The sequence below is a fragment of the Micromonospora sp. NPDC048898 genome, assembly GCF_043198035.1.
In the GTDB taxonomy this organism is placed as follows: domain Bacteria; phylum Actinomycetota; class Actinomycetes; order Mycobacteriales; family Micromonosporaceae; genus Micromonospora.
In genome coordinates this window covers 569,953-626,111 of record NZ_JBICUF010000002.1, presented here as the reverse complement: position 1 = coordinate 626,111, position 56,159 = coordinate 569,953, and the positions used below count along the sequence as shown (strand labels likewise).

Below are 56,159 nucleotides of genomic sequence, written 5' to 3'. Positions count from 1 at the left end.
GAGCGTGGCCAGCGAGACGCGTACCAGGTGCGACCCCTCCGCGGTGTGCAGCCGGGCGTAGTCCCCCTGCGCCTCCACCCACCGCACCGCCGACCGGGGCAGCATCCGGGTGGTGCCAGCCAACTCGATGGGGATGGTCGGGTCCTCCTCGGCGCGGGCCAGCGCCGCCGGGTGCGACGGCACCACCCGCGAGCCGATCACCCGGCGCAGCGACTCGGCCAGCCGATCGGCGCGCACCGGTTTCCGCACGTAGTCGGTGGCACCCAGGTCGAAGGCGTCCACCGCGCCGTCGTCGTACGCGGTGACGAACACGATCGCCGGTGGCCGGGCGAAGCGGCGCAGCACCCGCGCCAACTCCATGCCGTCCAGGCCGGGCATCCGGATGTCCAGGAAGACCACGTCCACGTCGCCGTCGCGCAGCAGCCGCAGCGCCTCGGTCGCGTCCCCGGCGGTGTGCAGCCGGGCCACCCGAGGGTCGGCCCGCAGGTGGTACGCCAGCTCGTCGAGCGCGGGCGGTTCGTCGTCCACCGCGAGCACCCGGAGGAAGGCAGTAGTCACGAGCCTGCCCGTACCCCGGGATGGAACTTCGGCACCCGCATGCTCACCTTCGTACCCGAACCCAGCCCGGTCTCCACGACCAGGCCGAACCGGTCCCCGAAGACCGACCGCAGCCGCTCGTCGACGTTGGAGAGGCCGACGTGCTGGCCCGTGTCGTCGCCCGGATCGGCGGAGCCGCGGGCCAGCTCGGCGATGCCGGCGGTCAGCGTGGTCGGGTCCATTCCCACTCCGTCGTCCTCCACCGTGATGTGGCACTCGGCACCCGCGTCCCGGGCCTCGATGCTCACCATGCCCGTGCCCGGCTTGCGGGACAACCCGTGGCGGACGGCGTTCTCCACGAGTGGCTGTAGGCAGAGGAACGGCAGCGTCACCGGCAGCACCTCCGGGGCGATCTGCAACCGCACCTGCAACCGGTCGCCGAACCGGGCCCGCTCGATGGTCAGGTACCTGTCGATCGACCGCAGCTCCTCGGCGAGGGTGGTGAACTCCCCGTGCGCCCGGAACGAGTACCTGGTGAACTCCGCGAACTCCAGGATCAACTCCCGGGCCCGCTCGGGATCGGTCCGGACGAACGAGCCGATCGCGGTCAGCGCGTTGTAGATGAAGTGCGGACTGATCTGCGCCCGCAACGCGCGGATCTCGGCCCGGGCCAGCCGCTCCCGGGACGAGTCCAACTCCGCCAGGGCGAGCTGGTTGCCGGCCCAGTGCGCGGTCTCCAGCGTGGCCTGCACCAACCCCGGGGCCGGCGGACTGTCGGCGACGGCCACCAGCGCGCCGACCACCCGACCGTCCGCCCCCTGCAACGGGGCGACCACCGCACCCCGGATCGGGCAGTCGACCCGGTCGCAGTGCAGATCCTGCTCACCGAGCACCGTCGAGCGGCCGCTGTGCACCGTCCGCTGGGCCGCCGCGAGCAGTTGCCCGCCGTGGTGCGTGCCCCGCCCGTCGAGGGCCAACAGCCGGTCGGCGTCGGTGAGCGCCAGCCCGACCGCGCCCACCAGGGCCCGCAGATGACGTACGGCCTTCGCCGCGCCCGCCTCGCTCAGCCCCGCCCGCAGCGGCTCGGCGGCCAGGCCGGCGGTGTGCAGCACCTCGTAGGTGGCCCGCTGGGTGGCTGTCGCGATGCCCCGGCGGGCCCGCAGCCGCAGCACCGCCAGCAGCGCCGCCGTCAGCGCGGTGACGAGTGAGACGACGCCGACCACGGCGGAGAGGTTGGCAGCCACGCAGCGATTAGTACGCGCCCTTGCGGGCGAGCACCACCCCGACGGTGCGCCACAGGATGCTCAGGTCGTACGCGAGCGACCAGTTGTCGACGTAGTAGAGGTCCAGTCGGACCGACTCGTCCCAGGACAGGTCGGAGCGGCCGGAGACCTGCCACAGCCCGGTCATGCCGGGGCGGACCAGCAGCCGCCTGCGGACGTCGCCCAGGAAGTCGCCGTCGTCGGCCGGCAGCGGGCGGGGCCCGACCAGCGACATCTCACCCCAGAGCACGTTGATCAGCTGCGGCAGCTCGTCCAGCGAGGTGGCCCGGAGGAAACGACCGACCGGGAAGACCCGGGGATCCTGCTTCATCTTGAACAGCATGCCGTCGGTCTCGTTCCGGTCGACCAGGCTGGCCAGCCGGTCCTCGGCGTCGACGTACATGGTCCGGAACTTCCACACCCGGAACGTGCGCCCCTCGTGCCCCACCCGGGGCTGGCGGAAGAAGACCGGCCCACGGTCGGAGATCCGGATCGCCACGGCGATGGCCAGGAAGAGCGGGACCAGCAGCAGCAGGCCGAGGCCGGCGGCGACCCGGTCCATCAGGTTCTTGGCCAGCAGCGCCGGCCCGGAGAGGGTCGGCTCCTCGACGTGCAGCAGCGGCAGACCCTCGATCGGCCGGATGTGCACCCGGGGCCCGGCGATGTCTGTCAACTGCGGGGCGACCACCAGGTCGACACCGGAGCCCTCCAACTGCCAGGCCAGCCGGCGCAGCTCGCCCGGCTCGGCGCTGGCCGACCCGCAGACGGCGATGGTGTCCCCACCGACCTCACGGACCAGGGCCAGGACGTCGCGTCCGGCGTACACGGGGACGGGGGTCGGCATGCCGCGGGCCGCCGCGTATCCGTCGGTGATGTGGATGGCGACGGGCATCAGCCCGGCGGCCGGGCTGCGGGTGACCGCCGCGTAGACCTCCAGGCACTCCGGCAGGGTGCCGACCAGCACCATCCGGTGCGCGGCCTGACCGGCCCGCCGCCGGATGTAGTGCAGCGCCCAGCGGGCCACGAACCGGCCCCACAGGATCAGCAGCAGCGCCCCGAGCAGCGCCGTGCCGACCGTCCAGCGGGACAACTCGGTCTTGGTGGCGAAGGCGAGGAACGAGACACTCGCGGCGACCGTCACCCCGGCCCGGATCACCCGTTTGAACTCGTCCGGACCCAGCCCCAGGTAGCGCCGGTCGTACCCCCGGTTGCTCCAGAGGATGACCACCCAGCCGAGCGGGAGCAGCAGGTAGGAGACGGTGTGGAACCAGGTCGGGTCCTGCTGGGTGCCGGAGAACCCGGAGGCGGCCTGGTCGAACAGTTGGATCGCGATCCAACTGGCGAACGCCGCCGCGCCGAAGTCGAGCAACAGCAGGACCGCGATGTAGGGGCGGTGCCAGCGGGAGACCCGGCGACGCGACCTCGTCCACGCCGACCGGGGGACGCCGTTGTGAGACGGCGGCGTCGGCGGCTGGATCTCGAAGCTGTCGACGTGCCGCACGAGTCTGCTCCGGCCTTCGTTGGATACCGGGCGCTGGAGGCTTGCCGTCACCTCACCCATGTCCTCCCGCATGACACGGGCCGCTCACTCGGCGTGAGGGCCCGGGTCGCCCACCGTCCCAGTCTCCCACGCGGGCTCCGACCGGTCGCCGCCCCGAACGAGATTGGCGACCGATGGTGCCGGAGGGATCTGGCCGGCTCCGCACCATTTCAGAAGCCGGGGACCGGGCCACTATACCGATGGATGCGCGCATGACCAGAACGGCGGACCGGAGGTTCCGCTCACTGCGGGCGATTCCGCTGCGTAGTCACCGAGTGGTGTGACTCACCGTACGAGTCGGGACAACCGGCGGTCAGCGAGGGGTTTTCCACCGGTCTGGCACGTTGCGCAGTACTGGAGGCTGGAATCGGCGAACGAGACCTCGCGCACGGTGTCCCCGCAGACGGGGCAGGGCAGCCCGGTGCGGGCGTGCACCTTCAACCCGGAGCGCTTCTCGCCCTTCAATTCCGCGGCCCGCTGACCGAGCGACCGCTCGACGGCGTCGCCGAGCACCTGCCGGGTGGCCGCGTGCAGGCCGGCGAGCTGGTCGTCGGTGAGCCGGTCGGTGATCGCGAACGGGGACAGCTTCGCGGCGTGCAGGATCTCGTCGGAGTACGCGTTGCCCACCCCGGACAGCACCGACTGGTCGGTCAGCACCCCCTTGACCTGCCCCCGCCGGCTGCGCAGTCGCTCCGCGAAGGTGGCCAGATCGGCGGCGAGCGCGTCCGGGCCCAGCTTGACCACCCCGGGCACCGCCGCCAGGTCGGTCACCAGGTACGCGGCGAGCTTCTTCTGGGTGCCGGCCTCGGTGAGGTCGAACCCGGAGCCGTCATCCAGGCGTACGCGCAGCGCGATCGGGCCCTTGCCGGGGCGCAGCGGGGTGGTGGCCGGGAACGCCTCTCGGTAGTGCAGCCAGCCCGCCCGGGCCAGGTGCACCACCAGGTGCAGGTCGCCCTCGAAGAGCACGTCGAGGAACTTGCCGTGCCGGCTGGCGTCGACCACCGCCCGGCCGGCGACCGCTGTCGGTGCCGGTTCGTACGTCTTCAGGGCGCTGATCGCGGCGATCTCCAGCCGATCGACGCGCCGGCCCACCGCGCGCTGTCGCAGATAACCCGCGAGCGCCTCAACCTCCGGTAGTTCGGGCACGACCCAACGGTAGCCTTTCTTCCCGTGAGAATCGTGGTGGCGCACAACCGGTACCGGGAAGCCCAACCCTCCGGCGAGAACACCATCGTCGACTCGGAGATCGCCCAGCTCACCGCCGCCGGCGTCGAGGTGCTGCCCTTCCTCCGCAGCTCGGACGAGATCCCGTCGATGTCGAAGGTGGCGAAGGCGCTGCTGCCGATCTCGCCGATCTGGGCTCCGCGCGCCCAGCACGACCTGAGCCGGCTGCTCACCGAGCACCGACCGGACGTTCTGCACCTGCACAACCCGTACCCCCTGCTGTCGCCCTGGGTGGTGCGGACCGCGCACCGCCACGGCGTGCCGGTCGTGCAGACGGTGCACAACTACCGGCAGGTCTGCTCGTCGGGGATCTACTTCCGCGACGGCGTGATCTGCCAGGACTGCAAGGGTCGGGCGCTGGGGGTGCCGGCGATCAGGCACCGCTGCTACCGCGACTCGGCGGCGCAGAGCGCGTTGATGGCGACCACCCTGGTCGTGCACCGGGGCACCTGGCGGTCGGTCGACCGGTACGTCGCCCTCACCTCGGCGATCGCCGACCACCTCCGCGACTACGGCATTCCGGACGAACGCATCGTGGTGAAGCCGAACTCCGTCCCCGACCCGGGTCGGCCGGCACCGCTGGGTGACGGTTTCCTCTACATGGCCCGGCTCTCGCCGGAGAAGGGCGTCGACCTGCTGCTGGACGCCTGGCGCCGGCACCCGGTGGGTGCCCTGGGCACGCTCCGCGTGGCGGGCGACGGGGAGCTGCGCCCGCTTGTGGAGGCCGCCGCCGCCGAGCGACCCGACGTGGTCTACCTCGGCCAGCTCGACCGGGCCGGGGTGCGCGCGGCAGTCGAGGCGAGCGCCGTGGTGATCGCCGCCTCCATGTGGCACGACGTGCTGCCCACCGTGATCATCGAGGCGTTGGCGAGCGGCCGACCGGTGCTCGGCACGGCGTTGGGCGGCATCCCGTACCTGGTCGGGGCCGACGCCCCGCACGAGCCCGCCGGCACCGGCCCCGCCGAGGTCGCCTCCGCTGTCGTCGGCGGCGGATCGCCCATGCCGGCCGGCATCGAGGTGGGCGAGGCCGGCTGGGTCGTCGCACCGGAGGCGGCCGCCCTGGCCGCCGCCCTGCCGGTCGCCCGGGCGGGTGCGGCCGGGCTGGCCCTGGCCGCCCGCGCCCGCTACGAGCGCACCTTCCACCCCGACGTGGTCACCAAGCAGCTCATCGACATCTACGCCGGGGTCACCCGAACCCCCAACCGAGTCTGAACCCGTGCGGGGCGGCCCTGCGCTGCCCCACGGCATGGCGCGGTCATGGTCAGGTCACCCCGAGGGTGACGGCGAGTTGAATGATCGTGCCCGGAGCGTGCGGGTCGCGGGCCACCTGGGCGAGTACCTCGCGGACGGCCGGGCGGTGGCGTACCTCCGCCGGTGCCATCCGCTCGGCGTCGACCAACGCCCGGCCCGCGCTGACCGGGTCGCCGCCCTGGAGGTAGGCGCGGGCGACATCGGCCAGGTGCGCTGCCCGGTGCTCCACCGGCAGCCACCGCCAGGCGTCCCGCTTGGTCACCTTCTCGTGCCAGGCCACCGCCTCGCCCGCGTCGCCCAGGTCGAGGGCTGCGGCGGCACGGGCCAGGTCGACCGCCGTCGGCCCGAACGCCGTCCGGTGGTGATCGTGGCCCTCGCCCACCCGCGCGGCCATGCCGGCGGCCTCGTCGAGGAGTTCGGCTGTGGCGTGGTCGTCGCCCCGGCGGGCTGCCGCCAGGGCGGCCTGCACCAGCAACGTCCCGCACAACGACAACGCGCCGGGCGCACTGTCGTCCGGATCGGGTGGGGCGATCCGGTACGCGGCGGCCAGCGTCGCCGACTGCGCCGTCCGCGCCCGCCCCGCAGCGCGGAACACCTGGCCGAGCTGCACCGTGGCGGCGGCGACCAGCACGGGATCGCCGGTCGCGACGGCCATGGCCCGGTCGGCGGCCAGCCAGCTCAGCTCGGCCTCACCGAGCTTCACCAACAGCGACGCGGCCAACCGGTACACCTCCACCAGCAGCGGGCGGCCCCACCCGGGCTCGTAGGCGGCGGCATGCTGCATCCCGGCGAGCAGGCCCGGCACCACGGCGACCACCTGCGGATACCGGGCATGCTGGAACATGACCCACGCAAGCTCGACATCCCGGACCAACCGGTCCGCGGGCAGCACCACGCCGCGCGCCGCCGGCCGCCCCAAAACAATGTCGTACGCCGAGAGGGCCTCCCGGATCCGTTCCACCCCCTCGACCCGCTCGGCCACCAGCGCGGGTTGAACGTCCCGACCGAGTAACACGGCGGTGTCGATCCGTAGGGCAGTGGCGATGTCCCGCAACGTCGACACCTTGTCCAGCGCCCGGACGCCCCGCTCGACCTTGTCGACCCAGGACTTCGACTTGCCGAGCCGATCGGCGAACACCTGCTGCGACAACCCTCGCCGCCTCCGCCAGTACGCCACCCGCCGGCCAATCGGCAGCAGCTCACTGCTGTCCACGCCGCCACCGCCGATCCGGCACCGCCCGGGTCGTCTCCTCTGGCGGTATCCGCTCCGCCTCGGCCTGGTCGAGAATCCGTTGCCGCGCCGCCTCACGCTCCACCGCCTGGATCTGCTCGCCCCGGTCCTCCCGGTCGGGCTTGCGTCGCGCCGTCACGACCAGCACCCCGCCCGGTATTCCTCCGCCGGGGCCGGCAACGGCCGTTCCGGCAGGTGGGGCACCCGTGTAACACCTATCGTCCGGTACGCCCTCACGCACCGCGCGTGGTTGGTTGCCGGGCGGAGGCGGTCGAGTGGATTTACCCGCCGGCGCCTGACCGACCAGAGCTTCGGCAGCAGGCCGGAGCGCGTCGGGTTCTTCGCATGCCGAGCCATCGGACCTCCGAAACGTAATTCCTTCCATGCAGAGAGTGACAAGGTAAATCTGAGAAGTCTAGGCTTCTATGGAAAGTTTCCATGGAAGATCGAGGTTCGCCCCGCGTTCCTTGATCTCGGAGGTGGAGGGGAGAACACTGGCGGTGTTCGCAACCCTGGAGGTAGACGTGGCGAGGGCAAGTGGCCCGACGATCGCGCGATGGCAACTCGGCCGGGAGTTGCACCGGCTACGCGAGGCGGCCGGTGTCTCGCACAAGGAGATCGCAACCGAGCTGGGCTGCTCGGAGTCAAAGATCTACAAGATCGAATCAGGGGTGGTCGGCGTCAGCCGGTCTGACGTGATCGTCATGCTCACCCGCTACGGCGTCAGCGACGACCGGATACGGCAAACCGCCCTCGACCTCCAGCGCCAGGGCAAGGAACGCGGCTGGTGGGCGAAGTTCGGCCAACTTCCGAATCCCTACAGCATGTACATCGGGTTGGAGTCCGCAGCGACCGCAGTACGGAACTTCGAGCTGGCCGTTGTGCCGGGGTTGCTCCAGACCGAGGCATACGCCCACGCAATCACCAGCGCCGCGTGGCCGGGCCAGAACGAGGAAGCGCGCCGCCGGGTCGAGGTGCGCATGACCAGGCAGGCTTGCCTGACCGAAGATCCGCCGCTGAAGTTCTGGGGGATTGTGGACGAGGGCGTGCTGCGTCGTCAGACCGGCGGCCTGGACGTCATGCGCGGCCAGCTTCACCACCTCATCGAGATGAGCGACCGGCCGAACATCGAGCTTCAGGTACTGCCGTTCAGCGAGGGGTGGCACCCCGGCACTGTGGGTTCCTTCTCGATCCTGGAGTTCCCCGACAACATCCACAGCCCTGTCGTGTACGTGATCAGCCAGGCGGGAGACACCTATCTCGAACGCGAGGACGACTTGCGGCGCGTTACGCTTACCTACACCCACCTGCACGCGGCAGCGCTCAGCGTCAACAAGTCCCGCGACCTGATCGCCGCCATCGTTAAGGACATGACGTAGGGAGAGTCGCGGCAATGGACCGTTCACGCGCCGTGTGGCGTAAGAGCAGCCGAAGCGACGCCAACAGCCAGTGCGTCGAGGTGGCGGACCTCCGCGACGGGGTGGCCGTCCGAGACAGCAAGGACACGGCCGGCCCCGTGCTGGCCTTCGACGTTCAGGGCTGGCGCAGCTTCATCGACTCCCTCAAGCGCAACTGACGCTGCCTCTTCATATTGGATGAGGCAGTGAAGGCCCCGGCTCCCATTTCCGGAGAGCCGGGGCTGCTGCGTCTAGGGTTCGGAGAGCGTTCGTTTCAGGAGTGCATCACCTGGGCGCGGTGACGCCGGGCGGACACAACCCCGTCCAGCTCGTGATGATCGCGTCTCGGGCCGGCCTGGTTCCGCTGCGGCGGCCTGGAACAGCGGCAGTTGTTGACCGGAGGTGGGCTGCCAGCTCCGCCGGGCCGTTGACTTGCCTAGCCGGGTTGGGATTCTTCCTGTGCCGAAAGCATTGACAGGAGGTCTTTCGTTACCGGCCTTCCGCGTGTTGTTGGCGGAGTTGTTCGAGGATGGCGGTGTCGGCTTCGCGGTCGGGGTGGTCGACCTGCCGGTCGAGGTCGACGACGTGTTCGAGTTCCCGGATCGCCTGGTCGAGGTCACCACCCGCCCGGTAGATCATCGCGATGTTGTACCGGGTGACGGCTTCCCCGGCCCGGTCGCCGACCTCCCGCTGGATGGGGAGGGCTTGGTGGTAGTGGTCGAGGGCCCGTTGTCGGTCCCCCAACCGGTTGTACACGCTGCCGATGTTGTTGAGGGTGGTGGCTTCGCCGGCCCGGTTGCCGACCTCCCGCTGGATGGGGAGGGCTTGGTGGTAGTGGTCGAGGGCCTGCTGTCGGTCCCCCAACCGGTTGTACACGCTGCCGATGTTGTTGAGGGTGGTGGCTTCGCCGGCCCGGTTGCCGACCTCCCGCTGGATGGGGAGGGCTTGGTGGTAGTGGTCGAGGGCCTGCTGCCGGTCCCCCAACCCGTTGTACACGCTGCCGATGTTGTTGAGGGTGGCGGCTTCGCCGGCCCGGTCGCCAACTTCCCGCCGGATGGGGAGGGCTTGGTGGTAGTGGTCGAGGGCCTGCTGCCGGTCCCCCAGGTTGTCGTACACGAGACCGATGTTGTTGAGGGTGGTGGCTTCGCCGGCCCGGTCGCCGATCTCCCTCAGGATGGGGAGGGCTTGGTGGTAGTGGTCGAGGGCCTGCTGCCGGTCCCCCAGGTTGTCGTACACGAGACCGATGTTGTTGAGGGTGGCGGCTTCGCCGGCCCGGTTGCCGACCTCCCGCGTAATGGGGAGGGCCTGGTGGTAGTGGTCGAGGGCCCGCTGCCGATCCCCCAGGTTGTCGTACACGTTGCCGATGTTGTTGAGGGTGGCGGCTTCGCCGGCCCGGTCGCCAACTTCCCGCCGGATGGGGAGGGCTTGGTGGTAGTGGTCGAGGGCCTGCTGCCGGCCCCCCAACCTGTCGTACACGTTGCCGATGTTGTTGAGGGTGGCGGCTTCATCGGTCCGGTTGCCGGCCTGCTGGTACATGGTCAGGGCCTGCTGGTAGTCCTCCAGTGCCGGCCAGGGCCGACCGGTCGACGCCCGCGCCCAGCCACGCTGATAGCGGGCGCCGGCGTCCGGGCCGAGGGTCAGGGTCGCGGTGGCCATGGCCTCGACCGCGGCGAACCGCGAGGTACGCAGCCACACCCGACACACCCGGTCACCGAGGTCCCGGGCGATCGCCGGCTGCTGACCGGCGACAGCAAGCCGATGCACCTCGACCCATCGGGCGAGCTTCCTTGGGTCAGTGGCCATCGGAAACGGCGGGGTCGAGGACCCAGAGCTGGTAGAGGGACTGGGCGGCGGCGGCGCAGGCGTCGGTGTGTTCGTCGTCGGTGAGCAGGGGGCGGACGAGGGGGTGCAGGATGTTGGAGACGTAGTAACGGGGCTGGCGGGTCTCGGGGTCGGTGCCCTCTTCGAGCAGGCCGAGTTGGACGGCCCGCTGGATGTGCCGGGTGGCGTCGGGGTGTTGGTGCAGGGCGTGGACGGTGGCGGCGGGTACGGGTAGCTCGACGACGTTGATCCTGGCGAGCATCCGGCGGAGTTCGAGAGGCTGGGAGTCGAGCAGGTTGTCGGCCAGGACCATCTCGCGGCGGAACCGGTCCGCTTCGTTCTCGATGGCGGTGAGCAGGCCGTCGATGTCGAGGGTGGCATCGTCGACGATCCGGTTGAGCCAGTCGAGCAGCCGGGGATTGCGAGCCGCAGCCTCGATCGCCCGGTCCCGGATGGCAGGGTCAATCGTGGATTCGGGGCGCAGGTTGGCCAGGTTGGCGATCTTCTTGGTCTGCTCGACGAGGGTGAGGGTCTCCAGGGCCTCGACGGCGACGGTGGTGCCGGCCGGGGCGGGGAAGCGGTAGCGGCTGGTGATGATGACGCGGCTCGGGCTACCGGTGTCGCGGATCGCGGTGAGCAGGGCGGGCAGGATCTCGGCCATCGCCGGGGCGAGCACGCGGCTGCCGTCGTCGCGGGTGTCGAGGTTGCCGGTCTCGAAGTCGTCGAAGACGAACAGGCAGGGTGTCCCGCCGAGTGGCCCGTCGGCGTCGAGCAGGTGCCGCAGCCGGGTCAGGAGGGGAACCTGTTCGTTGTCGAGGAGTGCGCTGGCCGCGATGGTCTGGTCGACGCTGTCGAAGCGGATCTTGCTGGTCAGCTCACGGAACTTGATGGCGTCGACCCGGCCGTACCAGACGGCGTGCTGGTGGGTGGGCATGCGTTCCAGGAGCCGGGAGGCGAGGCTGCTCTTGCCGAGCCCACCCATGCCGGCCAACAGCAGGCCCTGCGCCGCGCCGGGGGTGTCGGCGGGTTGCCGGAGGGCGCGCAGGCACCGTTGGATGAGTCGACGCCGGCCGACGAACTCGGCTCGGGAGGCGACCCGGGACAGTTGGGTCTGCGGGTCCAGGAACTGCTGGTCGACAGCGCGTACCTGCGACCGTCTGCGGCCCGGGGTGTGCAGCGGGGTGACCATGGGCGTCAGCGGGGACCGGTCGGCGTAGACCCGGAGCAGATGCCAGTAGCTGCTCTTCCTGTCGTGGAACAGGTGACGGCGGGCCTCGACGACGGCCCGGTCCAACGACTGGCCGTCGGCCAGGGCCTGGTAGAGCGCGGCGGCGAAATCGGTGGCGGAGACGTCCCCGACCGGCAGCGCCCAGCCCAGCACCGCAGGAGCACCAGCATCGACCAGGCTCTCACTCATCGACGGGAACACCCCACCATCGGGGGCCTCAGCGGTCAGGCAACCGGAGACGAACACCAGCCTCGGCCAGTGCCCCTGCATCGCCTCGGCGATCTGGTCAGCCGTCGCACTCGCGGGCGCGCCGAACTCGTCCTCCACCACGAAGACCGGCTTTCCGCCGTCCGTGGTGGCGTGCCCGCTCAGATGCAGCACGTCGAAGTGGCCGGGCCCGTAGTCGCGGCTGAGGAACCGGAGCCCCTCCAGGGTGCCGCTCTCCTCGACCACCAGATCGGTGCCGGTCCGTCGCGTCGCGGCCAGGATCGCGGCCTCCTCGGCCTCGAAGTTGAGCACCGGCTCGACGCCTTCCGGCGAAGCCGCCATGAACAGCACCCGCAACGGCCGGTTGCCCGGCGCGACCGGGCCCGTCAGCGCCGCGTGGGTGCCGACCGCACGGACCGGCAGCAGCGGCGCCCGGCCGGCTACGCTCAGGAACGCGCCCTCCCGGGCGAGCAGTTCCCAGGGCAGGTGCCGCAGCCGTTGCTCGGCGGTGATCCGCAGCACCGCCCCGGCCGGATGGGCCAGCATCGAGGTCAGCCACCGCTGGTCACCGTCGAGGAACTCCGCCAGCCGCGCCCCCAGCTCAGCCAGCCGGACCGCGCCGTACACCTTCTGCGCGGCGGCGTCGGTGCTGTAGTCACGTCGTACCAGCGTGATCAGCTCATCGACCGCGGCCCGGTCCAGACCGCGGGTCCGGGGCGGCTCGCCGTCGGCGGACAGCCGCAGCTCGTAGTGGTTCGAGGTCTGCGCGAAGACCTCCAGTTCGAAGGTGCCCATCTGCCCATCCCGTCGTGGCGGTCAGTTCAGTGCGGCCCGGTGCCGTCCGGCCGCATGGCGATCTCCAGCCGCGCCTGGCTGCCTTCGGCCAGCTCGATCCGGGTGCCGTCCGGCAGCAGCACGGTGACCGCGGCACCGTCCCGGCGGCGGGCACTCCACCACTCGGTGATCGTCTTGGCCACCTCGACCCCGGAGAACACCAGCCCGATCACCGCGATCACCATCTCGGCCGACCGCTGCACCTGTACCGGCGACACGTTGTCGTCCGGCCCCACGGCCCCGACCAGTGCGGCCCGCAGCTCCGCCGCCCAACTCGCGGCGTGCGCCCCGGACACCTCCACCGTGGCGTTTCCCATTGCCCGCACCCTCCCCTGATGCGCCCGGTCAAGCCGGCCCAGGACCGCCCATCTCTGGCCCAGGCCAGGCGATCAACGGGTGGACCTTGGCGGCCACTGTACGTTTCATTCGCGTCCGGGACCGCTCGGTGAGCCCGGCTCAGGTGACGGGTTTCCGACTCGCTGACCGCATCCCGGCCATCGTGGGAAGAACAATGACGGCCGATGCCGCCGCCGTACGCCGGTGGTGTCACGGTCCGACCCTCGGCAACCGCCCGCGTCGGCTACCGGGAGTAGTAGGAAGAACGAGGTGGATCGGGCATGGAGGATCGGGAACCGCCGGGACCGCGCCCCGTCGCTCCCGCTGCGGCGACCACCGTCACCCGACACGTGGAGGTGCATCGGCTTGCTGTCGCCGGTCAGCAGCCGGTGATCGCCCGGGATGTCGGTGACCGGGTGTGTCGGGTGTGGCTGGGTACCTCGCGGTTCGCGGCGGTCGAGGCTATGGCCACCGCGACCCTGACCCTAGGCCCGGATGCCGGCGCCCTCTACGACCGGGGTTGGGCGCGGTTGTCGACCGGTCGGCCCTGGCCAGCCTTGGAGGACTACCAGCAGGCCCTGACCATGTACCAGCAGGCCGGCAACCGGACCGGCGAAGCCGCCACCCTCAGCAACATCGGCGGCGTGTACGCCGGTTTGGGGGACCGGCTGCAGGCCCTCGACCACTACCACCAAGCCCTCCCCATTACGCGGGAGGTCGGCAACCGGGCCGGCGAAGCCACCACCCTCAACAACATCGGCCACGTATACGACAACCTGGGGGATCGGCAGCAGGCCCTCGACCACTACCACCGAGCCCTCCCCATTACGCGGGAGGTCGGCAACCGGGCCGGCGAAGCCACCACCCTCAACAACATCGGCCACGTGTACGACCGGTTGGGGGATCGGCAGCGGGCCCTCGACCACTACCACCAGGCCCTCCCCATCCGGCGGGAGGTCGGCGACCGGGCCGGCGAAGCCACCACCCTCAACAACATCGGCCACGTGTACGACGGTTTAGGGGATCGGCAGCGGGCCCTCGACCACTACCACCAGGCCCTCCCCATCCAGCGGGAGGTCGGCGACCGGGCCGGCGAAGCCACCACCCTCAACAACATCGGTCTCGTGTACGACAACCTGGGGGATCGGCAGCAGGCCCTCGACCACTACCACCGAGCCCTCCCCATTACGCGGGAGGTCGGCGACCGGGCCGGCGAAGCCACCACCCTCAACAACATCGGCCACGTGTACGACGGTTTAGGGGACCGGCAGCGGGCCCTCGACCACTACCACCAAGCCCTCCCCATGACGCAGGAGGTCGGCAACCGGGCCGGCGAAGCCACCATCCGGTACAACATCGCGATGGCCCACCGGGCGGGCGGGGACCTCGACCAGGCGATCCGGGAACTCGAACACGTCGTCGACCTCGACCGGCAGGTCGACCACCCCGACCTCGAAGCCGACACCGCCCTCCTCGAACAACTCCGCCAACAACGCGCGGAAGACAGCGGTTCTGAACCGCCTGCGGGACCGTGAGGGCAGCGCTGCCGACGACGAAGGATGCCAACGGGTGGCGTTCCGTCGACGCGCCGCAGGGCCCCTACAGGGAGGCGCGGGCGGAGAAGGCGATGCTGGCCAGCAGGAAGCCGCCGTTGACGATGGTGAACGCGACGAGCACCCAGAGGACCAGCGCGGGGGCCACGGCGAGCACCAGGGCGGCCACGAAGATCACCGCGCCGTAGTCGCGGACCAGCTTCACCAGGCGTACCGGCAGTGAGGTCGAGGTGACCATGCTGGCGGCGTTCGGGCCGGCCTGCATGACCGACGTGACCAGGTTGACCATCCAGGTGCCCGCGAAGGTCGCCACCAGCCAGGTCGGGGTCGACGGCTCCTGCGCGACAGCGGTGGCGGCGAGCGCGGCGACCAGGGCGATCTGCGCGGCCACGTCGCAGAGCACGTCGACCCGGGCCCCGGCCGCGCTGCCCTGGCCGGTCACCCGGGCGAGCTGCCCGTCGGCGCAGTCCAGGGAGTACGCGACCTGCCAGCCGACCAGGGCGAGCAGGCCGACCACCCAGGCCGGTACGTCGCCGGCGGCGACCGGGCCGGCGAGTGCCACCACGGTGACCGAGGTGGCCAGCCCGAGCACCAGGTTGGTGATGGTCAGCGCGGTCGGTCGCAGCCCGAGGCGCTGGGCGACGAGCGCGAAGACGGCACCCAGCCACTGGCTGATCGACTCGCTGAACAGGCCGCCGCCCCGGTTCACCCGGTGGAAGTCGGCGATGGTGGGACGGGGGTCAGCCAAGCTGGTCGCGGATTGCACCGGCGTAGTCTGCCAGCCGGTCCCGGGTCTCGGTAGGAGACAGCGCCAGGTGTTCGAGGATGGTGTACCGGTCCGGTCGGGTACGCGGCGCGAACTGCACCGCCTCCACGAACTGGTCGTCGCTGAGCGCCACCTCGGCGGGGAGCCGGGGCAGACCGTGCCGGGCCAGGCAGGCCGACATCTCCCCGAAGCGGCGCAGGTCCCCGCGCAGCCAGGTGCAGAACAGCGCGCCCAGCCCGGCCAACTCGCCGTGTGAGGCGGTGCCGGGGAAGAGCGCGTCGATGGCGTGCATGATCTCGTGGCAGCCGCCACTGCACGGGCGGCTGGTGCCCTCGATGGCCATGGCCAGGCCGCTGGAGATCAACGCGTCGGCCAGCACGGTGACGAAGGCGTCGTCGGCCATGTCGCCCGGGTGGTTGAGCACCGCTTCGGCACCCGCCCGGGACAGCGAGGCGGCGAGCCCGTCGAACGGTTCGACGCGTACCCGGCGGGCCAGCTCCCAGTCGGCGAGCGCGCTGATGTTGCTGATCACGTCGCCGATGCCGGCCCGGTTGTGCCGGTCCGGGCCGCTCTCCACGAAGTCCAGGTCGACGATCACCGCGATCGGGATGTGCACGCCGTAGGAGCCCTTGAGCCCGTCGGTGATGAGGCTGGCCACCGGGGAGGCGATCCCGTCGTTGGCGAGGCTCGTCGCCACCGACACCATCGGCAGCCCTCGGCGGGTCGCCGCGTACTTGGCCACGTCGATGGTCTTGCCGCCACCGATCCCGACGACCGCGTCGTACGACCGGGCGCGCAGTTTGCCGCCGAGGTCGTCGGCGGCGTCCAGGGTGCCCCCGGAGACGGTGAACACGTCGGCCGTTCGCAGTGACGGTCGGATCAGCTCCGCGATCTGGGTGCCCTGACCCGGGCCGACCACCACCGCGACGTCACCGCCGGCGGAGATCCGCCCGTCGGAAAGGATCGCCGCCAGGTCGGCCACCGCCCCCCGTCGCACGTCGATGTGCAGCGGGGTGAGGACGCTCCGAGCTAGTAGCGGCACGCGATCTCCCGCGCGCGGGCCAGGTCGGCGTGGTTGTCGACCTCGACCCACGGGACGTCACCGATCGGCGCCGCCCGCACCTCCCCGCCCCGGTCGGAGAACTCCTGGTAGCCGTCCTCGTAGTAGAGGTTCGGGTCCCGCCGCCAGGTCGCCTCCAACGCGTCGGCGAGGGCGTCGGCGACCTGCGGCTCGATGAGCGTCGCGCCGATGTACTCCCCGTACGCCTCGCCCGGGTCCATGATCTTGGTGATCCGGGTGAGCTGGCCGGCGGCGTCGAAGGTGGTCTTCATCTCCTCCTCGGCCAGCGCCTTCAGCGTGTCCACCGCGAGCAGGATGCCTGGCCCGCGCCCGGCGAGCAGGGTCTTCTCCACGCTCACCGGGTGCACGGTGTCCCCGTTGACGAGCAGCACCCCACGGGCGAAGTACTCCCGGGCCAGCCAGAGCGAGTAGGCGTTGTTCCACTCCTCGGCCTTGTCGTTGTGCACCAGGGTCAGCGTGACCCCGTACTTCTTCTCCAGGTCGGCCTGCCGCTCGCGGACCGCGTCCGCCGCGTAGCCGACCACGATCACGATGTCGGTGAGCCCGACCTCGGCGAGGTTGCCCAACGCGATGTCCAGGATCGTGGTCTCGCCGTCCACCGGCACCAAAGCCTTGGGCAGGGTGTCGGTGTACGGGCGCAGCCGTCGTCCCGCCCCGGCCGCGAGCACCATTCCGATCATCGCGACATCCTCCCTCGTCCTGCTCCCCGTCACCGCTGGAGGATAGCGCCGGCTGGCCTCGCCGCTGGGGCCAACCGGGTCAGCCGGGCAGTGCGGCCAGGTCGGCGAGCATGCTCAGCCGCTCGTCCGCGCTGAGCACGGAGTACGGGCCGGCAGCCCGGCGGTCGGTCTCCAGCTCGATGGCGAGCCGTTCGGGGCCGGCCGGCAGGGCGGCGACGCTCGACGCGGTGTGCCCGGCGGCGGCCCAGGCGGCGGCGTGCGCGTCGGCGCGGTGGTAGCGCAGCGTACCGAGCCGGTTGAGCAGCAGCACGCCCGATCCGGTGCCGTCCGGCTCGTGCGGAGGCGCCAACGCGGCGAAGGCCGAACCGCCCCGGTCACCCTCCTCGTCGGCCAGCACCAGCGCGTACGACAGCAGGCGGCCGAGCACCGCGACCAGCCGGGACACCCGCTCGTCGTGCCCGGCCCACAGCTCCTCGGTGACCTCCGCGTGCACCTGGTACAGCTCGGTGAGGAAGGCCGCGCCCCGCTCGGTGGCGGAGAGCGCGCCGTCGGGGCCGCGGTGCAGCATCCCGTGCGCCACGTGCTTGTCCACTGTCCGGCGGGCGACGACCGGGTCTCCGTACCGGGTGATCGCCGCGAATCCAGGGGCGTCGACGGTGCCGCCCGGCGCGGCCAGGCGGGTGCGCAGGTCCACCAGGAAGCCGCTCGCGGTCGGTCCGCCGTACCGCTGGCTCAGCTCGGCGCCCCCGCCGTCGCGGCCGGCCAGCATGCCGGCGCGGAAGACCCGGTCCACGGCCGGGGCGAGCAGCCCGGCGACGCGGTGCGGCGCCAGCTCGACGGTGTTCACAGACCGATCGACCGCAGGACGGCGAAGCCCTCCTCCGCGATCCGCCGGATCAGCCCGTCGTTGACGTCGCGGTGCTCGTCCAGCGCTGTCACCTCGTGCTCGGCCAGCCAGCGGTACTCGGTGTGCTTGCCGACCTCCAACGTCGGCCGGGCGAGGTCACCGTCGACACGGACCAGGAAGTCGTACTCGATCCGGGCCAGGCCGTCGTCGCCCACGTAGGTGTACTCGCCCACCTGGCCCAGGACATGGGAGAGGACCCAGCCGGTCTCCTCGGTGATCTCCCGGCGGAGCGCCTCGTCGATCTCCTCACCCGGCTCCAGGTGGCCGCCGACGATGTCCCAGCAGTTGGGGAAGAGGCGTCGGTGCGGTGAGCGGCGCTGGAAGAAGATGCGGCCGTCGTGGTCGACGATCAGCGCGCCGGCGCAGCGCAGGGGCTCGGTGGACACCATCCGACAGTAGCCAGCGTCCGCAGCTTGTGCGATGCCGCTCTTGTCCCGGAAACATCCACAGACCACCATGTCCGTACCGAATGCCACCGTCCCAAAGGGGTGATGTGTGATGCGGGTACGGGATGCGATGTCCAGCCAGGTCCTTGTCGTCGGTCCGGAGCACACGCTCCGACAGGCGGCTCGGATGATGTCGGCCCGCGGTGTCGGGTCGGCGGTCGTGATCGACCCGGATTCCGAGGGCGTGGGGATCATGACCGAACGTGACGTGTTGAAGGCCATCGGCGCCGGCCTGGACTGCGACGTGGAACGCACCGGCGCCCACCTGACCTGGGACGTGGTCTACGCGGGCCCGGAGTGGACGGTGGCCGAGGCCGCCGCCGCGATGGCCCGGGGCGGGTTCCGGCACCTGGTGGTGCTGGACGGCCGCGAGGTGGCCGGGGTGATCTCGGTACGGGACATCATGCGGGTCTGGGCGGAGAGTCAGGTGGCCGCCACGACCTGAGCCGAGCAGGTGTGGCCGGCCGGATCGACGGGTAAGGATCCCCTGCGGGCACGGAGACGCCGTGGCCCGCGGGGGAGGTCTCCGATGCGTGACGCGGAGCGGCTGGTCGAGCAGCAGTACGCCATGCTCCTGCGTCGGGACGTGGCCCGTCTACCGGATCTCTACGCTCCGGAGGCGTTCTACTCCATGCCGGGCGTGACGGTCCGCCCGATCGAGCTGCCCGCACTCCTGCGCACCTGGACGGGCGCCTTCGGGGACCTGCGGGTCGACCCGCTCGGCGCGGTCCGCACCGGCGGTGGCGCCGCCGTCGAGCTGCGTCTGACCGGCACCCACACCGGCACGCTGCATTCGCCGTACGGCACCGTCGCGCCCACCGGCCGGCTGGTGAGCTGGGAGGTGGCCGACGTGGTCCGTGCTCGGCACGGCCGGATCACCGCCTGGCGCTCCTACTTCGACTGGAGTCAGCTCCTCGACGCGATCGGCGTGCAGTTTGAGGGACTGTCCCGGGTGGCGCACCACGACGCGCTCGCCCTTCCGGTCTGATCTGCCGCCGACCGGTGGAGTCGGGTCACCCGTCCCGGTGGCTCAGGATGCGGACATCGCCGTGCCGTCCGCGCGTCCCCCGCCGCCGCCCGTACGCTCAACATCCATGACCGCCGAGCAGTTGATCTCCTTTGCCCGTGGGGCTCCCTCGCTGGACATCGTCGATGTCGAGGGGCTCAAGGCCGCAGCCGTCCGCGCCTTCGACGCCGACCCCGCGGGGGTCACGGCGTACGGCACCTCCGTCGGTTACCTTCCGCTGCGGAAGTGGATCGCCGACAAGCACGGCGTCCAGGCCGACCAGGTGCTTGTCACCAACGGGTCCCTCCAGGCCGACGCGTTCCTCTTCGACCACCTGGTCCGCCCCGGCGACGCGGTGGTGGTGGAACGCCCGACGTACGACCGGACGCTGCTCAACCTCCAGCGGATGGGCAGTGAGCTGCATTCCATCGCGGTCCAGCCGGACGGCCTCGACACCGCCGAGCTGCGCAAGCTGCTGGAGTCCGGGGTCCGGCCCCGGCTCGCGCACGTCATCCCGAACTACCAGAACCCCGCCGGCATGACGCTGTCGCTGGAGAAGCGTCGGGAGTTGCTCGACCTCGCCGCCGAGTACGAGTTCACGATCTTCGAGGACGACCCGTACGCGGACGTCCGGTTCCGGGGCGAGGCGCTGCCGTCGATGCTCTCGCTGGACACCCGCAACGTGGTGGTGCACGCGTCGAGCTTCACCAAGACGGTCTGCCCGGGTGTCCGGGTCGGTTACCTGGTCGGCCCGTCGGATCTGATCGCCGCCATCGCCAAGAACGCGACGAGCCTCTACATCTCGCCGGGCATGGTGTCCCAGGCGATCGTGCACGAGTTCTGCGTCTCCGGTGACATCGACCGCTCGATCGAGACGGTACGAGCGGCGCTGGGTGAGCGGTCCCGGGTGCTCGCCGAGTCGTTGCGCCGGCACCTGCCGCAGGCGCGGTTCGTGGAACCCGACGGCGGCTACTTCCTCTGGGTCGAGTTCCCGGAGGACGTGCTCGTCGACCGGCTCGCCCCGGCGGCGGCCGAGCGGGGGGTCGCCGTGGTCAAGGGCAGCGACTTCGTGCTGGACGGTGGGCGGCACGCGCTCCGGTTGGCCTTCTCGGCGGTGACCGCTGACAAGATCGACGAGGGTGTCCGTCGGCTCGCCGAGGCCGTGGAGGCGGTCCGCAGCTGAGGGCGGAGGGCGTCCGAAGCTGAGGCCGGAGGCGGTCCGGAGTTGAGTCCGGGGCGGTCCCGAGCCGGGCTGACTGTCGGGTTCCCGACAGAAGGGCGGCGCTGGCCGCCTCGGGACTCCCGCCCGGGTGGTCGGCGGCCCCACAATGCTGCGAGCGCCACCCTTCAGCTGTTGCGGACGTCACCACCCGGTCTCCGGGCTGGCCGCGAGTGGGGTGACGCGGCAGCACAACCTCCCGCCCCCACAGGTGCCGGGTGGGCCGTGTCGTCCCCGCACACCCCCCGATGCGGCCCGGCCCGCCCGGCGCCGCCCCAAGGGGCCTGTTGCACAGGGATTGGCCGGCCTGCGGCGGCCCCCACGCGACCGCCGTCACACGTCTCCTCGACCGCGGTCGGCGTAGCCTGCAAGCCGCAGCCGAGCGTGGGAGGTGACGCGATGACGGATCGGACAGAGCGGGACCGGACGGCACCGCCGTCCACCGGCCGGGTGTTGCGACCTCGGGCCTGGCCCTCCCCGGTCCGGGCGATGACCCGGATCCTCAACGCCGACGGTTCGCCGCCCGTGCCGGCCCCCAGTGGCACCGGTCGCAGCGCGGTGGTCGACTGCGCGCTCTACGTCGACGGCAAGCGGCAACCCGGCGACTGGACGTACGCCGAGGCGCTGACCGCGGCCCGCCGGGAGGAGCACGGCTTCGTCTGGATCGGTCTGCACCAGCCCGAGTTGGCCGAGATGACCGCCATCGCGGAGACCTACGGGCTGCACGAGCTGGCCGTCGAGGACGCGGTGAAGGCCGAGCAGCGCCCCAAGCTGGAGCGGTTCGGCGACGTCGTCTTCCTGGTGCTGCGTACCGCGCGGTACTGCGAGCACGCCGAGCTGACCGAGAACTCCGAGGTCGTGGAGACCGGGCAGGTGATGCTCTTCATCGGCCCGAACTTCGTGATCAGCGTCCGGCACGGGGACGCCTGCCGGCTCGCCCCGATCCGCGCCGACCTGGAGACCAAGCAGGAGTTGCTGCTGCACGGCCCGTGGGCGGTGGCGTACGGGGTGACCGACCGGGTGGTCGACCTCTACCTGGAGGTCGCCGACCAGATCGAGGACGACCTGGACATGCTGGAGGCCGAGGTCTTCGACCGGCAGGGACACGGGCGGATCCAGCGGATCTACCAGATGAAGCGGGAGTTGGTGGAGTTCAAGCGGGCGGTGGTGCCGCTGCAACGACCGCTGATGACGCTGACCTCGCAGGTCAACCGGGACGTGCCCAAGGAGATTCGCAAGTACTTCCGGGACGTGCAGGACCACCTGAGCCGCACCGTGGAGCAGGTGAACTCCTACGACGACCTGCTGAACTCGATCCTCCAGGCGCGGCTGGCCCAGGTCACCGTCGACCAGAACAACGACATGCGCAAGATCGCTGCCTGGGCCGGCATCGCCGCGGTGTGGACCGCCATCGCCGGCATCTACGGGATGAACTTCGACAACATGCCCGAGCTGAAGATGACGTACGGCTATCCGGTGGTGCTGGCCCTCATGCTCGGCGTCTCACTGGCCCTCTACCGGTGGTTCCGCCGCAACGGGTGGCTCTAGACCGCGCGGCGGGAGCGACTGGACCGCTCCGCCGCCCGGCAGGCGCAGTGATCCACTCGCCTTTCATGAAGTCGCGGCATCCCGCGCTCCCGGACACCCCGACTTCCTGAAAGCCGAGTCGATCATGCGAGGGTCCGCCCGCGTGGGGGCCCGCCCGTGCGAGCCCCGCGTCCGTGCGAGCCCCGCGTCCGTGCGAGCCCCGCGTCCGTGCGAGCCCCGCGTCCGTGCGAGCCCCGCGTCCGCGGAAGCGCCGACGAGCGGGGGCAGCCCGCTCGTCGGCGCTCGATGCGCTGTCGCTGGTGTCAGCGGCGGCCGTTGGTGCGGGCGGTGTCCTTGTCCTTGCCCAGCGCCTTGGTGAGGTCGTCGGTCGGCCGACCGGAGACGTCCGTGGCACCCTCGGCGACCGACGGGACCTTGTCCGTCGGGCGGATGCCGGTCTGCTTGGCCGGGCCGGTGGTGCTCGCGCTGGTGCCGCCGGCCACTGCCGAACTGCCGGCACCGGTCATCCCCGCGGCACCGGTCATGGCCGCCCCGTCGGTGCCCTTGGTGGCGGGCGGCGTGCGCACCTCGATCGAGTCGACCTCGTCACGCATCGGCTCAAGGCTGCCGCGGGTCGGGTCGTACTCGGCCCACTCCTGCTGCTCCCGGCGGCGACGCAGGGCCACCGCGCCGGCCAGGCCGGCGACGACACCTGCCGCCAGCAGGCCGGTCATCATCGGGCCGCGACGGCGCGGCTGCTTCTTCTTACCGGTGATCCGCATGGTCTTCGACTTGGCCTTCCTGGTCAGCGGCCCTGCCTGCGCGGCGCCGTCACGGGCCGCCGCGGCCAGCGGTGCCAGCGTGGTGAGTGTCGTCCCCCAGCCGGTCGACGCCTGGTCGCGAACCCTCGCCGCGGCCGGCCCGACGTAGCCCCGGGCCACCTGGACCCGCGGGCCGACTGTCGCGCCGGCACCCTTCGCGGCGTGGTTGGCTGCCTGCACCAGGTGGCTGATGCTCTGGTTCAGCTCGGCCTTGGCCAACTGCCCCTGGGACTTACGCCGCCCGAATCCAAACACGGTCCTACCTCCTGGGAGTTGTTCCTTCGTCATCCTCCACCAACGGATGCCTCCGCGATGCCAGATCGGGCACATGGGAGGATCCGCATGGAACTGACCAACGAGTGAGGAGTACCCGTGGCCGAGGCTGTCTACGCCACCCTGCACACCAACGCTGGCTCGATCCGGCTGGAGCTCTTCCCGAACCACGCGCCGAAGACCGTCCGCAACTTCGTCGACCTGGCCGAGGGCAACCGTGAGTACACCGACCCGCGCACCGGTCAGCCGGGCAGTGGGCCGTACTACGACGGCACCATCTCGCACCGGGTGATCAGCGGTTTCATGGTCCAGATGGGCGACCCGACCGGTACCGGTCGGGGCGGGCCGGGCTACAAGTTCGCTGACGAGTTCCACCCGGAGCTGCGCTTCGACCGGCCCTACCTGCTGGCGATGGCGAACGCCGGACCGGGCACCAACGGTTCGCAGTTCTTCATCACCGTGTCCCCGACGCCGCACCTCAACAACCGGCACACCATCTTCGGCCAGGTTGCCGACGAGCAGTCGGTGAAGGTCGTCGACTCGATCGCGAGCACCCCGACCGGCCCGAGCGACCGTCCGCTGCAGGACGTCGTCATCGAGCGGGTCGAGATCGAGCGGTCTGCTTCCTGACCGACCGGCGAGGTACCTTTGCTCGCATGATTGAGCGCTCCGGAGCACCGCACCGGCCGGCGTCGGTGGATCGCGTGTCGGTGGACGGAGGGGCGGCCCGGTGAGTGAGTCTCCGCCGACCGCCCCGGTCTGCTACCGGCACCCCGGCCGGGAGACCTACGTGCGGTGCACCCGCTGCGACCGGTCGATCTGTCCGGACTGCATGCGGGAGGCGTCCGTCGGGCACCAGTGCCCGGAGTGCGTCAACGAGGGACGTCGCAGTGTCCGGCCGGCGCGTACCGCCTTCGGTGGCGGTATCGCCGGCCGGCACGGCTATGTCACCAAGGCGCTGATCGCCGTGAACGTGCTGCTCATGGTGCTGTCCATCGCCTCCGATCGGGGTGGCGACGCGGCAGCGGGCGGTTCCGGCTTCGGCGGGCTGGCCGGCGGCGAGACACCGCTCACCCGGTGGGGCGGCGTGCTCGGCTACGCCTCGTACGTGCCCTTCGGCCCGGTGCACGGGGTCGCGGCCGGCGAGTGGTACCGACTGTTCACCGCCATGTTCCTGCACTACGGGTTGCTTCACCTGCTGCTGAACATGTGGGCGCTGTGGGTGCTCGGCCGGGAGTTGGAGGGCGCGCTGGGCCGGGTGCGCTTCCTCGCCCTCTACCTGATCGCGGGCCTCGGCGGCAACGTCGCGGTCTTCCTGTTCAGTGCCCCCAACCAGTCAACCGTCGGTGCGTCGACGGCCACCTTCGGGCTCTTCGCCGCGATCTTCGTGATCATGCGACGTCTCGGCCACAACACCTCGTCGATCGTGCCGGTCCTGGTCGTCAACCTGGTCTTCACCTTCGCCGTCCCGGGCATCTCGATCCCCGGGCACCTGGGCGGGCTGGCGGTCGGCGGGCTGATGGCGTTGGTGCTCGCGTACGCGCCCCGCGGCTGGCGCACGTTGGCGCAGGCCACCGGTGGCGGGATCATCCTGCTGGTCCTGCTCGCTCTGGTCCTCGTCCGCACCGCCGTCCTGCTCGGCTGACGTCTCGATCGAGATCTTGGAAGGAAGGTGCCCCCGGAGGGGCGGTTTCCTTCCAAGATCTCAGGGTGTCAGGAGCGGGGGGCGGCGCGTAGCGCGACGGCGACCTCTTCCGGGGTGGCGCCCAGGTCGTATCGGCCGAAGAGGTGCAGTGACACGCCCGCGTCGATCTCCAGGACCTCGGACGTGAGCCCCAGTCGCGGTCGCCGGTCCACGGTGATCGCCTCGATCGCCGGCCAGGGCAGCAGTTGGCGACCAGCGAACCCGCGAATGACTGTGAGTCCTGCCGGATCCACCGCCAGTCGGACCGGTGCGATCAGGTCGCGTACCGCCCAAGTGGCCAGCGCGGCGGCGGCCAGGACGGCCAGCACCAACCGCACCGGGTCGTCGTCGGCGAAGAGCAGCCCGAGCAGGACCAGCAGGACCGCACCGGCCAGCTTCGCCGCCGGTAGGCTCGCCGGCACTCGCCACTGCCGGACTGGGGAGATCTCATCCACCCGCTCAGCATGCCAGCGGCTGCCGGCTCCCGGCAGTGCCGGCCCGGTCCGCGAGTGCCGGCCCGGTCCGCGAGTGCCGGCCCGGTCCGCGAGTGCCGGCCCGGTCCGCGAGTGCCGGCCCGGTCCGCGAGTGCCCGCCCGGTCCGCGAGTGCCCCGTACCACCGGCGCGGGCGCGTACCGGCGTGTCGGTAGAGGGAGGCAAGCCCGGGGGCAATCAGTCGGTCCACGGACAACGTAGGATCGGGACAGCCCACGTTACCGGGGAGTAAACATGAGTGACGCGGTCATCGTCGGAGCGGTGCGCACCCCGGTCGGACGGCGCAGGGGCAGCCTCGCCGACGTCCACCCGGTCGACCTCTCGGCGCACGTGCTGCGTGCCCTCGCCGAGCGCACCGGGATCGACCCGGCCCAGGTCGACGACGTCTACTGGGGCTGCGTGTCCCAGGTCGGCGAGCAGTCGTGGAACGTCGCCCGCAACGCCGTGCTCGCCGCCGGCTGGCCCGAGACGGTGCCCGGCACCACCCTGGACCGGCAGTGCGGCTCCAGCCAGCAGGCCCTGCACTTCGCCGCCGCGACGGTGCTCTCCGGCCAGGCCGACCTGGTGGTCGCCGGCGGGGTCGAGTCGATGACCCGGGTGCCGATGGGCTCCAGTGTGGCCGACGGCATGCCGTTCAGTGATCAGCTGCGCGCCCGCTACCGGGGTGTCGAGGGCTTCGCCGACGATGCGCCGCTGCCGTTCAACCAGGGGGTCGGGGCCGAGTTGATCGCCCAGCGGTGGCGGCTCTCCCGTACCCAGCTGGACGAGTTCGCACTGGCCAGCCACGAGAAGGCAGCCGCCGCGCAGGACGCCGGCGCGTTCGACCCGGAGCTGACCCCGGTGCCGCTCGCCGACGGGGGCAAGTTCGCCGCCGACGAGGGCATCCGCCGGGAGACCTCCCTGGAGAAGCTGGGCGAGCTGGCCACCCCGTTCCGTGCCGAGGGCGTGGTGACCGCCGGGTCCGCGTCGCAGATCTCCGACGGCGCCGCCGCCCTCGCGGTGACCACCTCCGACTGGGCCAGCCGGCACGGCCTGCGCCCGCTGGCCCGGATCCACACCGCCGTGGTCGCCGCCGACGACCCGGTCACCATGCTCACCGCCCCCATCCCGGCCACCGCGAAGGCGCTGCGCCGCGCGGGGTTGGGCATCGAGGAGATCGGGGTGTACGAGGTGAACGAGGCGTTCGCCCCGGTGCCGCTGGCCTGGCTGGCGGAGACCGAGGCGGACCCGGAGCGGCTCAACCCGCGTGGCGGGGCGATCGCCCTCGGTCATCCGCTCGGCGGTTCCGGTGCCCGGATCATGACCACCATGCTCCAGCACATGCGGGACAACGGGATCCGCTACGGCCTGCAGACCATGTGCGAGGGCGGCGGCATGGCCAACGCGACGATCGTCGAGCTGGTCTGACTCCCCCGAGGCCGCAAACGCGCTCGCGTCGGCGCGGGCGGGCCGCCTAGGGTGCCCAGCGTGACGACGAACGCTGACCCGCACGCCGCGCCCTGGTCCACCGAGCAGTGGCAGGCAGGGGCCCGGTCCTGGGTCGACGCGCGGCTGAGCCAGTCCGGCCGGCGGGTGACCGGGCCGGTGGAGCCTCGGGTGCGCCCCTGGTCGCTGGTCTGGCGGGTGCCCACCGACGACGGCCCGGTCTGGTTCAAGGCCAACAACCCGGGCACCGTGCACGAGGCGGTCCTGATCGCGACGCTCGCCCGGTTGACGCCGGCACGGGTGCTGACGCCCATCGCGGTGGACCCGGCGCAGGGCTGGTCGCTGCTGCCCGACGGTGGCGAGTCGTTGCGGGAGGTGCTGGCGCGCGACCCCGATCTGGCGCACTGGGAGCGGGCGCTGCCCGGGTACGCGGCGCTCCAACTGGCCACCGTGCCGCACGCCGACGAGTTGGTCGCCCAGGGTGTGCCGGACCACCGCCCGGAGGTGCTGGCCGGGCTGCTCGCCGAGCTGCTCGACGATCGGGAGTCGCTGCTTGTCGGTGCCGAGGGTGGGCTCAGCCCGGATGTGCACGAGCGGCTGCGGGCGGAGCTGCCGTCGTACGCCGAGCGGTGTCGACGGCTCGCCGACATCGGCATCCCGGCCACCGTCCAACACGACGACCTGCACGACGGCAACGTCTTCGCGGCCTCGGACGGCTACCGCTACTTCGACTGGGGCGACGCCTCGGTGGCGCACCCCTTCGGCACGTTGCTGGTGACCCTGCGGTCCATCCGGTACGCCACGGAACTGGCGGCCGACGACGCCCGGTTGGCTCGCCTGCGGGACGCCTACCTGGAGGCGTGGACCGACAGGTACGACCGCCGGACCCTCGTCGAGGCCGTCGACCTCGCGATCAACCTGGGGGCGGTGAGCCGGTCGCTGTCCTGGCGTCGCGCCCTGGACACCGTCGACAGGTCCCGCGCCGAGTACGCCGAGGCGGTCCCCGGTTGGTTGGCGGAGCTGTTCGCCGCCAGTCCTCTTCAGCCCGATTCCTGACCATGATCCGTCCACGTCGGAAATCGGACAGCCAGTGCGACCCCCGGCGTGGAACTTCCAAAAGTGCATCGTGACCCACGTCACCCCGCCGGGGAGGTCGTTGGGCAGGTCATGGACGTCTTCTCCCGAACGTTCCTCCCGGCCGCCACCGAGGCTGGCCTGGCCGTGCAGACCGTGAGCCGGCACATGCCGGTCTTCCGGCGCTGTGTCGGCTCCGGTGACGCCACCATCCTGGTCACCCGTTGCAGCCGCCCCGACCGTCCGGTCACCGGCGACTACCTGCTGCTGCTCACCCACCGTCGACTGGTGGTGACCCAGCAGACCCGACTACTGCACCGTCTGCGCCTGCATCTCAACACCGAGTTGCGCGAGCTGAGCAACGTCACCTGGAGCCCGGACCCGCGACTCCAGTCGGTCGAGATGGCGGCCACCGCGATCGACGGGATCCGTGAGCGGTTCCTGATCCGCACCAGCCACGCGAAGCAGGTCTGGCAGCTCGACGCGCTGCTCAACCAGGCGTTCCGGAGCCGCCTGCGGCCGCCCGGCGCGAGGGTCGTCGCCAGCATCGGCGACGCGCCGGCCGGCGCGCGGCCCGGGATGTTCGCTCCGTCCTGGTGAGCTGAAACCCGGCCACGCCTTGCCGCACCTTTACCGAACTCGAACACACACCGATCGCGTCGAGCGTTCGTCGTCGGCAATCATGGGCCGGTGACCGTCGAACCGCCGCACCGCGGGCTCGTCCTCGTGGTCGAGGACGAACCGGCCATCGCCGACCTGGTCCGGCTTTACCTAGCCAGGGACGGATTCGGCGTCCACCTGGAACGGGACGGTCTTGCCGGCCTGAGCGCCGCCCGCCGGTTGCGCCCGGTGGCCTGCGTTCTGGACATCGCGTTGCCGGGCCTGCCCGGCACCGAGATCTGCCGCCGGATGCGCGAGGTCGGCGACTGGACCCCGGTCATCTTCCTCACCGCCCGGGACGACGAGGTGGATCGGATCGTCGGCCTGGAGTTGGGCGCCGACGACTACGTCACCAAGCCGTTCAGCCCCCGCGAGTTGGTCGCCCGGGTGCGGGCGGTGCTGCGCCGGGCCGCCGGTGGCCCGGAGGGCGCGGACCGGCCGCGTGTCGTCGGCCCGGTGACGCTCGACCCGGGCCGCCGCACGGTCACCGTCGCGGGCGCGCCGGTGCAGCTCACCTCCACCGAGTTCGACCTGCTGGCCCACCTGATGGCCCGGCCCGGTCGGGTCTTCACCCGGGAGGAGTTGCTGGCCGGGGTCTGGGGTTACGCGGCACACGCCGGCACCCGCACGGTGGACGTGCATGTCGCACAGGTGCGGGCGAAGCTCGGCCCGACCAGCGTGATCCGCACCCACCGTGGCGTGGGGTACGCGGTCGATGCCTGATCACCCCGGGCCTGTCGAGTCGCCGACCATGTTCCTGCCGGTGATCGGCGCCGGCCCGCCCGCCGCACCTCGACGAGGCCGGTTCGGCCGCACCCTGACCGCCCGGGCGGTGCTTGTCACCTGCGCGGTCGCGTTGGTGTCGGTGCTGGTCACCGCGATCGTCGCGGTGCCGTTGGCGATCCGTGGGGCGGAGCGACGCGATCAGGACGCACTCGCCGCGCAGGCCCGGCTCGCCGCCGAGGTGCTGCGGACCCGCCTCGACCGGGGCCGCACCGCGGACGAGGAACGGCTCGTCCAGCAACTGCGTGACCAGGGCATCGACGCGTACCTGATCCGGCGCGGGGCGGTCGACCGGCCGGGCCTGCCGACTCGGGTGGTGCAGCGGATCGGGCAGGGTCGCAACGTGTCGGTGCGGCGCGTCGTCAACGGGGAGCGCGCCCTGGTCGAGGGCCGTGCGCTACCCAACGGCAACGGGGTGGTGCTCTCCCGTGCGGCGGCACCCGGGCTGTGGGCCCGGGTGCTGCTGAGCCTCTGGTTGCCGCTGCTGGCCGGGTTGGCCGCCGGTGTGGTGGCCGGGCTGCTGCTGGCCCGCCGGCTGGCCCGGCCGATCCGCGTCGCGGCCACCGCCGCCGCCCGGCTACGCGCCGGCGACCGCGCCGTCCGGGTGCCGGTCGAGCCGCCGGACGAGGTCGCCGACCTGGCCGAGGCGTTGAACGGGCTGGCCGCCGCACTGGCCACCAGTGAGGGGCGGCAACGGGAGTTCCTGCTGTCCGTGTCGCACGAACTGCGCACCCCGCTGACCGCGATCCGGGGGTACGCCGAGGCGCTCGCCGACGGGGTGCTCGGCGCGGACGACACCGTCGACACCGGCCGGACGATGCTGGCCGAGGCCCAACACCTGGACCGGCTGATCGGTGACCTGCTGGCGCTGGCCCGGCTGGAGGCCGCCGACTTCCCCCTCGAACCGGTGTCGGTGGACCTGACCCGACTGGCCCTGGACGCCGAGCCGACCTGGGCCGGCCGGTGTGCGGCGGTGGGCGTGCCGTTCCGGGTAGAGACGCCCGGTCAGCCAGTGCCCGCGTACACCGATCCGGGGCGCATCCGGCAGGTGCTGGACGGGCTGCTGGAGAACGCGCTGCGGGTCGTACCCCCGGGGTCGCCGGTGGTGCTCGCGGTCCGGCCGGCCGGTGCGGACCCGGCCGCCGGCGGCGTGCTGGAGGTCCGCGACGGCGGGCCGGGCTTCACCGACGACGACCTGGCGGTGGCGTTCGAACGCGGCGCGCTGCACCAGCGTTACCGGGGGGTGCGCAAGGTCGGCAGCGGGTTGGGGTTGGCGCTGGCGGCCGGGCTGGTCCGGCGGCTGGGCGGGGCGATCGCCGCCGGGCACGCGTCGGAGGGCGGGGCCGCCTTCACGGTCCGGCTGCCCGGCGATCCTTACCTGGCCCGAACATCGGCCTGACGCTCCGCTCGTCGTCGCGGGAGAGGCTGAGACCTCCACGGACGAGAGGAAAAGCCATGCCACGTTGGGGATTCGCCACCGGCACCACGGCGCTGCTCGCGGCGGTCGCGCTCGGTGTCAGCGGCTGCGGTGCGGCCGAGGTGGCCAGCCAACCCGCCCGGGAGGTCGCCGTCGAGGTCGCCGCCGCGATGGGCGTGGAGGGCCAGGCGCTGACCGCGATGGGCTTCGACGCGGACGACCTGGACGTGCGGACCATCGCCGCGCCGGCCACCCCGACGCCCGGTGCCTCGCCCACGGCCGGGGAGAAGGCCCGGGAGAAGCGCGGCGAGGAGTGGCGCAAGCGCCGCCAGGCCCGCGTGCAGCTGCGGAAGAACACCCTGCACGGTACGGCGGTGGTGCAGACCAAGGAGGGTACGCAGACCGTCGCCGTGCAGCGCGGTGAGGTGACCGCGATCGACGGTGACTCGATGACCGTCAAGTCCACCGACGGCTTCACCATGACCTGGACCTTCGGCGACGACCTGCGGGTCGTCGAGCGGCGGGCCACGGTGCAGCCGAGTGAGGTGAAGGTCGGCGCCACGCTCGGTGTCGCCGGCACCCAGGACGGCGACAGGGGCGTGGCCCGCCTCATCCTCGTCCCCCGAGCCAAGTGACCGAGGGGCCCCTGCGTCGAGCAGGGGCCCCTCTTCGTCAGTAGACGCGGGAGCCGATGAAGTCGTCGTGCCCGTAGCCGACCGGGTTGGCGGCGGTACGGGCCTCGAACGACCACTGCTGCCGGGTGCTGCTTCCGCAGGTGGCCAACCGCAGGCGGGAGCTGCCCAGCAACGGGTTGTCGAACGCCACGCAGAGGTTGCTCGCCGCCGCCGGCCGTAGCTGGTTGCCCACGAACACGAACTGCTGTGCGCCGGTGCCGTTGCAGTCGTAGATGTTGACCGGGGTGCCGGCGGTCAACGAGCTGTTGGCGACGTCCAGGCAGCGGTCGTGGGACAGCTCCGAGTGCAGCGACCGCCGGGTCGAGTCGTACCAGAAGCCCTGGTTACGCCCACCGTGACAGGCGTGCGGCTGCTGGACTGTGCCGTTGCGGGAGTCGTAGCCCCGGCCGTCGACGCAGGTGCCGGTGGCCAGGTTGCGCAGTTGCCTGAACTCCAGCAGGCCCGGGTAGAGTACGCCGCCGCCGGTGCTGGCCGGGTCGACGCAACTGGCCCGCTCCTGACCGGAGTTCCAGAACTGGGTGATGCACTGGGCGAACATGCCGTGCCCCCGGGCGTTCGGGTGGAACGACTGGCGGGCGGCGTTCTCGTTCCAGATCCCCACCTCGATGAACAGGCCGCGGACCGAGGTGTTGTCGGTGCACACCTCGTGCCCGTGGAAGAGCCGGCTGGCGTCCAGGTAGCGGGTGCCGGTCGCGGTGGCGGCGGCGCGCAGCGCCGACTCGAACAGCGGCACCGCCTTGTTGCGGGCGAACGCCGCGTCGGCCAGGTAGAGCAGACAACCACCGGAGTACCAGCCGGGGAAGTTCGGGTTGTCCTCCACGTCCGGGCTACCCGGGCTCGGGTACGACATGAGCACCAGTTCGTAGTCCGAGCGCAGGTAGCCGGCGTTGGTCATGGTCTGCCGGATGTCGGTGAGCGCGTCGGTCACGGCCTGCCGACTGCCGTCGGTGCGGATCGTCCACTGGTCGGTGTAGGTGGGATAGCAGGCTCCCTGGAAGAACACCCGACGGATGGCGCAGTCGGTGGCGACCGGGCCGAACTGGATGGTGCCGTCACCGTTCGCGCCGACGACCACCCAGATCAGCTTCACGTGCGTGTTGCGCGCCTTGATGCCCAGGTAGTCGCCCTGGTTCAGCTCGTTGTGCTGGGTCGGGCCGCCGGCGATCAGGTTCCACGGGGTGGCACCGGAACAGGCGATGTTGTACTGCGTGTCCGACGGGATGCCGGTCCGGAAGACCGCCTGGTCGTACGAGCGGTCGCACCAGTTGCCGTCCTGGTGGGTGCCGGGGACGTAGTTGCCGACGCCTTCGCCGGAGATCTCGCTGTCGCCCATGGTGACCAACGCGGTGCGGCGTTGCTCGATCGGGCGGATCGCCGGGCTGCCGTAGAGGGCGGTGGCCTCGGCGGCGCGGACGGCTTCGAGGTTGGCGGGGAGTGGTTGGACGGCCGGTCGGTCGGCGGCGGTGGCCGGGGCGGCAGGTCCGGCGAGCATCGGTAGCACGAGAGCGGCGACGGAGACGACCACGGTGCTGGCCCGTCGTCGGGTCGCGCGTTCGGGCCTGGCGGGGATTGCAGGCATCGACGCACTCCTTTCGGCTCAGTCGCGGGACGTCGACTGAGTTACCAGACGGTAACGTGCAGATCAACCGATGTGAATGCGTCTCGGATCCTTGCGCGCGGGCTGCCGAACCGCCCGGATCGGACGATCCGGGCGTTGGCCGCGTGACGGTGCGGGGCCGGTGCGAGTGTCCGGCCGGATCAGCGGCCGGGTGGCAGCGCGTAGCCCACGTAGTCGCGGAACTCCAACCGCCAGCCGGCCGGAACGAGCTTGGCGCAGGCCGCCTTGGCGCCGGTGCAGACGATCGCGTCCACCGAGGTGGGATCGGCCGGCGGCCGTTCCGGCAGGACCGACTGCAACGACACCAGCTCCGGCGAACGGCCGTCCGGCTGGCGCAGCAGCAGCCACCACGGGTACTCCCAGTTGTCGTTCTGCTCCACCAGCCCGATCCGCCGCGCGCCGCTGTCCCGGACCGCCCCGGCGGCCCAGCGGAACTCGTCGGCCCACTGCGGGCGGCGCAGGAACCGGGTGTCCCAGTCCGAGGTGGTGAAGACCGAGCCGGAGCCGACGAGTCGGCGCGGGAAGCCGTACGACAGTGCGAGCATCCCGGCCAGCGCCGAGGTGACCAACACGACGACCACCGCCAGGGTGGCCACCGACCGTCGCCGCCCACCCGGGCCGGCCGTGTTCGTCGCGTTCCGGGCGGCGCTGGCGCGGCGCCGCAGGAGCGCGTCCAGCCACAGCCCGGCGAGCGGCACGGCCAACACCAGGGCGTAGAGCAGTAGCCGGTTGCCCCACGGCTGCCATTTGAGCATCGAGGTGTGCAGCAGGACTGTCGCCAGCACCACCACCGCGTACGCGCGCAGCGGCCCGACCTGCCCGCTGTCGATCCGGCGCGGCCGGGCCAGCGCGACCACCGCGCCGACCAACGCCAGCGCTCCGGCGATCGGGAACGCCACCCGGTCCTCGTCCGGGTACCAGGCGGGTTCCGGGAAGATCTCCCGGCCGAACGTGATGGCCCGGTCCTGGGGGTCGACCCCGATCGCGTCCGCGCCGCCGATGATCGCCTTCCCGCCGAGGTCACGCAGCGGCGCCAGCGGCGTGTCGAACGCGGTGTGCCCGATCCGCAGCGCGTTGACCAGGATCGACGGGGGATCGTGCCGTTCCATCGGGATCGACTCCCGCAACCGGGGCGGGCCCAGCGGATGCCCGAACTCGGCAGTGACCCGGGCCAGGAACGGGCCGACCACCACGGCCGCGACCAGCAGGATCAGCACCGAACCACAGATGACGCGCGCCGCGCCAGCGGCCGGGCGGGACGCCGGGGCCGGGCGGGCAGTCGACGCCCCGGCAGCCGGTGCCCGGCTGGCCAGGGCCAGTCGGAGCTGCGCCAACCCCCAGAGTACGAGCAGCGGGCCCACCGCGATCAGGCCACTCGTCTTCGTCACCGCGGTCAGCCCGGTGGCCGCCCCCAGCCCGAGCAGGGTGCCCCAGCCGGTCCGCCGACGCAGCCCGTCCAGCACCAGGGTCGCCGCGCAGGCCACCCAGGCCGCGCAGACCAGGTCGGTCTGCGTGCTTGTCGCCTGGAGCACCACCATCGGCGTGGTGGCCAGCACGAACGCGGTCAACAACTGAGCCCGCCGACCGCCGCCGAGTTGCGCGGTGATCCGTGCGGCCACCAGCAGGCAGAGCACTCCGGCGGCCCACTGCACCAGGTTGTGCAACCGGTCCCCGCCGGTCAGCAGGCGCAGGTGCAGCAGCAGGTACTCGGCTCCGGGTGGGATGGTCACCTGCCGGTGGATGGCGGTGGGCCAGAAGTCCAGGTCGCCCTGGGCCACCCAGCGCTCCACCTTCGGCAGGTGGTACGTCTGCGAGTCGAAGTTGTTCGGCTCGGCCAGCAGCGCGACGAGCAACTCCACCAGGACCAGCCCGCCGACCGTGCCGGCGAGCAGGCGCTCGCCCCGCCCCGCCGTACGCCAGATGTCGAGCGCCCTGGCGAGCGGGCCGCTGCGGGCCCCACCGGCCGGCCGGTGGTCGCGCCCGGCTGGGTCAGCGTCGGTGCTCGGCGCGGGCAGCTCCGGGCCGACGCCGGCGGCCACCGCCGCGCCGACCGGTACCGGTCGGGGTGCCGCGGCGGGCTGCCGCACGGCAGTGGCGTCCCGGCGCCAGCGCACCCGCGCCGCAGCCGCGCAGGCGAGCAGGAAGAACAGCCAGGCGGCGACGAACGCCGGCCGGGTCAGCGCGTGCGACGCGCCGAGCACCTCGACGACGAGCACCGCGTACGCCCCGCTGAGCAGGGCGGCGCGCACCACGGCGAGCCGCAGCGGTGCCACCCCGGCGGCCCCGCGCGGCCTCGTCACGACGGTGAGCAGGAGCACCGCGGCGGCAGGCACCACCGCGAGCAGGGAGCCGGCAGCCGACATGGCGGGAAGTAAACACCATCGGTCTGGGACTGCCACGTCGACTGCCCGGCGATGGCGGCCACCGTCGCGCTGACCAGCCGGGCTAGGCTATGCCCGACGTGTCGTCGCCACCGTGGAGATTCCCGTGAAGCTCTCGATCCTGATGCCGGTCTTCAACGAGGAAGAACGCATCGCGGATGCCCTCAAGCAGGCATTGGCGGTGGACTACCCGTGTGAGATCGAAATGGTCGTCGTCGACGACGGGAGCCGGGACGGCACCGGCGAGATCCTCGGTCGCGCCGACGACGCACGCCTGCGGGTCATCACCCACCAGCGCAACGCCGGTAAGGGTGCCGCCATCAAGACTGCCGTCGACAGCGCCGAGGGCGACTACATGGTCATCCTCGACGCCGACCTGGAGTACGACCCGCAGGACATCCCCAAGCTGCTCGACCCGGTGCTCGACGGGCGCGCCACAGTCGTCTACGGCAACCGCACCTTCGGCAGCCACAGCGCCTACAGCTTCTGGTACGTGATGGGCAACAAGGGCGTCACGATGGCGGCCAACGTGCTGTTCAACTCGTACATCGGTGACCTGGAGACCTGCTTCAAGCTGATGCCGGTGGCGCTCTACCGGTCGCTGGAGGTGCGCTCGCGCGGCTTCGGCATGGAGGCCGAGGTGACCGGCAAGCTGCTGCGCCGCCGGATTCGGCCGTACGAGGTGCCGATCAGCTACCGGGCCCGTGGCCGGGAAGAGGGCAAGAAGATCACCTGGAAGGACGGCGTCGAGGCGATCTGGATCCTCGGCCGCGAGCGCGCACGCCGCCGTCCCGCCACCTCAGCCCCGCGCTGACCCCAGGAACGCGCTTATCGACCGGCGCAGACCTGCGGCGTCCAGGCCGTGCCACCGGGTGTGGTCGGCCGGGCTTCCGTAGCGCCGCAGGTCGGTCCGACCCACCCCGAGCGCGAGCAGCCGATGCGGCACGTCCGCCATCGCCCGGCTGACGAGGGCACTCGACGTGCCCGCCAGGTACGGCTCGACGAGCACCACGTCGGTCCCGGCGAGCGCCCGTAGCCCCAGGGTGTCGAGCGGCCGGGGCGTGTGGGTGTACGCGACTGTCACGTCCATCGCCTCGGTCGCCGCCAACGTGGCGTCGAGCATCGGCCCGACGGCCACCACCAGCGGCGCGTTCGTCCCGCCCCGCCGGAGCACCCGCAGCCGGTCCGCATCCGGGTACGCCTCGGCGTTGCGCTGCTCACTGAGCCGCAGGTAGAGGGGGTCGTCACCGGTCGCCGCGTACCGGAGCAGCGGCGCGACCTCGTCCGGGTGGCCGGGCACCCGCACCGTCCAGCCGTCGCCGAGCGAGTCGAAGAGCGCCACATCGGCGGGCGACTGGTGGGTCCGGCCCTCCGCCGACCCGTCGTACGACGCGCCGATGCTGACCAGGACCGCGCCCACGCCCTGGTGGTCCAGATCCAGCTTGATCTGCTCGTACGCCCGATCCACCAGGAACGTCGCGTACGAGTGCACGATCGGGCGGAGCCCGGTCAGGGCGAGCCCGCCGGCCACACCGATCATCAGTTGTTCCCGGATGCCGACGTTGAGCACCCGGTCCGGGTGCCGGTGACCGGCCGGCGCGAACTGGCTGGCCGAGATGTCGGCCAGCACGAGCGCGGTACGCGGGTCCTCGTCGAGAAGGGCGGTGGTGGTGTCGATGAAGGCGTTCCGCATGACTGTCATCCCCTGCTCTCGACCCGGGCGACCACCAGGTGCGGCTGTCGTGGCCGGTGCCCGGTCAGCGCCGTGTACAGGGCGGTGTGGTCCCGTCCGTCGACGGTGTCGGCGGTCCAGCCGTTGACGGTGAACCGGCTGGCGATCCCGCCGGCCCAGCCGTGCGTGGCGGACGAGTTGTCCACCACGATCGCGGTGAGGCTGTCCAGGCCGGTCGCCCCCGCGTACGCGATCGCCTCGTGGTTGGCGCCCTCGTCGAGTTCGGCGTCGCCGAGCAGCACGTACACCCGGGGGGTGCGCAGCCCCTGGGCTCGCAGGCCGAGGGCGGTGCCGACGGCCAGCCCGAGCCCGTGACCGAGTGAGCCGGAGCCGATCTCGACGCCGGGCACCAGCACCCGGTCCGGGTGGTGGCCGAGCCGGCTGTCCGGCCCGGCCAGGTCGTCGAGCCAGGCGTCGGGGATGAAACCGTGCGCGGCGAGCACCGCGTAGTAGGCCGCCGGCCCGTGCCCCTTGGAGAGCAGGAACCGGTCCCGCTCCGGGTTGTCGGCGGTGTCGGGGGTGACCCGCAGCACCCGGTCGTAGAGCACCTGGAGCACGTCGATGGTGGAGTGCGCGCTGGGTGCGTGCTTCTCGTCGCCGGTCAGTCGTCGGATCAGCCCGGGAAGCCGGGCGCCGGTGTCGGTGGTCAGTGTGGTGGTCATGCCACTACTGTGTGACTTGAAGTGGACTTCAACTCAAGGACCTGGTGATGCAGGATCTACTGACGATCGGCGAGTTGTCCGCCCGCTCCGGCGTGGCGCCGTCGGCGCTGCGCTACTACGAGCGACTCGGGCTGATCCGCGCCGACCGCACCGGCGGCAACCAGCGCAGGTACGCCCGCGCCGAGTTGCGCCGGGTCGCCTTCATCCGGATCTCCCAGCAGGTCGGCGTCTCGCTCGACGAGATCCGGGCGGCGTTGGAGTCGCTCCCCGAGGCCCGCACGCCCAGCCCACAGGACTGGGCGCGGCTCTCCGCGAGCTGGCGCGGCCGGCTGGACGAGAAGATCCGGCTGCTCACCAACCTCCGCGACGACCTGGACGGCTGCATCGGCTGCGGCTGCCTGTCCCTGCAACGCTGCGCACTCAACAACCCGGGTGACGCGCTGGCCGGCGAGGGGCCGGGCGCCCGCCTGATGCTGCCCCGCCCGACGGACGACACACTCGTCTGACTGCTGGTGCGCCGCTCGGCCGGCTGCTCGCCGCGTCACCCGCGCGTGAGCAGCACCTTGCCGAAGTGGTCGTTCGACTCGACGAGCCGGTGGGCCGTCGCCGCCTCGCTCATCGGCACCCGCCGGTCCACGATCGGTCGGACCGTGCCGGCCTCGATCAACGGCCACACCTCGTCCCGTACGCCCTGGACGATCTCCGCCTTCTCGGCGAGCGGTCGGGAGCGCAGCGACGTCGCCGCGACGCTGGCCCGCTTGGTCAGCAGTGCGCCGAGATCCAACTCGGCCTTGCGCCCACCCTGCAACCCGATCACCACCAGCCGGCCGCCGGTGGCCAGCGCGGAGACGTTCCGGCCCAGGTAGGACGCGCCCATGATGTCCAGGACGACATCCGCGCCCCGACCGTCGGTGACCCGCCGGACCTCCTCGACGAAGTCCTGCTCCCGGTAGTCGATCGTGTGCGCCGCGCCCAACTCCCGCAGCCGGGCGTGCTTGGCCTCCCGCGCGGTGGTCAGCACGGTCGCGCCGAGAGCCGCCCCGAACTGGACCGCGAAGGTGCCGATCCCGCTGCCCCCGCCGTGCACCAGCAGCGTGTCGCCCGCGCCGAGCCGACCCACCTGGATCAGGTTCGACCAGACCGTGCAGGCCACCTCCGGCAGCGCCCCGGCGTCCACCGGGTCGCAGGCCGGCACCGGCAACAACTGCCCGGCGGGGACCGCGACCCGCTCGGCGTACCCCCCGCCGGCCAGCAGCGCGCACACCTGCTGCCCGACCGCCCACCCGGCGACCTCCGACCCCACCTCGGTGACAACCCCGGAGCATTCCAACCCGGGGTACGCGGACGCACCCGGCGGCGGCGAGTAGCGCCCCTGCCGTTGCAGCAGGTCAGCACGGTTGACCCCGCTGGCCCGCACATCCACGATCACCTCGTCGGGGCCCGGCTCCGGGTCGGGCACCTCGGCCCAGACCAGCGCGTCGGGTCCACCGGGCTGCGGAATGGTGATGGCTCGCATGGGCCCAGTCTTCCCGATCTCGCCGGGGGCCGCAGGCGCACCCTGCAGCCCACAGTGGACGGCCGAGATGGCCTGGTCGCCGCGTTGGGGGAGGGACGCCGGGCCGACCGGCGGGAGTCGTGGCAGACTGTGCGTGGCCGTACGCCCGCGGGTGGCGGCCCAGGAGGGTTCGCCTAGTGGCCGATGGCGCTGGTCTTGAAAACCGGTAAGGCAGCGATGTCTTCGTGGGTTCGAATCCCACACCCTCCGCCCACCCGAACGCCGCGCTTGATCAACTCGACTTTCCGGAAGTCGGGGCGTCCGGGCCGTGCGGATGCCGCGCTTTCCTGAAAGTCGAGTGGATCTGGTGCGTCTGAGCGGTGCTGGTCAGTCGGTGCCGGCGGCACCGCGCCTGGTCCACGCCTCGTAGCTGAGGAGGGCGACGAGGAACGCGGTGAGCAGGCCGAGCGCGGCCAGACCGGGCAGGTAGCGGCCGACCGGCAGTAACAACAGGGCCAGACCGGGAGCGACAAACTGCTCCGGCCGCACGCGCTGGCCGGTGAGACTCAGGAACACCGTTCTGCCCGCGAGGTACAGGGCGGCCCCGCCGAACAGCGCGATGGCCGAGATCCAGTTCAGGCTGGCGTGGGACTTCTCGTGCGCCAGGGCGGCGAGCACCTCCTCGACTCCCAACGCCACGTAGATGGTCCCGGCGAGCAGCGGGAGGTGGGCGACACTGTAGGCGTTGCCGGCCACCAGGCCGCGCCGCAGGCCGGACGCCCTCGTCAGTGCTTGCCCGGCGTTCGTCGCGCTCGCGGAGTAGAGCCAGTACAGGCAGATCGTTATGGCGAGGGTGAGCAGCGCCGCCACCAGGGTCGGTGTGTGGATCATCTGCGTTCCGATGCCGGCGCCGACCGAGATCAGGGACTCACCGAGCGCAATGATCACCACGAGGCCGTGCCGCTCCACGAAGTGGCCGGGGCTGCGTACCGGCCACCCGTTCACCAGCAGGGCGAGCACCCCACCGCTCATGTCGATGACGAGTGCCGCCGCCCAGAGCAGGATCTGCGCGGTGCCGCCGAGGACAGCCCCGAGGACCAGCGGGATCCAGGACAGTGCGGTGGTGAGGGCGTAGAGGTGAACGGTCCGGAGCAACCGGGGGTCGTCCGCCGCCACCCAGTGGAAGAGGGCGGAGTCGATCACCCGCACCACGACGTACGCCAGCACCAGGATCAGACGCGGTTTCGCCGTGTGCGGACCGGTCTGCCAGGCTTCGGGGATGACAAGCGCGATGAGGAAGACGGCTGCCATCGCCACGGTGACGCCGGCGCGGACCAGCCCGACGTCCATCCGGACGTAGTTGCCCAACCAGGCGTAGACGAGCCAGGAGTTCCACAGCAGCACGAGGACGAGGAGTCCCTGCGTCAGGGTCACCGGCGAGGGCCGTTCGCTCATGAACGTGGTGACCCGGATGAGCCCGAAGACCAGCACCAGGTCGAAGAAGATCTCGAACAGCGTCGGTCGGTGTGCCTCCGCCGTGACTACTGGCCGCGAGCGGGAGATCCACCCCATCAGGTCATCTTGACTGTTCGCCTCGAAGCAGTCCGGCGCCTCGCGTCCCGGTCACTCTGGCGGGTTCGCGGCCCGCCGCTCCTCGCGGATCGTCTCCTCGGCCAGGCGCTCCACCGCTCGTCGGCGTTCCTGGGCGAGTGCCTGCTCGTCCGGCTTGCGGAGCGCGGTGACGACGGCGACCAGGACGTCACACCAGATGCTTGCCAAGAACTCACCCGTGGAGCGCCGCGGTGATGATCACAAACTTCGTAGGTTGCTGCTGTTCGAGCGCGACCCCCCGGGCCTCAGCTGGAGCTGCTCGTACTGCGACCTGGAAGAATTCGGACAGGGACTTCATGCGTGGCCGGCACTACCGCAATTCTCTCTCCACCCCGGCGACGGATACGTTAGGGGGAAGGCTTCGCGCGGCCCGCCATTGAGAAAAGGTAGTCCTTTGAGTGGAACGCTGAACTTCGGCGTGCTGGGCCCGGTCGCGGCCTGGCGTGACGGAGACGAGCTGGATCTGGGCTCTCCGCAGCAACGTGCGACGCTCGCGACACTGCTGTTGCGGGAGGGCGCCCAGGCATCGGTGGGCGAGATCGCGACCGCTGTCTGGGGAGAAACCCCGCCTCGGGCCGCAGCGGGGATCGTTCGAACGTACGTCTCTCAACTCCGGCAGGCTCTCGGCGGTGGCAGCGCTCCCGCGATCGAGTCCGTGGCGGGTGGCTATGCCCTGCCGGTCGGACCGGAGACTCTCGACCTGGCCCTGTTCCGTCAGCTGGTGGCGCGTGCGGAACAGGCCCGACGCGCCGCCAACCCGGCCCTGGCCGCCGTACACCTGCGCGACGCGCTCGCCCTGTTCCGGGGCACGCCATTGGCTGGCGTCCGGGGCCACTACGCGGAGGCACAGCGGGGCCGGTTGGACTTCCTCCGGGCAGCCACGGTGGAGGACCGGCTCGCGGTCGAGCTTGAGCTGGGTCGGCACGCGGAAGCGGTGGCCGAGCTCTGGGCACTGGTCGCCGAGTACCCCCTCCGGGAACGGCTGCGTGAGCTGCAGATGCTCGCGCTTCACCGGGCTGGGCGGCCGGCCGAGGCGTTCGCCGTCTACCAGGATGCCAGGCGTGTGCTGGCTGCTGAGCTCGCCGTGGAGCCGGGTCCGGCTCTGCGGGAGCTGCATGCTCGGCTGCTGCAATCCGATCCGACACTGCTTGGCCCGACCTCATCCGCCGGCCCGGCCGGGAACGGCCCGTTGCCGCTGGGCGTCGGGCCGCGGCGCCCGGCCGCCGACCGTCCGGTGCCGGCGCAGCTACCGGCCGATCTCGCCAACTTCGTCGGCCGATCGGAGACCGTACGGGAGTTGACCGGTCTGCTGACCCGGGCCGACGAGGTGCCGGTAGTGGGCATCGTCGGCCTTGGTGGGGTGGGCAAGACGGCGCTGGCGGTACATCTGGCCCATGCCGTACGGGATCGGTTCCCCGATGGTCAGGTCTATGCCGACCTGGGCGGGATGACCGAGCAACCGGCAGACCAGGGCATGGTCCTCGCGGGCTTCCTGCGGGCGTTCGGCATCACCGACCAGGCCCTTCCCGCCGACCTCGGGGAACGGGCGGCACTGTGGCGCACGCTCCTGGCCGAACGCCGCGTCCTGATCGTGCTCGACGACGCGCGCGACGGTGCGCAACTTCAGCACCTGTTGCCCGCCACTGCCGGTAGCGCCGTGATCATGACCAGTTGGCGGCGGCTGCTGGACCTTCCCGGCGTGCACTGGCGGAAGCTGAGTGTGCTCCGGCGGGACGAGTCGTTGGCGGTGTTGGAGAAGTACGCCGGCACCGAACGGGTGCGTGCGGAGCCGGACGTGGTTCAGCGGTTGGCGGTGGCGTTCGACGATCATCCGATGGGCCTGTGGCTCGCCGGTACCCGGCTGGCTGCCAGACCGGACTGGAGCATGGCGGCCATCGAGGGCCGAATGATCGACGAGTTCAGCGATCCGGTCATCTCGCAGGAGGACTGCCTGCAACTGGTGGCCCGCTTCGAGCGGATCTATCGCCGGCTGGCGGCTCCGCACGCCGCTGTGTACCGGCTGCTGGCGGCACCGGACTGGTCGGAGTTCTCGCTCGCGACCGCCGCGGTCGCCTTGGGTCTGCCGGAGCGGGAGACCGATCGGCTCCTACTCCCGCTGGCGGACGCGCACCTGCTGGAGGCGCTGCCGGCTGATCGGTACCGGTTCCTCAGCCTGATCAAGCTGTTCGGCTGGCGCCGTGGGTTGGTCGAGGACGATCCGGCGCTGGCGAAGGCGGCGATCCGCAGGCTGGCCCGGTACTACCTCGCCGTGGCCCGCAATGCGCTTCGGGCAATCGAGCCGTCCCCGGACGCCGTCCCGCAGTCCCCCTTCTTTCCCGCGCTGGCGGAGGGGCCGTGGTTCGCCGACGCCGCATCAGCCGGCGCCTGGCTCCGGGTTGAACATGCCCAGGTCGAGGCCGTCGCCGCCCAGGCTGCCCGCTATCCGGACCTCGACTCGGAGCTGGCGGGATTCTGGCCGGTCAGGCGTCGCCTCGAGACGATGAAGGCCGGCCTTGGCGGGCGCGATCAACTGCTGATGGGCCTGGCCAGCTAGCCGCGCGGCGCTGTCCGTACGCCCGGCCCCGGCCAGCCCGGACCCGGCGTGAACCGTTTCTGAACGGGAACTGGAGCACCGGGTGTTTCGGTGGAACCCGGCACGACGCGTCGCCACTGAGAAGTCCTGAGCGTCGCCGTCGTGTCCCGGAGGTACCGGAACCAGGCAGTTGAGAGCCAGGAGAGCTGATGGCGAACATCATCATCGCGGCCGTGCCGATCTACGGGCACGTCGCACCCATGCGGGCCATTGCGGTGGACCTGATTCGGCGGGGGCACAGGGTCACCTTCATCACCGGATCGCTGTTCCGCGACGCGGTCGACGAACCCGGCATGGATTTCATCCCGTTGACCGGTCTGGCCGACTACGACATCACCAAGATCGATGAGCTCTGGCCCACTCGGGCCTCGATCCCGCCCGGCCCGCAGCGTTTCGACTTTGATCTCCAGGTGTTCGTCGACGGTATGCCCTACCAGCACGAGGCCCTCCAGGACGCCTTGGCCAAGGCAGGCGACGAGCCGACCGTGGTTCTCTACGACACGATGTTCTTCGGCGCCGCACCGATCCTGCTCGGTGCCCCCGGTATCCGTCCCGCCGGAGTGGTCGGCGTAGGCGTGGTGCCGCTCATGATCACCAGCGTCGACACCGCCCCATTCGGCATGGGGGCACCGCCGGACAGCTCCGAGGAGGGGCGGGCACGTAACAGCGAGACAAACGCGATGGTGGCGGCGCAGGTTTTCAAGGACTCGCAGTCCCACCTGGTCGACACTCTGCGCGGGCTGGGAGCCACCGAGCAGCCGCCGTTCATCCTGGACAGCCCCGTCTCGTTGCCCGACCGCTTCCTCCAGTTGGCCGTCCCGAGCCTGGAGTACCCCCGCAGCGACGCACCGGCCGGCCTGCGTTACATCGGCGGACTGACCGACACCGGATCCAGGTCGAGCAGGCCACTACCGACCTGGTGGGACGACGTGCTGGCTGCGGACAAGGTGGTCGTGGTCTCGCAGGGCACGGTGGGTAACGTGGACTTCACCCAACTCGTCGAGCCGACCCTGCGGGCACTCGCCGACCTGGACGTCCTGGTCATTGCGACGCTCGGCCGCGAGGCCACCCTGACCGACGTGCCGGCCAACGCGCGGGTCGCCGAGTTCATCCCGTTCGACCAGCTGTTGCCCCACGTTGACGTCCTGGTCAGCAACGGCGGCTACGGCGGGGTGCAGCAGGCGCTCAGCTACGGCGTGCCGATGGTTCTCGCGGGGCTGAGCGAGGACAAGGCCGAGGTGACCGCCCGTACGGCATGGACGGGTGCCGCGATCAACCTGGCCACCGAGCGTCCGGAAGAGGGACGGATCCGCGAGGCCGTCGAGAAGATCCTCAGCACGCCGAGCTTCCGGCAGCACACCCGCCGGTTGCAGGACGAGTACGCCGCTTACGACCCCTTCACTGCGATCGACGCGACGATCGCCGAGTTGGTCGGCGACAGCCGCTCGTAACCGGGTCCAGGCAGTCCCGCTTGATCGTGCCCGCGTCGGTCAAGCGGGACTGCTGGCATCCTGCGCCGTGTGGTCGAGGCGGTTCCAGCCCGACCGGGCGTGCTTAGGGTCGTTGGAGAGGCTGCGGCGGGGTATGAAGGGGCTGATAGCTCCGCACACCGGAAGGACTCGTCCCGATGACCCTGGAACGACCGATCGCCCCGGACCCGTACGAGCTGCTGCCGACGCTGCCCTCCTTCACGCTGGCGAGTGACGATGTGCAGAACGGCGAGCCGATGGACGCCCGGCACGCGCATGGCAGCGCCGGGGGTGACAACGTCTCGCCGCAGCTGGCCTGGTCGGATTTCCCCGCCGAGACGAAGAGCTTCGCGGTCACCTGCTACGACCCCGACGCGCCGACCGGCAGCGGTTTCTGGCACTGGGTGCTCGTGAACGTGCCGGTCGAGGTCACACAGTTGCCCAGCGGCGCCGGTGGCGCGGCCGGCACCGACCTCGGCGGGGCGTTCGCGGTCCGCAACGACTACGGCGACCAGGGGTACGGCGGGGCAGCCCCACCCCCCGGCGACCGCCCGCACCGGTACGTCTTCGCGGTGCACGCGCTCGATGTCGACCGCCTGGACCTGACCCCAGAGGCGAGCCCCGCCTACGTGGGCTTCAACCTCACGTTCCACACCCTGGCCCGAGCGGTGATCCGCCCGACGTACCAGATCAAGGAATGATCCGTACCCCGCGATCTTGCACTTTCTGCCCCGACATTCTCGGGCACAAGGGACATTAGGGCGACAGAAGGTGCAAGATCGCGGGGGCGGGGTTAGGACGGGACTCGGGCTACGGCGAAGACGGACTGGCCGAACGGGGGGCGTACCAGCTGCTCGGCGGCCTTGGTGGCGGGGAGGACGACTGTGTCGTACACCTTGACCATCGGGCCCTCCTTCGGCATCAGCCGGAAGACCTTGGTGGCCATGAAGTAGCCGATCAGGCCCAGCGCGTTGGCGTAGTGGATCTTCTCGACGGTCAGGCCGGCCTCGGTCATCGCCGCCTGGAGGGTCTTCTTCGTGTAGCGGCGGACGTGCCCGGTGGCGACGTCGGCCGGGCTCATCGCGAACTGGAACGCCGGCACGATGATGATCACGGCACCGCCGGGTCGGACCAGGTCGCGCATGCTGCTCAGCGCACCCACGTGGTCCTCGATGTGCTCCAGGACGTTGTACGAGACCGCGGCACTGTAGTTGCCCCGGTCGCTCTGGGGCAGCAGCATCTGCCGGACGTCGATGTTGGGTCGGTCGGCGAGGCGCTCCTTGAGCTGCACCAGCCGGTCCGGGTCGGCCTCGGTGGCGGTGAACCGGGGCAGCAGCTCAGACCACTCCAGTGCGTAGTCACCGAGGCCGCTGCCGATCTCGATCGGGTCGTCGCCGAGGTACGGCACGGCCAGCTCGATGAACCAGCGCCGGTGGTTGACAGCCGTCGCGAGGCCTTCCAACACCTCGGACTGAACGCGCTGATCCCCAGTGATTTCTGCCATGCGTCGATTCCTCACGATATGAACTCGACCCGTGCCTGGACCGACAGAGTGAATCATCCGCTGGGACGGCAGAAGAATCGGGGCATCGGGGGTGGCCGAATTATGGTCGGGGGTGGGCTCGTGATCGGCGGTCGGCGAACCCGGCACATAGTACGGCAGTACCCGGAAACATGTCACGGCAGCGCCGGGCCCTGACTACCCTGTGAATTGTCATGACTACTCCTGAGTCGGCCTCGCCCAGCGACAGCGACGGGCCGGCCGCCGCGTCGTCGGCGCGGGGGAGCACTGGTCGTGCCCGGCCTTCCCGTGGGGGCAGGCGGACGGACCTGTTCGCCGTGCTGAGCTTCGTGCTTCTCGGCCTGTGGGTGACCGCTCGGCTCTGGTTGGAACCGGGCAGCGGCATGCGGGACAACCGGTCCGACCAGTCGCAGTTCGAATGGATGATGGCGCACGGTGCGCGGGTCGTGTCGCACTTTGCGTATCCGTTCCATTCCAATCAGATGAACGTCCCGGACGGCGTGAATCTGATGGCCAATACGTCCGTATTGTCCATTTCTCTGCCACTGACGCCGGTCACCCTGTTCCTGGGGCCACGTGTGGCATTCCTGGTCTTTCTCACCCTCGGCATGATTGCCACCGCCACCGCCTGGTATTTCCTGCTCTCCCGGGTGCTGATCGGCAGCCGGGGGCCGGCGTGGCTGGGCGCCGGCTTCTGCGCGTTCGCGCCGGCCATGGTGTCGCACGCCAACGGGCACCCGAACATCGTGTCGCAGTTCGTGGTCCCGCTGATCATCTGGCGCACCCTGCGACTCGGCGACCCGGGCCGCTGGCTGCGCAACGGGATCCTGCTCGCGCTCGTGATCGTCTGGCAGGCATTCCTCAACCTGGAGATCCTGCTGATGACCGCGATCGGGCTCGGCGTGGTCGTCGGCGTGCTCGCCATCGGGCGGGCGGATCTGCGGTCCCGCGCCCGGTCCTTCCTTGCCGGTCTGGCCGTCGCCGCCGGGGTCGCCGCGCTGCTGCTGGCGTACCCCCTCTACGTGCAGTTCTTCGGACCGGACGCGTATGCCGGGCTGTCCCGGCTGATCCGCGGCTACTCCAGCGACCTGGCGTCGTTCGTCGCGTACTCCCGGGAGGCACTCGCCGGCAGCCCGCGCACCGCCGCCGGCCTGGCCAAGAATCCGACCGAGGAGAACAGCTTCTTCGGCTGGGCGCTGGTGGTGCTGGTGGTCGGCCTGGTCTGTTGGCTGCGGCGCTCGGTCGTGGTGCTCGCGCTCGCCGCGCTCGGGCTGCTCTTCGCGGTGCTGTCGCTGGGTCGGGAGGTCCGCTTCGACAACCGGGGCACGGGCGTGCCGGGCCCCTGGGCGGCACTGGAGAACCTGCCGATCCTGCACTCGGTGGTGCCGACGCGGTGGGCGTTGGCGATCACCCCGATCATCGGGCTGCTCCTCGCCTACGGCGCCGAACGCGCCCGCGAACTGGCCGACTCGCACCCGGCCGCCCGGGGACAGGTCCGCTTCGTCACCGCCACCGTGCTCACGATGGCCCTGTTGCCGATCGTCCCCACTCCGCTGCCAGTGACCCGTCTCGACCCGGTCCCCACCTTTGTGACGAGTGGTGCCTGGCGTCCGTACGTGACAGGTGGGCGCAGTGTGGTGACCCTGCCGCTGCCGGACACCACCTACGCGGAGCCGCTGCGGTGGTCCGCGGAAACCCGGCTGGACATGCCGCTGGCCCGGGGCTACTTCCTCGGCCCGGACACCCGCCCGAACGCCGAGGCCCCGCGCGTCGCGTTGTTCGGTGCCCCGCCCCGCCCCACCAGCAGCTTCTTCGGCACCATCCGGCGTACCGGGGCGGTGCCGCCGATCACCCCGCAGGGGCGGGTCCGCGCGGTCGACGACCTGCGCTTCTGGCGGGCGGGTGTGGTCATCCTCGGGCCGCACGAGCACGAGACCGCGCTGCGTCGGGGGATGACCGAGCTGACCGGGATCCAGCCGAGCTTCACCGGCGGTGTGTGGGTGTGGGACGTCCGGTCGTTCACCGACTGAGCCGTGCGGTCCTAGCGGACGCAGCAGCCCTGGCAGACCTTCGGACGGGGCAGGGTGAAGGCGAGGCAGCAGGTGCGCCGCTGCACTGTCGGCTCACCGGTCGGCCCCGGCACCAGCTCGATCAGATCGGCCAGGTCGAGCGCGCCGAGCAGGGTGTCGATGCTCTGCACCGTCGAGCCGGGCAGACCGTCGGCGGCCCGCAGGATGCCGTGCGCGATGCCGGAGGCGACCGACCCGAGCAGCGTCCGGGTGCCCACCCGGACCTCCGACTGGATCGCCGTGATCAGCGGTGCGAGGTGGGCGTCGAGCAGGGAGGCACGCAGTGCGCCCAGCAACTCCGCCTCGTCGGCGACGACCCGCACCTCCGGCGGGCCGGCGAGCGCCAACGGGTCGTTCGGCAGCACCGCGACTGTGGTGCCACGCCGTAGGCCCATGGTGAGCAACTGCCGGTGGTCCTCGAAGTGGATCAGCACGTCGGCCGGATCGAGCAGCGGCACCCGCCGGGCGGAGGCCCAGCCGAGCACGACCGGCAGCGCGGTCCAGTAGCTGTACGACTTCCAGGCCAGCGCGGCGCAGGCGTGCGGGGTGCCACCCCAGCGGACGGCGGCGCCGCGCAGCAGCTCGGGCAGCCGACTGCCGTCGAGCAGGGTGGTGGCGGGCGCCCAGCCGAACTCGTCGTCGACGACCAGGCCCCGGGCCAGCCCGGGAACGTCGTCGGTGCCGAACATGGCCCGCAGCGCCGCGGTGACGGGGGCGAGTGGTGTGGCGACGGCGTCCCGCCTCGGCATCACCGCTGTCACCTGAGTCATCCCCCGTCTGCGTGACCGAGGAGTGCGCCCCGGCGGACGATCCAGTGCCGTCCTGAGCTAAGGCTAGCCTAACCATGCTTGCCGGTATACCCGAGTGCCGGTAATTCGAGTGACACGTGCTGCCGGATTCCGGCAGACGGGGAGGCCCCGGACCGCGTACCGCGATCCGGGGCCTCGTAAACGCGGCTCAGTCGTTCAAGCCGCAGTCCTTCGCCGGGGTGGGCTGGCAGGACAGCTTCCGGTAGTCGGCCGGAGGAGTCACCGTGACCTCCGCCAGGTTCGCCTCGGTGCGGGGCAGCCACTCGTAGTCGCTGGTGGTGGTGCCGGTCAACACCTTGTTGATCACCCGCACCGGCCGATAGGAATCCGTGTCGACCCAGATCTGCATGGACTCCTCGGCGGCCTTCGCCGCGTCCATGGCGCTGTCCGGGCCGCCCAGCCACTGCAGGTGCAGGGTCTGCCTGCCGTCCAGCTGCTCCTTCCCGACGAGCGTCACCTTCCCGCTGTCGACCGCGCGCTTCAGGTCTGCGGGGTTGAGCGACGGCGGCAGGTGCTGGACCTGGTTGGTGTCGAGGGGCTTGAGCGAGCTGATCTGGTAGGTCCACCACTTCTTCTTGTCGTGGTTCAGCTCGACGGCGGTGGAGCCGTCCAGCGCCAACGTGTACGAGCGGACGTCGCCGAACAGGATCTTGTTGTCCTGCCGTTCCCGCTTGGTGGTGGGGTCGGCCCAGAGTTCGATCGAGCTCGCCGGCTTGCCGTCGCGGCCCTGGTGCTGGGTGGTCTCGTGCTGGACGTACCCCGGAAGTTCGCTCAGGGCGGTGGCCGTCTTCTCGGTGACGTAGCCGACGGTGAGCATCTCCGGCGCCTCCGCCGTGACGCCGCCGCCTCCGGCGCCTCCGGGAGCGAGCGCCAGCGAGGCGCCCAGAGCCACGGCGGCGAGCACCGGCGTGGCGACGGCGAGGCCCAACGCCCGGGTACGGCGCCTGTTCCTCCGGTGCAGGGTCTCGGTGAGATCTGCTGGTGCGGTCATCGTGTACATCTCCTCGTGGAGCCGGTCGCTCAGCAACCGGCCGAGCTGTTCGTCGTCGAGAGCGGTCATCGCAAGGTCCTTGCCTCTTCGGTCTCGTGAAGGTCGCCGAGTAGTTCGCGCAGCCGCGCCAGCGCGCGGGAGGTGTACGACTTGACCGTCCCGATCGAGCAGCCGATCAGCTCCGCCGTCTGCTCGATGGAGAGGTCTTCGAAGTAGCGGAGCACGACCACCTGTCGCTGCCGCACGGGAAGTCGTGCGAGCGCGGCGGCGACCGTCTGCCGCTCCCCGATGCCGTCAAATCCCGCATCGGTGGAACGAAACGCGTCGGGGTTGTCCGGCAGCGCGGTCTCGCGTGGCCGCCGTAGAAGATCCCTGATCCGGTCCCGGGACAGGTTGACCATGACCTGCCGGACGTACGGCTCAGGCGCCCCGCGGGCCTTCGACCAGCGACGCATCGTGCGCAGCAGAGCCGTCTGCAGCAGATCCTCGGCGTGACCCCGGTCCCCGGTGAGGAGGTACGCGAGCCGCAGGAGCGCTGCCGACCTCTGCTCGACGAAGCTGTCGAAACTCGGATCAACTCTCACGGGGATAAGGACTCCGAACACCCGGCGGGGGTTGCCGCCGCCGACGTCCGTCACAACCGACGTTCGCCCGGTGAGCTGTCAAGTGATGTGTCGAAAACATGCCAGATATGTGTGCACTTGGGCACGGAACGTGAAACTGATACTCCCGGCCGCGAGGAAGCCGATGACGACCTCACCCCTCGAACGGGCTGCCGAGTCCTTCGCGGCCGAACTTGCCCGCCAACGGACCGGGCGCGGACTGTCCAAGAAACAACTGGCAGTCCTCATGGGTTTCGACCCGTCCTACGTGAGCCACGTCGAAGGGCGCCGGCACCGCCCGACCGAGGACTTCGCCCGGCGTGCCGAGGCCGTCCTCGAAGCCAACGGCGCCATCTGGCAGCGCTTCCGGGAGTACAACGACCTCCGGCACGCCCGCAGCGGTCAGCCGCACCGCGAGTCACACCTGCCCGGGCAGTGGCTGCCACCCGGCACCGGCCTCGTCGTGGAACGGGAGCTCGCCACCCTCACCCACACCGACGCCGGCTACCGGTCCGTCATCCACCGTGAGCTGTACAACGCCGGGACCGAGCCGGTGACCCGTTACCTGGTCCGGGTCGCCGTCGACCGCTACCCGAACGATCCCGGCCGCTCCAACCGACACCACCGGGAGCACCAGCTCACGTTCGCCGAGCTGCAACTACAGGCCCGTCGAGACGACGGCAGCGGCGACCCGGAGCCGATGCACTGGCGAGCCAAGCACGACCGGGACGCGTTCAAGGAGATCTGGCTGCTCTTCGAGAACGGGGAACGGCGCTTCCCGCTCTATCCGGGCGACCGGGCCACCATCGAGTACGAGTACAGCGTCGGGCACGAGAAGTGGGGGCCCTGGTTCCAGCGGGCCGTCCGGCTACCCACCCGACACATCGCCGTCCGCCTGGACCTGCCCACGGCGCTCGACCCGCAGGTCTGGGGTGAGGAGACCTCACTCTCCGCGGAGGAGGGCCCGCTACGGACGGCACCACAGCGGCACGACGAGGGTGACCGGGCGATCTACGAATGGCAGACCGACGACCCGCCGCTGAACGCCCGCTACCGGATGCAGTGGCGCTTCCGTGCCCGCCCCGACACCGAACCAGACCCCGGCCCCGGTGGTGTCCGGGTGCGGCCCAGCGACCGGATGCGCGGCCTCGGCATCGTGCAACGCGGCGCCGACCTGCTCCGCCAACACGCCCGCCCGTTCGACCTGCCAGCGGAGGAGCAGGTCGCGCGGGACGTCGTCGACCGGCTCACCACGACCCTGGCCCGGCTCGACGAACTGCACCCGTTCAACAAGGGGGTCGGCGTCGCCGCCCCACAGTTCGGCATCGGCCGGGCCGCGGCGGTGGTGCGGCCCCCGGACCGGTCGGCCGAGCCGGTCGTGCTGCTCAACCCCAGGGTGGTCGACGCCGCCACGGACACCGACGAACAGTACGAGGGCTGCCTGTCCTTCTTCGATCACCGAGGTCTGGTGCCCCGGCCGCTGCGCCTGGACGTGGAGCATGCCCAGTGGGACGGCAGCCGGATCATCACGTCGTTCGAGTTCGGCATGGCTCGGCTTGTCGCACACGAGATCGACCACCTGGAGGGCCGGCTCTACGTCGACCGGATGGCACCCGGCGTGCCGCTGGTGCCGGTCGAGGAATACCGCGAGACCGGGCACCCCTGGCGCTACTGACCAAGAAGGGACCGGGGCGCGTGCCCCAGGGGGCGGGGGCACGCGCCCCGGTGTGGGGGGAGGAACGTCTAGAGGTCACCGAAGGTGTCGTAGCGGATGTGCGGCGGCGGCACCTCGTCCGCGGCGAGCACCCGCAGGGTGGACCGAACCATCCGGGCCGAGCCGGAGACGTAGCAGTCGTGCGTGGTCCACGGGCCGTACCGGGCCACCACCTCCGGGATGTCGCCCAGCTCACCGTCGAAGTCCGGATCGTCGCTGCACGCCGCGGTGACCGACAACCACGGGTGCGCGGCGACCAGCTCCTGCAACCCGGCCAGGCCGTACAGGTCGGCCGCCTGCCGGGCACCGTAGAAGACGTGCACCCAGCGGGTGCGGTTGCAGGTGGCCAACTCCTCCACCAGCGCCTTGATCGGTGCCAGGCCGACCCCGCCGGCCACACAGAGGACGTCCCGTTCCGAGGAGCGGTCCAGGGTCATCGACCCCATCGGCGCCGCCAGGCGAAGCAGGTCACCCGGCCGCACCCGACGCACCAGCGCGCCGGACACCCAGCCAGCTCCCGGCGACCGCACGTGGAACTCCAGCACGTTGTCGTCGTTCGGGGCGTTCGCCACCGAGTAGTTCCGCCACTCCCGGGGATGGTGGCGTGGCACCTCCAGGCTGACGTACTGCCCGGCCTTCCAGCGCAGTGGATACTGCAACGCCCGGCAGGTCAGCACGGCGGTGTCCGGGCCGTACCGCTTGTGGGTCAGCACCTCGGCGTGCCAGAACGGCGGGCCGTCGTCGTCGGTCGCCCCGGCCACCATCAGCGCGGCGACCGCCCCGTACGCCTCCCGCCACGCCTGGTCGTACTCCAGGTTCCAGCCGTCGCCGGCGGTGCTGCGCAGCGCGTCCAGCAGCGCGACGCCCATCGTCGCGTAGTGCCGATCGTCGACGTGGTACTTCCGGTGGTCGCGGCCCAACGCCCGGAGAAACTCGTCGAAGCGCTCCGGGTCGTCGACCGAGTGGATCGCCGTGATGATCGCTTCCAGGAGCCGGTCGCCCTGACCGCTCATCTGCACTGGGAAGAGGTGCCGCAGGGCGGGGTCGAGCAGGAACACCCGGGCGTAGAAGTGGGCGCTCAGCCGAGCCCGATCGTCCTCGACCAAGGTCCAGCTCTCCTTCAGCAACCGTGCGAGGTTGTCCACGGGCGCTCCTCCTCCAGTCGGCAGCGGATCGGGCGCCCATAGAATCTCCACGGAGAGTGTCGACTGGTCGCACAGAATGTGCGATCCGCTCATGCTGGCCGGTCAGCCGTGTCACCGGCGCCGGTCGTCGGGCAGAGTGGTGCGGTGACAGTTGAGCTGACCCGCCCGGTGTCCCGCCGCCTGCTGGGCACCGAAACGCTGCTGGTCCTCGGCCTGTCCCTCGGCCAGTCGGCGGTCTACGCGCTGGTCTCGATCATCGCGAAGTTGACCGCCGAGGGTCCGCTCTCCAAACAGACCGCCTCGCTGAACACCTCAGCGTCGCCTCGACCCTGGCTGGACCTCACGTACCAACTGCTCGGCATCGTGTTCGCGCTGCTTCCGGTGCTGCTCGCCGTACACCTGCTCAGCCGGGACCCCGGCGACCCGGCACGGACCCTCGGCGTGGACGTGCGGCGGCCCGGCCAGGATCTGGCCCGTGGCGCCGGACTGGCCGCGCTGATCGGCCTACCGGGACTGGCGCTGTTCTTCGTCGCGGCCCAGCTCGGCCTCAACGCCACGCTGGTGCCGGCCGCGCTGCCACCGGTCTGGTGGGCGATCCCGGTGCTGATCCTCGCCGCCGTGCAGAACGCCGTGCTGGAGGAGGTGATCGTGGTCGGCTACCTGGTCACCCGGCTGCGCCAACTCCAGTGGCGGCTCGCCGCGATCATCGCGGCCAGCGCGCTGCTGCGCGGCTCGTACCACCTCTACCAGGGCTTCGGCGCGTTCGTCGGCAACGCGGTGATGGGCGTGGTCTTCAGCCTCTTCTACCTGCGTACCCGGCGGGTGCTGTCGCTGGTCATCGCGCACACGCTGCTCGACGTGGTCGCCTTCGTCGGCTACGCGTCGCTGCCCCGGGAGTGGTTCGACTGGCTCTGACCGGTCAGCGCGGCCGGTAGACCGCCACCGTCCGGGCCGCGAGCCGGTCAGCCGCCGCCGCGTCACCAAGCGCCGCCGCGAGCACCGCCGCACCCGGCAGCAGCCGGGCCACCAGCCGCAACGCCACCCAGCCACCGGCCTGCGCGGTGAGCGGCGCGGCCAACCGCCAGGCCGCCTCCGCCGCCCGCGGCCAGGCCCCCTCGACCGGATCGCCCGCCGTCTGCGCCGCAGCCAGGGCCTCCCGCGCGCTGGCCGCGTCCGGATGCACCTGGGTCAGCACCAGCAGCTCGACGGCCCGATCGGGATGCGCGGGATCCTTGCCGTACACCGCCGCCAGGTGCAACACCAGGTTCGCCTGCGTCCACGACACCGAGGCCAACTCGGCGAGCGGCGCGAAGAGCCCGGCCAACGCCGCGGTCGCCCCACCCGCGCCCGCCGCCCGCACGTACCGCCGGGTCACCATCCGGGCCAGCCCGTCCGCCGGAGCGTCCGGATACCTGTCGCGCAGGCGCGCGACCCAGTCGGCCGCGCCGGGCCCGAGGGACCGCACCGCCGCCAGAGCCAACAGCTCCGGCGCGAAGCCCGGGTGATCGAGCACGCGCGCGGCGACCGCCCGCAGCTCCGATTCCGGGGTACGCCCCGGCACCGTTTCACCGACCAGCGCCGGGGCCGTCGCGGGTTGTGGTGTTGGGGTGCTCTGGGGTGGGGTCGCCGTGAGTTGTGGTGTTGGGGCGGTTTCGGCGGGTGGTGGGCTCTGGGGTGGGGTCGCCGAGGCATGCGGTGCTGGGGTGGTTTCCGAGGGGAAGGCGCTCCCGGGTGGGGTCGCTGTGGTGTGCGGTGCTGGAGTGGTGTCCGAGGGTCGGGCGCTCCGGCGCGGGGTCGCGGCGCGCTTGGCCGCCGAGGCGGTGCGCCGGGCCGGGGTGGCGGCCTGCGTCGTCGGGTTGGTCGCCTTCTCGGTCGGGGCGGCCGCCTTGGTGGGCGCGGCTCGCTTGGTCGGAGTGGCTTTCCTGGTCGACGCGGCCCCCTTGACCGGGGCGGTCGTCGTGCTGGCCGGGGTCGTGGGTTGCTCGCCCGGGGTTGGCGCTTGCCCGGTCGGGCCGTCCGTCGTGCCGGCGACTGCGGGGCCGGCCGGGGCTGTGGCGGTCGACGTCGCGCTCTTCCGAGCGGTGGCCTTGCGAGGGGTGGCGCGGGTCGTCGGCGTGCGTGCCGGCGGTGCGGTGGAGGGTTGCCGGCTGCCTGCCGGTGGGCCGCCCTGGTCGGCTGCGCGGGTCGTTTCGGGAGAGCCGGCCTGGTCGACGGCCGGTGGGGTCGTCTCGGATGGGCCGGCCTGGTCGGCGGCGGGCGTGGCCTCGTCGGGTGGGCCGGCCTGGTCGGCGGCGGGCGTGGCCTCGTCGGGTGGGCCGGCCTGGTCGGCGGCGGGCGTGGCCTCGTCGGGTGGGCCGGCCTGGTCGGC

53 protein-coding genes and 1 tRNA gene (1 of these 54 running past the window's edge) are annotated in these 56,159 nt (G+C 71.4%); 25 read left to right on the top strand and 29 right to left on the bottom strand.

The annotated features are described in order from the left end of the window. The 4 genes from ACGFIQ_RS09615 to ACGFIQ_RS09600 form a co-directional block, all read right to left on the bottom strand. On the bottom strand, positions 1-558 hold the 5' portion of the coding sequence (locus ACGFIQ_RS09615) for a LytR/AlgR family response regulator transcription factor (protein ID WP_393241845.1). It extends 201 nt beyond the left edge of the window; only the first 558 of its 759 coding nucleotides appear in the window; its start codon is at positions 556-558; its stop codon lies beyond the left edge, outside the window. Then, positions 555-1,781 (bottom strand): sensor histidine kinase, encoded by a 1,227-nt coding sequence (locus tag ACGFIQ_RS09610; protein WP_393241842.1) that lies wholly within the window; start codon positions 1,779-1,781, stop codon positions 555-557. The genes ACGFIQ_RS09615 and ACGFIQ_RS09610 overlap by 4 nt, the downstream gene beginning before the upstream one ends. Before the next feature lie 7 nt (positions 1,782-1,788). Beyond that, positions 1,789-3,360 (bottom strand): sugar transferase, encoded by a 1,572-nt coding sequence (locus ACGFIQ_RS09605; RefSeq protein WP_393242183.1) that lies wholly within the window; start codon positions 3,358-3,360, stop codon positions 1,789-1,791. Between the two features lie 264 nt (positions 3,361-3,624). After that, complete coding sequence (locus ACGFIQ_RS09600) at positions 3,625-4,485, bottom strand: Fpg/Nei family DNA glycosylase (protein WP_393241839.1); 861 nt, start codon at positions 4,483-4,485, stop codon at positions 3,625-3,627. Between the two features lie 24 nt (positions 4,486-4,509). On the opposite strand from ACGFIQ_RS09600, the gene ACGFIQ_RS09595 reads away from it, so the two are divergent. Continuing rightward, entirely contained in the window at positions 4,510-5,775 is a 1,266-nt protein-coding gene (locus tag ACGFIQ_RS09595) for a glycosyltransferase (RefSeq protein ID WP_393241836.1), read from the top strand. A 49-nt stretch (positions 5,776-5,824) separates the two neighbouring features. Here the strand turns inward: ACGFIQ_RS09595 and ACGFIQ_RS09590 are convergent, their stop codons facing one another. Beyond that, the gene (locus ACGFIQ_RS09590) at positions 5,825-7,027 is read right to left on the bottom strand and encodes a helix-turn-helix domain-containing protein (protein WP_393241832.1); all 1,203 of its coding nucleotides are present in this window, start codon (positions 7,025-7,027) and stop codon (positions 5,825-5,827) included. Beyond that, positions 7,014-7,184: a hypothetical protein gene (locus ACGFIQ_RS09585; protein ID WP_393241829.1), complete on the bottom strand. Its 171-nt coding sequence runs from the start codon at positions 7,182-7,184 to the stop codon at positions 7,014-7,016. The genes ACGFIQ_RS09590 and ACGFIQ_RS09585 overlap by 14 nt, the downstream gene beginning before the upstream one ends. A gap of 361 nt (positions 7,185-7,545) precedes the next feature. Between ACGFIQ_RS09585 and ACGFIQ_RS09580 the strand changes: the two genes are divergently transcribed. Together ACGFIQ_RS09580 and ACGFIQ_RS09575 are read left to right on the top strand one after the other, a co-directional pair. Next, complete coding sequence (locus ACGFIQ_RS09580; protein ID WP_393241827.1) at positions 7,546-8,424, top strand: helix-turn-helix domain-containing protein; 879 nt, start codon at positions 7,546-7,548, stop codon at positions 8,422-8,424. 14 nt (positions 8,425-8,438) lie between these two features. Further along, positions 8,439-8,621 (top strand): DUF397 domain-containing protein, encoded by a 183-nt coding sequence (locus tag ACGFIQ_RS09575; RefSeq protein ID WP_393241824.1) that lies wholly within the window; start codon positions 8,439-8,441, stop codon positions 8,619-8,621. A 310-nt stretch (positions 8,622-8,931) separates the two neighbouring features. Here the strand turns inward: ACGFIQ_RS09575 and ACGFIQ_RS09570 are convergent, their stop codons facing one another. Genes ACGFIQ_RS09570 through ACGFIQ_RS09560 form a run of 3 tightly spaced genes read right to left on the bottom strand, consistent with a single transcriptional unit; the run spans position 8,932 to position 12,849 of the window. After that, complete coding sequence (locus ACGFIQ_RS09570; protein ID WP_393241821.1) at positions 8,932-10,206, bottom strand: tetratricopeptide repeat protein; 1,275 nt, start codon at positions 10,204-10,206, stop codon at positions 8,932-8,934. 28 nt (positions 10,207-10,234) lie between these two features. After that, a complete protein-coding gene (locus ACGFIQ_RS09565) occupies positions 10,235-12,493 on the bottom strand; it encodes a CHAT domain-containing protein (protein WP_393241818.1) in 2,259 nt (752 codons plus the stop codon). A gap of 26 nt (positions 12,494-12,519) precedes the next feature. Next, positions 12,520-12,849, bottom strand: coding sequence for a hypothetical protein (locus ACGFIQ_RS09560; RefSeq protein ID WP_393241815.1), 330 nt, complete (start codon positions 12,847-12,849; stop codon positions 12,520-12,522). Positions 12,850-13,149: 300 nt separating this feature from the next. Here ACGFIQ_RS09560 and ACGFIQ_RS09555 point away from each other — a divergent pair, with 300 nt between their 5' ends. After that, the gene (locus ACGFIQ_RS09555) at positions 13,150-14,403 is read left to right on the top strand and encodes a tetratricopeptide repeat protein (RefSeq protein ID WP_393241812.1); all 1,254 of its coding nucleotides are present in this window, start codon (positions 13,150-13,152) and stop codon (positions 14,401-14,403) included. Positions 14,404-14,467: 64 nt separating this feature from the next. On the opposite strand, the gene ACGFIQ_RS09550 is transcribed toward ACGFIQ_RS09555, so the two are convergent. From ACGFIQ_RS09550 to ACGFIQ_RS09530, 5 genes are all read right to left on the bottom strand, one after another. Continuing rightward, complete coding sequence (locus tag ACGFIQ_RS09550) at positions 14,468-15,187, bottom strand: CDP-alcohol phosphatidyltransferase family protein (protein WP_393241809.1); 720 nt, start codon at positions 15,185-15,187, stop codon at positions 14,468-14,470. Continuing rightward, the gene (locus ACGFIQ_RS09545) at positions 15,162-16,229 is read right to left on the bottom strand and encodes an iron-containing alcohol dehydrogenase family protein (protein WP_393241806.1); all 1,068 of its coding nucleotides are present in this window, start codon (positions 16,227-16,229) and stop codon (positions 15,162-15,164) included. The genes ACGFIQ_RS09550 and ACGFIQ_RS09545 overlap by 26 nt, the downstream gene beginning before the upstream one ends. Then, a complete protein-coding gene (locus ACGFIQ_RS09540; protein ID WP_393241803.1) occupies positions 16,217-16,948 on the bottom strand; it encodes a sugar phosphate nucleotidyltransferase in 732 nt (243 codons plus the stop codon). Before ACGFIQ_RS09540 ends, ACGFIQ_RS09545 begins: the two co-directional genes overlap by 13 nt. Before the next feature lie 79 nt (positions 16,949-17,027). Next, positions 17,028-17,795 (bottom strand): hypothetical protein, encoded by a 768-nt coding sequence (locus ACGFIQ_RS09535; protein ID WP_393241800.1) that lies wholly within the window; start codon positions 17,793-17,795, stop codon positions 17,028-17,030. Next, the gene (locus tag ACGFIQ_RS09530) at positions 17,792-18,244 is read right to left on the bottom strand and encodes an NUDIX domain-containing protein (protein WP_393241797.1); all 453 of its coding nucleotides are present in this window, start codon (positions 18,242-18,244) and stop codon (positions 17,792-17,794) included. Before ACGFIQ_RS09530 ends, ACGFIQ_RS09535 begins: the two co-directional genes overlap by 4 nt. Positions 18,245-18,353: 109 nt before the next feature. Here ACGFIQ_RS09530 and ACGFIQ_RS09525 point away from each other — a divergent pair, with 109 nt between their 5' ends. The 4 genes from ACGFIQ_RS09525 (at position 18,354) to corA (ending at position 22,074) form a co-directional block, all read left to right on the top strand. After that, a complete protein-coding gene (locus tag ACGFIQ_RS09525) occupies positions 18,354-18,746 on the top strand; it encodes a cyclic nucleotide-binding/CBS domain-containing protein (protein ID WP_393241794.1) in 393 nt (130 codons plus the stop codon). A gap of 84 nt (positions 18,747-18,830) precedes the next feature. Further along, positions 18,831-19,289 carry an ester cyclase gene (locus ACGFIQ_RS09520; protein ID WP_393241791.1) on the top strand — a complete coding sequence of 153 codons (459 nt, stop codon included), beginning with the start codon at positions 18,831-18,833 and terminating at the stop codon, positions 19,287-19,289. 106 nt (positions 19,290-19,395) lie between these two features. Next, entirely contained in the window at positions 19,396-20,490 is a 1,095-nt protein-coding gene (locus ACGFIQ_RS09515; RefSeq protein ID WP_393241788.1) for a PLP-dependent aminotransferase family protein, read from the top strand. Between the two features lie 435 nt (positions 20,491-20,925). Continuing rightward, positions 20,926-22,074, top strand: coding sequence for a magnesium/cobalt transporter CorA (corA, locus tag ACGFIQ_RS09510; protein ID WP_393241785.1), 1,149 nt, complete (start codon positions 20,926-20,928; stop codon positions 22,072-22,074). 302 nt (positions 22,075-22,376) lie between these two features. Here corA and ACGFIQ_RS09505 read toward each other — a convergent pair whose 3' ends face one another. After that, positions 22,377-23,162: a hypothetical protein gene (locus tag ACGFIQ_RS09505; RefSeq protein WP_393241782.1), complete on the bottom strand. Its 786-nt coding sequence runs from the start codon at positions 23,160-23,162 to the stop codon at positions 22,377-22,379. An 84-nt stretch (positions 23,163-23,246) separates the two neighbouring features. On the opposite strand from ACGFIQ_RS09505, the gene ACGFIQ_RS09500 reads away from it, so the two are divergent. Both ACGFIQ_RS09500 and ACGFIQ_RS09495 read left to right on the top strand, forming a co-directional pair. Continuing rightward, complete coding sequence (locus ACGFIQ_RS09500; RefSeq protein WP_357065819.1) at positions 23,247-23,777, top strand: peptidylprolyl isomerase; 531 nt, start codon at positions 23,247-23,249, stop codon at positions 23,775-23,777. Between the two features lie 100 nt (positions 23,778-23,877). Next, positions 23,878-24,792, top strand: coding sequence for a rhomboid family intramembrane serine protease (locus ACGFIQ_RS09495; RefSeq protein WP_393241779.1), 915 nt, complete (start codon positions 23,878-23,880; stop codon positions 24,790-24,792). Positions 24,793-24,860: 68 nt separating this feature from the next. Here the strand turns inward: ACGFIQ_RS09495 and ACGFIQ_RS09490 are convergent, their stop codons facing one another. Continuing rightward, positions 24,861-25,286 (bottom strand): PH domain-containing protein, encoded by a 426-nt coding sequence (locus tag ACGFIQ_RS09490; protein WP_393241776.1) that lies wholly within the window; start codon positions 25,284-25,286, stop codon positions 24,861-24,863. 272 nt (positions 25,287-25,558) lie between these two features. Here ACGFIQ_RS09490 and ACGFIQ_RS09485 point away from each other — a divergent pair, with 272 nt between their 5' ends. The 6 genes from ACGFIQ_RS09485 to ACGFIQ_RS09460 all read left to right on the top strand — a co-directional run bounded on the left by ACGFIQ_RS09485 (position 25,559) and on the right by ACGFIQ_RS09460 (position 31,318). Further along, complete coding sequence (locus tag ACGFIQ_RS09485; protein ID WP_393241773.1) at positions 25,559-26,731, top strand: thiolase family protein; 1,173 nt, start codon at positions 25,559-25,561, stop codon at positions 26,729-26,731. Between the two features lie 60 nt (positions 26,732-26,791). Beyond that, on the top strand, positions 26,792-27,805 hold the full coding sequence (locus ACGFIQ_RS09480; RefSeq protein WP_393241771.1) for an aminoglycoside phosphotransferase family protein: 1,014 nt from the start codon (positions 26,792-26,794) through the stop codon (positions 27,803-27,805). A 111-nt stretch (positions 27,806-27,916) separates the two neighbouring features. Beyond that, the gene (locus ACGFIQ_RS09475; RefSeq protein WP_393241768.1) at positions 27,917-28,423 is read left to right on the top strand and encodes a hypothetical protein; all 507 of its coding nucleotides are present in this window, start codon (positions 27,917-27,919) and stop codon (positions 28,421-28,423) included. A 90-nt stretch (positions 28,424-28,513) separates the two neighbouring features. Continuing rightward, positions 28,514-29,206 carry a response regulator transcription factor gene (locus tag ACGFIQ_RS09470; RefSeq protein WP_393241765.1) on the top strand — a complete coding sequence of 231 codons (693 nt, stop codon included), beginning with the start codon at positions 28,514-28,516 and terminating at the stop codon, positions 29,204-29,206. Further along, complete coding sequence (locus tag ACGFIQ_RS09465; RefSeq protein WP_393241762.1) at positions 29,199-30,665, top strand: sensor histidine kinase; 1,467 nt, start codon at positions 29,199-29,201, stop codon at positions 30,663-30,665. Before ACGFIQ_RS09470 ends, ACGFIQ_RS09465 begins: the two co-directional genes overlap by 8 nt. 56 nt (positions 30,666-30,721) lie before the next feature. Then, on the top strand, positions 30,722-31,318 hold the full coding sequence (locus ACGFIQ_RS09460; protein ID WP_393241760.1) for a hypothetical protein: 597 nt from the start codon (positions 30,722-30,724) through the stop codon (positions 31,316-31,318). A gap of 37 nt (positions 31,319-31,355) precedes the next feature. Here the strand turns inward: ACGFIQ_RS09460 and ACGFIQ_RS09455 are convergent, their stop codons facing one another. Both ACGFIQ_RS09455 and ACGFIQ_RS09450 read right to left on the bottom strand, forming a co-directional pair. Continuing rightward, entirely contained in the window at positions 31,356-32,957 is a 1,602-nt protein-coding gene (locus ACGFIQ_RS09455) for a ricin-type beta-trefoil lectin domain protein (RefSeq protein ID WP_393241757.1), read from the bottom strand. Positions 32,958-33,136: 179 nt separating this feature from the next. Beyond that, complete coding sequence (locus tag ACGFIQ_RS09450) at positions 33,137-35,359, bottom strand: glycosyltransferase family 39 protein (protein WP_393241754.1); 2,223 nt, start codon at positions 35,357-35,359, stop codon at positions 33,137-33,139. A 124-nt stretch (positions 35,360-35,483) separates the two neighbouring features. Here ACGFIQ_RS09450 and ACGFIQ_RS09445 point away from each other — a divergent pair, with 124 nt between their 5' ends. Then, positions 35,484-36,191: a glycosyltransferase family 2 protein gene (locus ACGFIQ_RS09445; RefSeq protein WP_393241751.1), complete on the top strand. Its 708-nt coding sequence runs from the start codon at positions 35,484-35,486 to the stop codon at positions 36,189-36,191. Here ACGFIQ_RS09445 and ACGFIQ_RS09440 read toward each other — a convergent pair. After that, a complete protein-coding gene (locus ACGFIQ_RS09440; protein WP_393241748.1) occupies positions 36,177-37,070 on the bottom strand; it encodes a transketolase family protein in 894 nt (297 codons plus the stop codon). The two genes, ACGFIQ_RS09445 and ACGFIQ_RS09440, sit on opposite strands and share 15 nt — an antisense overlap. A 5-nt stretch (positions 37,071-37,075) precedes the next feature. After that, positions 37,076-37,771, bottom strand: a complete 696-nt coding sequence (locus tag ACGFIQ_RS09435; RefSeq protein WP_393241746.1) for a transketolase — start codon at positions 37,769-37,771, stop codon at positions 37,076-37,078. 47 nt (positions 37,772-37,818) lie between these two features. Between ACGFIQ_RS09435 and soxR the strand changes: the two genes are divergently transcribed. After that, a complete protein-coding gene (gene soxR, locus ACGFIQ_RS09430) occupies positions 37,819-38,277 on the top strand; it encodes a redox-sensitive transcriptional activator SoxR (RefSeq protein WP_393241743.1) in 459 nt (152 codons plus the stop codon). A gap of 35 nt (positions 38,278-38,312) precedes the next feature. On the opposite strand, the gene ACGFIQ_RS09425 is transcribed toward soxR, so the two are convergent. Further along, a complete protein-coding gene (locus ACGFIQ_RS09425) occupies positions 38,313-39,287 on the bottom strand; it encodes an NAD(P)H-quinone oxidoreductase (RefSeq protein ID WP_393241741.1) in 975 nt (324 codons plus the stop codon). Between the two features lie 162 nt (positions 39,288-39,449). On the opposite strand from ACGFIQ_RS09425, the gene ACGFIQ_RS09420 reads away from it, so the two are divergent. Next, positions 39,450-39,536 (top strand) — tRNA-Ser (locus ACGFIQ_RS09420). A gap of 117 nt (positions 39,537-39,653) precedes the next feature. Here the strand turns inward: ACGFIQ_RS09420 and ACGFIQ_RS09415 are convergent. Continuing rightward, the gene (locus ACGFIQ_RS09415) at positions 39,654-40,838 is read right to left on the bottom strand and encodes a low temperature requirement protein A (protein WP_393241738.1); all 1,185 of its coding nucleotides are present in this window, start codon (positions 40,836-40,838) and stop codon (positions 39,654-39,656) included. Between the two features lie 51 nt (positions 40,839-40,889). Further along, a complete protein-coding gene (locus ACGFIQ_RS09410; protein WP_393241735.1) occupies positions 40,890-41,045 on the bottom strand; it encodes a hypothetical protein in 156 nt (51 codons plus the stop codon). 226 nt (positions 41,046-41,271) lie between these two features. On the opposite strand from ACGFIQ_RS09410, the gene ACGFIQ_RS09405 reads away from it, so the two are divergent. The 3 genes from ACGFIQ_RS09405 (at position 41,272) to ACGFIQ_RS09395 (ending at position 45,640) form a co-directional block, all read left to right on the top strand. Beyond that, positions 41,272-43,431: a BTAD domain-containing putative transcriptional regulator gene (locus ACGFIQ_RS09405; protein WP_393241732.1), complete on the top strand. Its 2,160-nt coding sequence runs from the start codon at positions 41,272-41,274 to the stop codon at positions 43,429-43,431. A 188-nt stretch (positions 43,432-43,619) separates the two neighbouring features. Further along, positions 43,620-44,921, top strand: a complete 1,302-nt coding sequence (locus tag ACGFIQ_RS09400) for a glycosyltransferase (protein ID WP_393241729.1) — start codon at positions 43,620-43,622, stop codon at positions 44,919-44,921. Between the two features lie 176 nt (positions 44,922-45,097). Next, positions 45,098-45,640, top strand: a complete 543-nt coding sequence (locus ACGFIQ_RS09395; RefSeq protein ID WP_393241726.1) for a YbhB/YbcL family Raf kinase inhibitor-like protein — start codon at positions 45,098-45,100, stop codon at positions 45,638-45,640. A gap of 92 nt (positions 45,641-45,732) precedes the next feature. Here the strand turns inward: ACGFIQ_RS09395 and ACGFIQ_RS09390 are convergent, their stop codons facing one another. Further along, the gene (locus tag ACGFIQ_RS09390) at positions 45,733-46,443 is read right to left on the bottom strand and encodes a class I SAM-dependent methyltransferase (RefSeq protein ID WP_393241723.1); all 711 of its coding nucleotides are present in this window, start codon (positions 46,441-46,443) and stop codon (positions 45,733-45,735) included. 212 nt (positions 46,444-46,655) lie between these two features. Here ACGFIQ_RS09390 and ACGFIQ_RS09385 point away from each other — a divergent pair, with 212 nt between their 5' ends. Beyond that, positions 46,656-48,491 carry a hypothetical protein gene (locus ACGFIQ_RS09385; protein ID WP_393241720.1) on the top strand — a complete coding sequence of 612 codons (1,836 nt, stop codon included), beginning with the start codon at positions 46,656-46,658 and terminating at the stop codon, positions 48,489-48,491. Positions 48,492-48,502: 11 nt separating this feature from the next. On the opposite strand, the gene ACGFIQ_RS09380 is transcribed toward ACGFIQ_RS09385, so the two are convergent. The 3 genes from ACGFIQ_RS09380 to ACGFIQ_RS09370 form a co-directional block, all read right to left on the bottom strand. Then, positions 48,503-49,279, bottom strand: a complete 777-nt coding sequence (locus ACGFIQ_RS09380; RefSeq protein WP_393242180.1) for a hypothetical protein — start codon at positions 49,277-49,279, stop codon at positions 48,503-48,505. A gap of 208 nt (positions 49,280-49,487) precedes the next feature. Continuing rightward, positions 49,488-50,399, bottom strand: a complete 912-nt coding sequence (locus ACGFIQ_RS09375) for a hypothetical protein (protein WP_393241717.1) — start codon at positions 50,397-50,399, stop codon at positions 49,488-49,490. Further along, on the bottom strand, positions 50,396-50,914 hold the full coding sequence (locus tag ACGFIQ_RS09370) for a SigE family RNA polymerase sigma factor (RefSeq protein ID WP_393241714.1): 519 nt from the start codon (positions 50,912-50,914) through the stop codon (positions 50,396-50,398). Before ACGFIQ_RS09370 ends, ACGFIQ_RS09375 begins: the two co-directional genes overlap by 4 nt. 163 nt (positions 50,915-51,077) lie before the next feature. On the opposite strand from ACGFIQ_RS09370, the gene ACGFIQ_RS09365 reads away from it, so the two are divergent. Next, positions 51,078-52,607 carry a peptide deformylase gene (locus ACGFIQ_RS09365; RefSeq protein WP_393241711.1) on the top strand — a complete coding sequence of 510 codons (1,530 nt, stop codon included), beginning with the start codon at positions 51,078-51,080 and terminating at the stop codon, positions 52,605-52,607. A gap of 68 nt (positions 52,608-52,675) precedes the next feature. On the opposite strand, the gene ACGFIQ_RS09360 is transcribed toward ACGFIQ_RS09365, so the two are convergent. Continuing rightward, positions 52,676-53,791 (bottom strand): globin domain-containing protein, encoded by a 1,116-nt coding sequence (locus ACGFIQ_RS09360; protein WP_393241708.1) that lies wholly within the window; start codon positions 53,789-53,791, stop codon positions 52,676-52,678. A gap of 144 nt (positions 53,792-53,935) precedes the next feature. Here ACGFIQ_RS09360 and ACGFIQ_RS09355 point away from each other — a divergent pair, with 144 nt between their 5' ends. Continuing rightward, positions 53,936-54,706: a CPBP family intramembrane glutamic endopeptidase gene (locus tag ACGFIQ_RS09355; RefSeq protein ID WP_393241705.1), complete on the top strand. Its 771-nt coding sequence runs from the start codon at positions 53,936-53,938 to the stop codon at positions 54,704-54,706. A gap of 4 nt (positions 54,707-54,710) precedes the next feature. Here the strand turns inward: ACGFIQ_RS09355 and ACGFIQ_RS09350 are convergent. Beyond that, positions 54,711-56,159, bottom strand: a 1,449-nt coding sequence (locus ACGFIQ_RS09350) for a hypothetical protein (RefSeq protein WP_393241702.1), incomplete at its 5' end; no start/stop codon positions are given.

Bases quoted from the DNA above. Each gene is read 5' to 3' on its own strand.
- ACGFIQ_RS09605 (WP_393242183.1), bottom strand. From the start codon at position 3,360: ATGGGTGAGGTGACGGCAAGCCTCCAGCGCCCGGTATCCAACGAAGGC.
- ACGFIQ_RS09575 (WP_393241824.1), top strand. From the start codon at position 8,439: ATGGACCGTTCACGCGCCGTGTGGCGTAAGAGCAGCCGAAGCGACGCC.
- ACGFIQ_RS09565 (WP_393241818.1), bottom strand. From the start codon at position 12,493: ATGGGCACCTTCGAACTGGAGGTCTTCGCGCAGACCTCGAACCACTAC.
- ACGFIQ_RS09560 (WP_393241815.1), bottom strand. From the start codon at position 12,849: ATGGGAAACGCCACGGTGGAGGTGTCCGGGGCGCACGCCGCGAGTTGG.
- ACGFIQ_RS09555 (WP_393241812.1), top strand. From the start codon at position 13,150: ATGGAGGATCGGGAACCGCCGGGACCGCGCCCCGTCGCTCCCGCTGCG.
- ACGFIQ_RS09540 (WP_393241803.1), bottom strand. From the start codon at position 16,948: ATGATCGGAATGGTGCTCGCGGCCGGGGCGGGACGACGGCTGCGCCCG.
- ACGFIQ_RS09530 (WP_393241797.1), bottom strand. From the start codon at position 18,244: ATGGTGTCCACCGAGCCCCTGCGCTGCGCCGGCGCGCTGATCGTCGAC.
- ACGFIQ_RS09525 (WP_393241794.1), top strand. From the start codon at position 18,354: ATGCGGGTACGGGATGCGATGTCCAGCCAGGTCCTTGTCGTCGGTCCG.
- ACGFIQ_RS09520 (WP_393241791.1), top strand. From the start codon at position 18,831: ATGCGTGACGCGGAGCGGCTGGTCGAGCAGCAGTACGCCATGCTCCTG.
- ACGFIQ_RS09515 (WP_393241788.1), top strand. From the start codon at position 19,396: ATGACCGCCGAGCAGTTGATCTCCTTTGCCCGTGGGGCTCCCTCGCTG.
- corA (WP_393241785.1), top strand. From the start codon at position 20,926: ATGACGGATCGGACAGAGCGGGACCGGACGGCACCGCCGTCCACCGGC.
- ACGFIQ_RS09505 (WP_393241782.1), bottom strand. From the start codon at position 23,162: ATGACGAAGGAACAACTCCCAGGAGGTAGGACCGTGTTTGGATTCGGG.
- ACGFIQ_RS09485 (WP_393241773.1), top strand. From the start codon at position 25,559: ATGAGTGACGCGGTCATCGTCGGAGCGGTGCGCACCCCGGTCGGACGG.
- ACGFIQ_RS09475 (WP_393241768.1), top strand. From the start codon at position 27,917: ATGGACGTCTTCTCCCGAACGTTCCTCCCGGCCGCCACCGAGGCTGGC.
- ACGFIQ_RS09465 (WP_393241762.1), top strand. From the start codon at position 29,199: ATGCCTGATCACCCCGGGCCTGTCGAGTCGCCGACCATGTTCCTGCCG.
- ACGFIQ_RS09460 (WP_393241760.1), top strand. From the start codon at position 30,722: ATGCCACGTTGGGGATTCGCCACCGGCACCACGGCGCTGCTCGCGGCG.
- ACGFIQ_RS09455 (WP_393241757.1), bottom strand. From the start codon at position 32,957: ATGCCTGCAATCCCCGCCAGGCCCGAACGCGCGACCCGACGACGGGCC.
- ACGFIQ_RS09450 (WP_393241754.1), bottom strand. From the start codon at position 35,359: ATGTCGGCTGCCGGCTCCCTGCTCGCGGTGGTGCCTGCCGCCGCGGTG.
- ACGFIQ_RS09440 (WP_393241748.1), bottom strand. From the start codon at position 37,070: ATGCGGAACGCCTTCATCGACACCACCACCGCCCTTCTCGACGAGGAC.
- ACGFIQ_RS09435 (WP_393241746.1), bottom strand. From the start codon at position 37,771: ATGACCACCACACTGACCACCGACACCGGCGCCCGGCTTCCCGGGCTG.
- soxR (WP_393241743.1), top strand. From the start codon at position 37,819: ATGCAGGATCTACTGACGATCGGCGAGTTGTCCGCCCGCTCCGGCGTG.
- ACGFIQ_RS09425 (WP_393241741.1), bottom strand. From the start codon at position 39,287: ATGCGAGCCATCACCATTCCGCAGCCCGGTGGACCCGACGCGCTGGTC.
- ACGFIQ_RS09415 (WP_393241738.1), bottom strand. From the start codon at position 40,838: ATGGGGTGGATCTCCCGCTCGCGGCCAGTAGTCACGGCGGAGGCACAC.
- ACGFIQ_RS09400 (WP_393241729.1), top strand. From the start codon at position 43,620: ATGGCGAACATCATCATCGCGGCCGTGCCGATCTACGGGCACGTCGCA.
- ACGFIQ_RS09395 (WP_393241726.1), top strand. From the start codon at position 45,098: ATGACCCTGGAACGACCGATCGCCCCGGACCCGTACGAGCTGCTGCCG.
- ACGFIQ_RS09390 (WP_393241723.1), bottom strand. From the start codon at position 46,443: ATGGCAGAAATCACTGGGGATCAGCGCGTTCAGTCCGAGGTGTTGGAA.
- ACGFIQ_RS09385 (WP_393241720.1), top strand. From the start codon at position 46,656: ATGACTACTCCTGAGTCGGCCTCGCCCAGCGACAGCGACGGGCCGGCC.
- ACGFIQ_RS09380 (WP_393242180.1), bottom strand. From the start codon at position 49,279: ATGCCGAGGCGGGACGCCGTCGCCACACCACTCGCCCCCGTCACCGCG.
- ACGFIQ_RS09375 (WP_393241717.1), bottom strand. From the start codon at position 50,399: ATGACCGCTCTCGACGACGAACAGCTCGGCCGGTTGCTGAGCGACCGG.
- ACGFIQ_RS09365 (WP_393241711.1), top strand. From the start codon at position 51,078: ATGACGACCTCACCCCTCGAACGGGCTGCCGAGTCCTTCGCGGCCGAA.